Raw genomic sequence first — 57,671 nt, 5'->3', positions numbered from 1 at the left:
ACTAACTGTTGGATTGCTATGAGTCATGCTCCAAAATTAAGTAGGAAGAACTTTCATGCTATGTTGCGTTTAGATCAAAATCGTATGCATTCTGCATTGGCACATCGTGCCGAAGTTTCCTTGGATGAAGTTTCTCATGCTGTTATTTGGGGAAATCATTCAGCTAAACAGGTTCCAGACTTTACTCAGGCACTAATTTCTGGTCGTCCAGCTGTTGAGGTCATTAATGATCGTGATTGGTTAGAAAATATTATGCTTCCTTCTATTCAAAATCGAGGAAGTGCTGTTATTGAAGCTCGAGGTAAGTCTTCAGCAGCGTCAGCAGCACGTGCATTGGCCGAGGCGGCACGTTCTATTTTTCAACCTCAAGATGGGGAATGGTTTTCTTCTGGTGTCTGTTCTGATTATAATCCTTATGGCATTCCTGAAGATGTCGTTTTTGGCTTCCCATGTCGTATGTTACCTTCTGGTGATTATGAAATTATTCCTGGATTGCCTTGGGACGCCTTTATAAAAAATAAAATTCAAATATCTTTAGATGAGATTCTTCAAGAAAAATCTAGTGTATCTTTGTTATAGAGTGCTTTTATGGGGTGATTATGACGCAGCCTTTTGATGTTTTAAGCCAAAATGCTTTTAAGAAAATTTTTAATAAACAGAGGTTCTTTTTTATTTTTTCTAGCCTATGTTGTTTTGGTATTGTTTTTGCCGTGTTATTAAAGTTATGCGCACATATTGCTCACGACCTTTCATTACCTACATTAGGCTTAGGTTCCTTTTTTTCTTCTTTTAGTATTATTTGTGCTTCTGCAGTGATTGTGCATTCTCTTTTAAAACAAGAGTCTCTTGGAGAAATAGGGAAACTCAGGAAGGCATTTTATAGTAACTGGAGGTCTTTATGGCTTTCTTTATTAGTATCTATGCCATTTTTCCTTGGCATGGTTGTTATTAGTGCTATTATTGTATTTTCTGCATTTTTAAGTTCATTACCCTGGATTGGGAAGTGTTTCCACACATTATTTATTTTTGTTCCTTATATAGCGTCCACGGTTTTGATATTGTTATTTTTAGGAGCTTTTGTTTCTTTATTTTTCTGTATTCCGGCTCTTAATGATCAAGACAGCACGGACTATATGAAGTTGATTCATTGTTTTTATGGCAATATTTTAAATCAGTGTCTGGGATTTATTATAGCTGCGCTTCCTTTAGTATTGAGTAGTTGGTTAGCATTAGATTCTTTTTATTTGATGTCATATTTAGTTGGTTTGTCTGATATACATACGAGAGCATTTTTAGTAGAGATACTGGTTTTGATTATTCCTGTAGCGTTTATTTTGACTCCGGCTGTAGCATTTTTCTTTAATTTTTCATTTGATTTTTATGTGGCTAAACACATGCCGGCAAATAAAGCTCTTACGAAGAAGTAAAGAGGAATTCCTTAGCAATATAGGCTGTGGATTGTTTTAATACTGCCTGAGCAAGCATATCTCCAGTAAGTCCGTGATAAAGGAGACCTTTGGATCCTAATCCACCTAAAAACCAAAGGTTGTCTTTTATTCGGCTAATAATGGGTAGGCGCGTAGCACTTGACGAGCGCATGCCTGCATAGTAATTTAATATTTCTGCGTTTTGCAAACCGGGGAATAGAGAGAGTACGGGGGGCATAATGTCGTTATAAGCAACTGTATGATCAGGAACTGCTTCGGGTTGGTTATGTTCAAAAGTGGCTCCTAAGATACACGTATGTTTTTCTGTATTAGCTACGATATATTTATGACCATTAATGCTGAATTGTGGCACGGGAATATCTTGAGGCCAAGAGATTTCCACAATTTGTCCTTTAACACTGGATAAGGGAAGATGCTGGAGTTCAGGAAGATTTTGTGCATTAGCTCCGGGAGTGATAATAATGTGGTCGTAAAATTCTCGAATGTCTTCAAGATTTTCAATTAGCTCATCATAAAATTGTGTTCCAAGATTTGCACAAGCATCCCAAAGACCGTGAATATACGCATGATTATTAATCGTGATTCCATTTTTAATAAATAGAGCACCTAGATGGGCAACCATGCCGGGTACTGTCATTTCACAGCGGGCTTGTTCCCACCACTCTAATTCAAGAGGGAATTCCTCTGCTCGTTTCATGAATATCTCTGCTTGTTCTCCATCCCTAGCAGGACGAATAATGCCATTCGACAGGACAATAGGAATATTCAAAGCTTTGCTAGCTTCTGTAATTAGGCTGTGTGTCGTGGTAATTCCTAAGTCCGCATGAGGAGGTTTAATGGCTTTCTTCCCTGTAAAGGCATGAAGAAGGCCTGAGGATAATCCCGAGGCTCCCAGGCTTATAGGAACAGGATCAAAAAGATCGATAGTGGCTGTTCCTTGAGAGTGCAGTAGTAAATGCCAGGTTACAGAAAGCCCTGCATATCCTGCTCCTAAAACCGCTATACGCATAGATTTACCTTACTTAGGGGCTAAGTCCAATTTTTCCCATCTTCTTTCCTGAGAATAAGAGAATAGCGCATTAAAGAACAGAGGGGAATATAAGCAAAAGGAAATGAGAGGGGAGAGAATCTCCCTTCTCTGGAGGAATAGGGAATTAAAAACGAATTTTCCCCGTAGAAAATAGAAATATTGCTAGTAAAGCAAGCAACGTAATGATTGTGATTTTTACGATTTCTTTTTTTGAAAAAAAAGTTTTTGCATGATGATTCTTTTTCCCAGATTCTATGTAAAAAGGAATTCCTAAAGCTAAAAGAATAATGGCCATCAATAAGTAATCCAAACCTCCAGCATATAAAAGCCAGATGGAATAAAGAACTCCAATCATTCCTGTAAACATTGCTGCTCTAGATTTTATGGGACTTTTCTTAGGGTAATCCTTATTTCGACTAAACTTCACTAAGAAAGCTGCACTAGAGAGGTAGGCAGGGAGAACCATAACTCCCGTGATGCTCAGCATAGTATTCCAAGCATCTGCAGAAAAGTAAACGAGCAGCATGACGATTTGCATTAGAGCACTAGTCACATATAGGGATACCTTAGGAGAGTGATAAGCATTCTCTAAAGCAAAGACTTCAGGGAAGGTTCCATTTTTTGCTGCAGAATAGGGAATTTCAGCCACAATCATTGTCCAAGATAGCCAACTAGATAATATAGCTATGAGCAAGCCAATATTCATCAACACTTCTCCCCATTTTCCTACGAGGATATGGAGTATCCCGGCTGTAGAAGGATTAGGAATTCGGGATAGTTGGTATTGAGATAAGGAGCCGAAAGGTAGTAGAGAGAGTAAGATGTAAATGCATAAACATCCTAAGAATCCTAGCAGGGTGGCTTTCCCAACATCAGAAGCACTTTGTGCTCTGTCAGACATGACAACAGCCCCTTCAATACCAATAAATGCCCATAAAGTAACAAGCATGGTGCTTTTTAATTGGCTAGAAATTGGGCCTAATGCAGGTTGCGTCGCTGTTGCTGTATTTCCCCAGAAGTCAGTTTTGAAAATGGATAATTTAAAAAAGAAAGCAGTAATAATTATAAAAATAATTAGTGGAACCAATTTACATATAGTTCCAATAATATTGATGAATGAAGCTTGACGAACACCTTTAAGGACGATGAAATTGAATACCCAGATCAGGACTGACCCTCCTAAAATGGCAAGAGGAGTGTTTCCTCCTTGGAAATAGGGAGGGAAGAAGTAATTAAGAGCGTCCATGGTCATGACAGCATAACCCACATTACCAAATATCTGACAAAGCCAGTATCCCCAACCGATAGTAAATCCTATATAAGGACCGAAACCCTCACGACTATACATGTAGATTCCTGTAGTTAGATCAGGACGTACTAAGGCAAGAATTTTAAAAGTATTGGCGAGAAAGAACATGCCTATGCCTGTAAGAATCCATGCGAAAATAATGGCTCCTGCTCCTGATGAAGCTGACATATTTTGAGGAAGACTGAAAATCCCTCCTCCAATCATGGAACTCACTACCATACCTGCTAAGGCAAGAATCCCTAGATTTTTCTTAGAGTTCTTTTTGTAGGAAATCATGAACTCTCCTTACTTAATGGTAACGGGATCTGCATATTCAAAGTTTAGAAATCCTAGTGCGGTTAATGAAAATCCATATTTTTTCTTAATGTTGATATAGTTATGAAAATATTGAAATTCACTATGTTTCACAACGGAACGTAAATCTAATTCGTGTTGAAGAGATTTTTTCAACCACATTTTTGCATGGGATTCTGCAATTTCATCATTTATCCATGTAGGGAAAAATTCTACATACTCCGCAGCCCAACCTCCAATAAGATTCCCATCTTTATCTTGTCCCCAACAAATACCTATGCCAGTAGCAATTGCATGAGTTCCGCTTGTGGTATCTGCTCCATGTCCTGCCATGATAACTTCAAGGACAGCCCCATGTTTGAAAGATTTTACACATTGATCTACGGGAACAATATTCCCAAATAGTTCTTTAGGTAATACGGAGGTATAAGGAACAACATTGAAATTTTCAATTTTCGCTTGTAATAAAGCAGAATCGTAGCAAAAAGTTTCAAACGGTTGTGGGGGAATCCCATCGTCAGATTCTCCGGTCCCTCCTGTGTGAAAAGCTAGAGTGGGATAGCGTGTTCCTTGTTGCATAGGTGCTCTCCTATTGAAAAAGTTAAGTAGAAAAGTTAGCTCGTATACCGTATACAGTCACAGAACGCTTATTTGTTCTTAATGCTGGATGGATATAGAATTGAAAATCAGGAGTTATAGATATGTGGGGACCGCATCCTAGGGTAGCAAATGCTTCAATTACCGTTTCATATTGTCGTGTTCTTTGTATTTGAACTACCTGAGGATTGACTCGGTTTAAAGCACAAGCAACTCCGAAGACATCTTGAGAGTTTCTGTGAATAGGATCGGGTGAGGCTAAACCTAAAACATAAGAGCGATGTAGATTGACGGCTTTTCCTGTAGATCCATTCCATCTGCCGAATACGTACAATTTTTTCCCTAGATATTGACCAAAATTTAGAGACCAACCTGTAGTGTTTACTGGTTGCTCGGGGACCGCACGTGTGGAGTAAATAAGAGCGGAGTATTGTCCTCCTCCTAAGAGACATTGCGGAGACAAAGATAAATAACCATAAAAGTTGTATTTCTTTTTGTTTAAATTACGAATGCGGAAACCCGTTCCTAAAACATTATAAGCATCTTGAAGACCTACTTGGATATTCAGGGAAGGTAAAGGAGTGAGTTGTAGGTAAGCCCCAATGCTTCCTAATGAATAAGTAGCACTGGCATTCTGTGATAGTGCATAGCTGATAAACCCGGATTGTTGGTCATTATCATATGCAGTTCCATCTATGGAATACAGGCTGTATTGACCTAAGGAAATCGTTAACCAATTTCCAGGGAACGTTTGAGAAAATGTAAGAGTATTGAGTGTATTTGCCCGTGTACTGTAGTCATTAATTTCTCCTGCAATGCCCAAAGCATTGTTAGCATTTTGTGCATTGTTTTCCCAGTAACGGATTAAGGTATAGGAAAAATCAATACTTCCTACTCCTGCCATGGGGGTATTATAGATTTGCCATGAGGCATTTGGACTCATGTAGAATTGCCAAATAGGCTGTTCTTCTTCAATTTGAGTAAGAGCACTCTTTTTGGGATAAAATCGTTGAGGAAGAATGGTGAAATCAATAGTAATTTGAGAATTCGTTTCTTCTTCTATGGAATGGAAGAGTCGAGAAATTGACCAGCCATTGTCACAGGGCCGGCGGGCAAGAACATTACGAACAGGAGATAATACATAGGTATGTGGTTCGCAGTCATGAGTTTCTATTTTAGGTGTATGTCGAGTAGTGCTTTTTTTTAGCCTATCTGCAATTCGATGGTGGTGGAGATGAGGGTGTGTTGGATCTTTTCCGTAAGCAGGAAAAGAAAGGAAAAAGCTACAGCTACATAAGCAAATAAATACCAGAAAACGAACAAGTATCATGGACCACGGAATACACGAGTTTTTAACGTGACTGTAAAAAAAATAGTTGTTTTATGCCATCATTTTTGGTTTGCGTTATTCCGCCATTTGATGTCGTAATAATAATGCCGCAGCCTCATTACTAAGAAGTTTTTGCGCATAGGTATATTGGACCTTAGAAATTTCAGGAAAATAGATAGGAAGAGAAAATTTTTGTGCTGTGTATGTAATTCCGAAATAAGAAATTTTTTTTGATTTACATAATTCTCCAATGCGTAAAACGTTATGTTTATCATTATCAATGTAAATGATTTTTTCTGGACATGTGTTTATTGCATTCAAAAAAAACTGTAAACCAGGTCCTTTATGGAGCTCTCCACCAAATAGTATTCCGGAAGAGAAAAAAATATTCGGTGGTAGTGTTTGAGGAGTTGGTGGTGCTGAGGACAGTAAGGTAATGTCTAAGCTTTTCAATTGTTTTATTGTAATTTCTTCTGCAGAGCGTTGTCGTTCTGTATAGGCAAAAACCGTTTTTCCTTGCTCTTGCAGACGTGAGATAAGCGTGAGCATCGCAGATTCGATAGTTTTTACGGATCCTTTGTCTTGAATGGATTCCCAATAAGGATAAGCTGTATTCCAAGCTTCGTTTTCTGTAAATCCTAGTTGTTGTAACCCGATCAAAGTTTTTTGCAACCAGAGGAATTGTGTTAATGCTTGAGCTCCCTCTAATAGAGTATCGTCAAGATCTAAAATTAACCAAAAATCACTAGGATCATAGAGAATATCGCCAGCAACTTCGTGGATAGATTTTATTTCTACATACCGTGTCGTTACCGCAGTATGTCCTACAATAGGAAAGAAGAAACACAGCAATATCCAAAAATTCCATATTGACGTTTGCATGAAAAATAGAAAACAGTATTTGCAAAAGAAAATTTTACACAGAATGCATAATATTTTCTATATGTATAAGAAATTCATCGTGCTGATGTTGTGAGAGGGGAGTCGGGAGCCAGAGAGCAAATTGGAGTAGGGCTTGCTGAGCAAATAGTTCGTATCCGTAAAGGATATAGCACCCACGGTGTTTGGCCTTCTTGGTATAAGTAGATTCTTTAGGAAGGGTGTTGATATCAAGAATTATAGGAGGAAAGATTTCCGGAAAAGGAGTATTTGGGGGGAGACAGAGGATGAGAATATCAATTGCCTGTGTGGGAGACAATTCATTTAAAGGAAAGAAAGAGCCTCCACATAGGTTAGCAAGTTGAATTCCTGGAGTTGAACTACGATTGAAAATGCTAATATTAGCTCCTGCATGAGCACACGCTAGGGCAATAGCTTTAGCCGCTCCCCCAGCGCCTACAATGCCTAGGCGAGAGTTTTTCAAGGAAATACCTTTGGCATTCAAGAGATGAATCATTCCCAATCCATCTGTATTATAGCCAATCAGAGTGTTGTTTTTAAACACTAGTGTGTTACATGCCTGACATTGGTGAACAGAAGGATCTAATACATCAATGTAGTTGATGATTTCTGTTTTAAAGGGCGTGGTAACGCTTAATCCTCGAAAAGGAAGTTCTCGAGATAGTGAGATAAAAGCTTCCAGCTCATGAAATTCTAGTAAGATTTTTATATAACTTGCGGATAGATGAAGATTTGCAAAGAGTTGATTATGCGATATATGGCTAATACTACGGTCAATAGGATTGCCTATCAAGCCGTAGATCTGTGATTTCTCAGAGAGATTTGCATAATTATAGGTAAGGAGTTCTTTTAATGGGAGTTGTCCAGGAGCTACTGGTGAAGAGTAAGGAGCTGCAGTATAATTTTTTTTATTTTTTATTAAAGGGGAAAGAATTCTTGATGGAATACCTACCTCTCCCATACAGAGAAGAGTAGTATTTTCTGGGAGATGGTTTTTATACTGTAGACAATGAAATGTCTCTAGGGAATTTCTTGGAGAGATAGCGAGTTTATATTCATGAGCAGGTGTTTGAGCAAGATTTTTATAGATCGTGGGTAGGTGTTCATAAGTATCACTGTGAAAAGAAAGTAGGATTTTTATTTTGGGATAGTATTTCCGAATATGGTTTAAAGCTTCTTTTGGAAACGTATAATCAATATCTAAATATTCCGGTTGCAATCTTGCAAGATTCATCACTTGTTGTACCCAAACTTCTTGGGGAGTGTGGGCTAAACGTTTTAATGTAAGAATCGGGTGTTTAGCTAAGATTATGAGCTCATGAATCTCTTCTTCAGAGAGGGAAAGAAGATAATCTATACGTAATTCTATGCTATCTACAAAAGGAAGGGAATGGAGAATTTGCTGTTGAGCTTCTTTGAATGAGGGACCGCTAATTGTGGCACATAACATGAAATTCTTCCTGAATTATTTGATTAAGAATATCCTTGCAGGGGGAGGCGCAATAAGCACCATCACAGGTAGAAGCACGACCTAATTGTTCGAGAATAACAATGCGTATTGCTTTTGTAGATGGGTTTTTTTTGTCATATTGTAAGAAATGCATGAGATTATTTTTATGAAATTCTTTCCGCAGATGTTGGGGAAGAAATTTACGAAGCTCTGCCAGCGAAGTCGGGAGGTGAAAAGATGTTAACTTATGAGATACTAGTTCAAGAAGATTGGTTTGTTTTACTTTTCCCATAGCGACAGCGATTTTCATTTCTATTACCATCCCTACACTGACCGCGTGGCCGTGGGGAATATATCCTTGGGATAATGTTTCTATAGCGTGAGCAAAAGTATGGCCGAAATTCAGTATTTTTCTTAGATTTTTGTCTTTAGGATCTTTAGCTACAATTTCTGCTTTGACTTGGCAATTTCTTTTTATAAATTCTTCGAGAATTTCTGGGGATGTACAGAGGTCGGTACGATAGGTATCCATAAATTCCCAGAGGGAAGTATTTGCAATGCAGCTATGTTTTATAGCTTCAGCAATTCCATTTGTCCATTCTTGTTGAGGAAGAGTTGCTAAACATTGAGGGTGTATCCATACCTCTTGAGGAAGGTAAAATGTTCCCAAACGGTTTTTTAATCCTCGAAAGTTCACACCATTTTTTCCTCCGATACTTGCATCGATCATAGCTAGTAAAGTCGTGGGAATGAAAAATAAGGGCAGGCCTCGACAGTAGGTAGATGCTAAAAATCCTGCGATATCTAATGAGACGCCTCCACCGATACCAAAAATAGGTGATGATGATGGAATATTGTTATCTATAAGATGGTTGTGTAAGGAAAGAAAGGTTTCCCATGTTTTATTGCGTTCTCCGGGAGGGAAGGTAAGTACAACAACTCTGTATCCTAGAGATTCCATGAATTCAATTATTGGAGGAAGAACCTGATCTCTCACTTGGTAATCGGAAACAATGACTATAGGATAAGCTCGTGATATTGAGGAAAATAACTTGTTATTGAATAGGTTGGTCACTAGTTGCATAGGGTGCGGTTGGGTAAGAAAAGGATGGATCATAGTTTAGAGCACCGTTGTTGTAAGAATAAATCAGCTAACACGAGATTGATCATAGCCTCGACTACGGGAACTGCGCGTATGGCAACGCATGGGTCATGGCGTCCTTCTTTTGGAGTTGCATAGTACGTAGGTTTTCCTGTTTTTGTGACTGTAGGACAGGGAATTTGTATAGAAGATGTAGGTTTGAAGGCGACACGCCCCTGGAGGGGGGCTCCCACGGTGATGCCTCCTAAAGATCCTCCACAATGGTTCGAACTTAGGGTAATGTGCCCACTAGAGGAGATTAAAGGATCTGTATACTCAGATCCTGTCATATCTGCAGATGAAAATCCCAGACCAATTTCAAATCCTTTAGCAGCGGGAATGCTCATTAAGGCTGAGGCTAAAACAGCTTGTATTTTATAGAAAATCGGTTCTCCAAGGCTCTCATGAATGGGAGAAGTAATGAAGGAAACAATCCCGCCTAGAGAATCTTTTTTTTCTTGAATATTGATGAGTATTTCCTGGATGTCTTGATTTGCTAGAGGAGAAAAATAGGGTGATTGGTAAATCTTGTGAGCAAATTCTTTTGAAAATTTTGGGTAACCTTCAACGACTAAGGGGCCGATTTTTGATAAAAAAGCTAGGCTAAAAATGTCATAATGTGCGAGGAGCTTTGCAGCAACTACACCTCCAGCAACACGACACGCGGTTTCTCTAGCAGAGGATCTTCCTCCGCCTAGAGGATTGACGATACCATATTTTTTTTCGTAGGCGTATTGTCCATGCCCTGGACGGTAGCAATCTTTTTGTTGCTGGTAGGGAGAACTATTCACATCAATATTAAAAATTTGTAGAGAAATTGGTGTTCCCGTAGTTTTCCCTTGATAGACTCCTGAAAGGATGTGGACTTTGTCTGTTTCTTGGCGTTGTGATGTGTAGGGTTTGCCTGGAGATCTTCGTGCCATAGCGGGAATAAAATCTTCAGAGTCCAAACGAATCCCTGCAGGGCATCCATCTATGACAACGCCAATAGAGGGGCCGTGAGATTCTCCCCACGTAGTTATAGAAAATATGGAGCCAAAACGGTTTTTCATAAGTTAAGTAACTTTAAAAAAGATTTACAGGCAGAAAATAGCGACGTTTCCTTAGAGAGATCCACCTCTGCCATGGGAAATTGATAATCAACTACACGATGCATGAAGTCAATACGTTCTTGCAGTGTGTGCATAAGATCTTGGGAGGATTTTAATCTCTCAGGAACACCTCGATGTTTCAGTCTTTCACAGATTCTAGGTAAGGGAAGAGAAAGAAGTACTAATGTTCCTTTATTTTTAATTAGGGAAACAGCTTCTTGATGCAAAAGTGTTCCTCCTCCTAAGGAGACGACACTTTTATCCATTGATAAGGAACGAAGAATAGCGATTTCCCAAGAAGAGAAAGTTTTTTCTCCAACTGCCTGAAAAATTTTTTTTATCGAAGGATATTGATTTTCTCCGTAGGAATGTAAAATCAAATCATCAGTATCGAAAAATGGAAAGGAGAGGTATTGAGCAAGGACTTGACCAAATCGAGTTTTACCAACTGTGGGTAGGCCGCATAGGAAGATATTCATTGTTCTCCTGAATATGTGCGTGTAAGGTAGTAAGGGTAGAAACGAAATTAGGAAAAGTTTTGTTTACACAATCTGTAGCATAAATCGTACTTTCTCCAGTGGCATATAAAGCAGCTATTGACAAGGCCATAGCAATTCTATGATCTTCATGAGAATATAAAGTTGCTCCGTGGAGAGGGCTGGGATTGATGACTAATCCATCGTCGCAAGGTTGGATCCATGCTCCCATTTTTTGTAGTTCTTGAGCAATAGCAAGGATTCGGTTACTTTCTTTATTTTTAGCGCTCTGGGCGTTGTATAAATAGGAGGGAGAAGTTGCAAAACAGCAAAGGACAGCAAGAATAGGAAGGGCATCAATAAAGGGATCCATGTCTATGTGACCTCCTGAAAACGTTGAGGGATAGACAATCACATGGTTATTTTCAAAAATAATATTCGCTCCTAGTTTTTTCAGTAGGAAAAGGAGGTGTTTATCTCCCTGCATTTCTTGGATATTGAGATTATATAAATATGTTGGATAGGGAGATTGTGATAGTAATGCTCCGGCGACAAGAAAGGCCGCACTACTGAAATCGCCACTTACTTTGTAGGAGAAAGCCTGTGGGCGGGATTTTTTCGGAAAGGAATAGGTATTTTCAGATTGCACATAAGGAATATGGAGTTGATCTAACCACCAGAGTGTGAGGCGTAGCCAAGGAAGTTCTTTAGGATTGCTCACAGTGAAAGAAAAAAGACCATCTGCTAAAGAACAGGCAATTGCTAAAGCAGAAGCGTATTGTGAGTCCTCTCCTGATATGACAGTATGACCAGAGGATAGAGGACCTGAAATAGTAAAAGGAAGAGAACCCTCGTCCTTATGATAGGAGAAAGTGGCTCCAAAGTTTATTAAAGATTGAAGTAGAGGAGCTATAGGTCGTCTTTGTAGTTGGGGGAAGCCTGTAATTGTGATGTTTTTAGAGTATGCAGCTGCTAGTGCAGTGAAAAAACGAAAGAGTATTCCCGAGTTACCTGCATGAATTATGGTATTTTCAGGGAAAACGAGCTGAGGAGATCCAAGAATAGCTAGTGATGTAGAGTGTATAGTAATTTGCGCTCCCAACTGTTTACAGGCGTTAATCATAGCAAGGGAATCCGGTGAATATAAGATATTCTCTATAGTGGATAATCCTTGACTAACAGCAGCCCAAAGAATAGCTCTTAGTGTTTGGGATTTTGAGGGAGGAACAGTTGCTCTTCCGTAAATGGAGGAAGGTAAGATCTTATAAGTAAGCATTTTGGCTAACTTATGTTTTTTTGAAGAAGCTTGCAAAAAGTATTTTTATCTTACAAGTAAATCTTATTGAGATACTTTAAATAAATTTTCTGTTTGTAAAAGAGATTTCTCTAGATGATTTATAAACTGTAAACAAAGAGAGCTCTCAAATGCACATGCTTGGGATAAAAGCTCATTAGCGTGAGGGAGCGTAGATAACTCTGCTTCCATTTCTTCTAAATGCTCTTGCTCTTCTAGAATAATTGATTTGATTGTAATTGTACTTTCTACATTTTGTAAGACACGATGGTAAATAGGATAGACTTCAAAAGCACGCATTTCTATAGCAGAAGTTACGAGAATGTATGCCGTGGTCTTTAATCTTTGATTATTGATATGGTAATGAGTTTTAAGAAGTTTTGATATACGTAGATCTAAGAGGTGAAGGTAGTACTTTGCTATGTTCCCTCCGAGAACACTATCTAAAGAATAGTCTAAAAATGGCTCTGAGGTAATGCGAGAAATTTGTTTTTTTAAATAAAAAGCATGACGAAATTCTTCAGCTGCATGTTTTAAAACTTCTTTTTTTACTTGTGTTGGATGCTCACTTGCAGAAATTTTTTTGGCTCCACAATTTTCTAAGAATGATAATGTGTTGATCCATTTGCTATGTGTATTAGAAGAAGCAACAATATGTTTGAGCAGGCGTTCCCAGCGCGGAGCATAGGATATAAATGTTGTTACTTGAGTTCTAAACATAATGCCTCTTGAAGGTAATGGTAAATTTTATGCAGCTCTTTCTCTTGGATGCAGTAGGGGGGTAAAACATACACGGTATTTCCTATAGGACGCAATATAATATGATTTTGTATAAAAAAGTTGTAGAGAGTATTGCGCACATTGGAAAAATATCCTTGTGATGTTGAAGGATAATCTATAGCAAGAATCGTTCCTAATACTTCACAGCGTTTCCAAAGTTTCCCATAACGAGATTGAAATTGTTTATGGCATGTTTCGATCATTTTTCGTTGTTCAGCACATTGAGGAGATAGAGTGAGATCTAAAGAGGCTAATGCAGCTGCACACCCTAGAGGATTTGCTGTGAATGTATGTCCGTGCAAAAAAGCTTGGTGGCGATCCTTTCCCACAAAAGCATGATAAATCTCATCACGTGTTATGGTAACAGCTAGGGGTAAAAATCCTCCTGTTAATCCCTTGGATAAACAGAGGATGTCAGGAAGTATTTGCATAGATTGTGAGGCAAATAGAGGGCCTGTACGTCCAAATCCTGTTAGAATTTCATCAGCAATGCATATAACATCATATTGTTTGGCTAACTGTAGAATATGATTTAAACCCTCAGGGTTATGCAGGCGCATTCCTGCTGCTCCTTGAAGTGTAGGTTCGTAGATAAATCCAGCAATTTCTCCTGAAGAAAATAGTGCTTTTGCTTGTTTAATAGATTGCTCTTCTTGTCCATAATAAGGAGGGGGAATAGTATCTACAGGGAAAAAGAGTGAATGGAATGGCGTGGTGATCTCTGATAGTCCTGCTAAAGACATTGCTCCCAGAGTATCTCCATGATAACCTTGCTTGAACGAGACAAAACGTAATCGTTTTCTTTTTTGGTTAAAGAAGTATTGTATAGTGATTTTAATTGCGACCTCTATAGCACAGGATCCGTTGTCAGAGAAGAAGCATTTTTCAAGTCCTTGAGGTAGGACTTTTGTGAGTTTGTAGCAAAGTTGTTCCGCAGGTGTGTGTGTGAGGTTTGCAAACATTACATGTTCAAGTTGCTGTGCTTGTTCGGCAATGGCGTTAGCAATGTGAGGATGAGCATGTCCATGCAGATTACACCACCATGAGGATATAGCATCGAGATAAGCCGTATCTGTAGACGTATATAAATAGGCTCCCTGTCCTCGAGCGATATGTATAGGACTACCATCTAATTCTGGTTGAGTAAAGGGATACCAGATTTTCGATATTTGTGATTCTCTAGAGATTGTTTTGTTTATCATAGTTTCCTTAGATTATTTGAAAGGATGGTTTCCATAGGTCAACATATTTTTGTATAGTGCTTTTTGAAATGAAAGTTTCGTAATTCAGTCGTCCTAAACAGGATAGCTGAGTTATCTGCAGCAGCCAGTCCTCCTCATGTTGGGGATATTGGTTGAGAATCATGCCTAAAATATTTAGATTGCGTAATCGCATAGCTTCTACAGTAAGGCAAGTATGGTTTATACTTCCTAGATAGGCTTTACTCACGAGAATCCATGATGCGCAGGGCCACTGAGAGAACAAATCTCCTTGTAGAGTAGTTGGGGTACATGGAGAAAGAAATCCTCCTGAAGTTTCGATGATTAAAGGTTTCTTTGTTTTAGGAGGAGTAAGACGGTCTTGTTGAATACAAATGCCTTCGCGTTCTGCTGCTTGGTGTGCAGCAAGAGGATGGGAAAATCGGTAAGCTTCTGGATGGCATGTTGCTCCCGAAAGCATATGTACCTGGTGGCTGTCAGAATGTTCTAGAGATCCTGATTGTATAGGTTTCCAGTAGTCTGCTTGGAGTAAGGAAGTAAGAATAGTACTGACTAAAGTTTTCCCTACTTCTGTGTGAATTCCTGCGATAATAATGTGCATGAGCTTGTTTGGATATCATCAAGTAGATTTAAAAAATCATCAATTTCTTTTTTTGTATTAAATGCGTGGAGACATACACGTAATAACTCTTCTTTTTGTTTTACTGTAGGGCTCACAATTGGTCGAACATCAAATCCTGCTGTTTGGAATTTTTTTGCAATGTTACGAGCGTGTTGACTTCCAGAAATATATAGAGGTTGGATAGGAGTTTGAGAATTATTTTGGAATGGCGCTTTGGAAAGACTTTTAGCTTGCATTTGCAAATAAGCTATCCAATGGTAGAGTTTCTCTCTAAGAGGGCCTGCTGTTTTGTTATATTGATAGGCAAGGCAAATTGTTTTAAAGACATGGAGTGGTGGTGCTGTAGTATAGATAAATGCACGGCAGAAATTTATAAGATATTCTTTAAGTAAAGCACTTCCTGCTACAGCTGCACCATGCATTCCCAATGCTTTTCCAAAGGTATATACAGTAGCAGTGACATCCTTTTGTAGTCCTAAAGATGTTACATAACCCTCACCTTTTCTTCCAACAACACCAAGAGCATGAGCTTCGTCAACAATGAGATAGGCTCCATAATTTTTACATAGCTTACATAAAACAGTTAAAGGAGCTATACTACCATGTAGCGAATAGATAGACTCAACACAGACAAAGGTATTCCCCGAGAAAGGCTCAGACAAACGTTTTTCTAGATGTTGCATGTCATTATGGCGAAAAGGAATTTTTTTAGCCTTAGAAAGGCGGATTCCATCGTGAATAGAGGCATGAATATATAAGTCGTGAATCACACGATCTTGGTGAGAGGCTAAGGCAGAAATTAATCCTAAATTAGCAGTATACCCTGAGTTAAATATCAAAGCACTTTCCATATTATGATAGGCAGATATGTGTTGTTCTGCCTCATGGGCTAATGTTGAGTGGCCAGTTAATAAACGGGACCCTGTAGATCCTAAAGACGAAAGCGAAGAGAAAGCTGATAAGCACATACGATGTAATTCAGAGGAACGAGCAAACCCTAAATAATCATTAGATGTGAAATCCTTCAGATGTGAAGTCGTTTGTAAGGACCTTAATAAATGACGGTGTTTTTGTTTTTCTAATCGTTCTTTTAGTAAGGAGTTGATTGACAACATGGGTGACCCCGTGGCGTTACAAATGCTGGACGATGTCGCATACCGAGTAATTGGAACATAGCTGTATCTTCGTTTATCGTGCTATTTTCTACGGTGAGGAGCTTTTCCCCATAGAATATAGAATTAGCTCCTGCAATAAAGCATAATGTTTGTTGTTCTATGGAAAGAGAGGCGCGTCCAGCAGCAAGACGTACTGTAGTTTGTGGAAAAACAATTCGTGCAGTAGCGATGGTGCGTAATACTTCCCAAAAAGGTATTTTCGGCTGCTTTTCTAAAGGAGTACCCTCTACGGGGCAGAGAATATTGATAGGCACAGATTGTGGAGAATGTTCTCTAGAAGCTAGCGTATGTAGAAGACCCATACGATCTTCTGGAGATTCTCCCATACCTATGATTCCCCCAGAGCATACATGAATACCAGACTGATCCAATATATCTAGTGTTTTTAGACGATCTTCATATTTTCTTGTTGTAATAATTGTTTTATAAAACTCTTCAGAAGAATCTAAATTATGATTATAAGCATATAGTCCGGCGTCATAAAGTTTTTTTGCTTGTTCTGGTGTAAGCATCCCTAAAGTACAGCACACTTCTGCTCCCATTTGTGCTATGCCTTTAATCATTTCTAAGGTACGCTCAAATTGATGATTATCTTTTATTTCTTTCCAAGCAGCTCCTAAGCAGATTCTGGACGCTCCTGCGTCTATGGCTTGCTTCGCTTTTGCTAAGACATCAGTAATTTTCATCATGGGTTCAGGATGTATAGATGTTTTGTAGCGAGAAGATTGCGCACAGTAGGCACAGTCCTCTATGCACCCACCAGTCTTTATAGAGATAAGATGGCATGTTTGCAGTTCTGAATGTGGGAAATTATGACGTAATATAGCGTTTGCTTGATGAATGAGTTCAAAAAGAGGAGAATTATAGATTTCTTGAATGTCTTCTAGGGATAGGCGAGAATTATTTTCCATAGAAATACTCTCAGAAGGCTAAATGAAACGCATGGATTATTAGCATAGATATAGTAGAAAGTCAATAAGCTATTCTAGAACAGTAGAGGGAAGAGTACCTATAACAAGCAACTGGTATGTTGCAATGTGGTGATTGTACTTTAGAAACAGTGTTAGGTTATATTGTTACTTTGAGGAGGAGAAGGGTTGGGGTTTTTGTTTAGAAAATCTTTCAATATACTATGCTTGTGATTTTGAAGCGTGTCGATGATTTCAGGAAGGTTTTGAGGGTTTTCTAAGTACTTTTCAAGGAAGATAGTAATCCAAATACCGCAAGAAAAACCATCCTCTTGAATAGGAGTTTGGACAACTTTTTTTATAGTAAAAGGAGTATCGGATTTGGGAGAGGGGAACTGTTTTTCTAGGCGTTCTGCTATCTCTTTGAGTTTCGAGTCAATGAGTTGCGTCTGTATAAAACAAGCTAAGCTATCGAAATAGATAACTTCACGAAGATCAAGATTAACGATCACCAAGCACCAGTGGGAAATTTCTGCAGACTGTAATCTATGGGCAGTCAACATTTTTTGTATTATTTCTTCCTCTGTAGTTGCTAGGGGATGGTGCCATAGAGGATACGCGAATATCCGGAGAGACTCGCAAGGAGTGTGTTTTAGGTAACCATGTTCATAACTTTTGTGTTCGCACACAGCCATATCAGGTTGAGTTAAAAATGTTTGTTCACGAGAGTTATATAAATGTAGATCTAAGAAAAGTAATCTTTCTAATGAAAAGCATGACGCAATAGGTTGGGGGCCTTGGATTAAGAATGTAGGGTAGCGCATGTGCAATTTCTGGCAATGATGGGCAATAGCATAATTGTCCCAGCATTCTCCAGTAATGGGGCTCAGTACAGGCATTAGGAGTGAAGACAAAATGTTTGCGGGAAGATGGGTTTCCTTGGACGGTTGATGATGCATGCTTTTTTGCTTTGTGCATAAAGATTTTATCTTGAGATCCACAAGGTCTTGTACTGATAAGAAGAGGAGAATGAGACCCAAAGTTGCGATGATAAGAAAAATAGCTAGAACTATCCTAGCGACTTTTTCTATTAAAGAGGCATGATAAAATGCCCCCGGCTCTGTTTTACTATGTTGGATAGATAACCGATCGATTTTCTGATTCTGGAGAGTAAGCCATAATGTATCTAGGTTCTGAGTTTGAGATCTTGTGGAGGGGTGAACACAATGTACGGGTAGCATAAAAAATTATTCTGCTTTTTTGCAATAAAGTAATTAACTTTAACAAACATTATAATAAATAATTGCTTTTATCGTTTTTTTTATTTTATTTTATTAACAATTCTTTTTACGCCAAAGTGAAATAGAGGTAGGGAAATAAGATTAAAAAAAAATTTATATGCATAGGAAGAGAGCATAATTTGTAAAGTTTGCGTAAAGGAATAATGCATTCCTATATAAATGACTCCTAGGTCTACGATAAGTGTGTCCAAGATTTGAGATAAAGCAATCGAAAAATAATTACGTAACCAGGAAGGAAGTAGGGGGAAACGGCGCTTGAATAATTGAAATAGGGCGATGTCAAGTTGTTGGGAAACAATAAATGCTGTGAATGAGAAGAAACATGCTAGGGGGCTAATAGCAAAGATTGTGTGCCATGCATGAGATACCTCAGGAGACGTTGCTGGCAGTAGGGAGAAGATTTTTAATACACATAATGTAAAGAGGTTCCCAGAAAATGCGTGAAAAACCATAAGTCGCGTTTGATAGGAACCAAAAGTTTCATTAACAATATTAGAAATTACAAAAGTTAATGGGTACAGAAGCAACCCTCCAGGCAGAATAAAGAGGGGAGTCACTATAAGGCGAGAGGATGCGATAAGATTGGATAGGATAAGAAGTAACGAAAAATACAAGGATAAAGAAAAAACAATTTTATCTTTATAAATAGCAAAGTTCATGTACAGATCGTCCTGCGTCAGGGTCATATGTAGTGTGAGAATTCAATGTAATAGAGTCTAGTCGGCCTTGCTCTAGGAAAAAATGCATCAATTCAGAAATTTCATACAATTCGTAGAAATCACGTATAAGAAAAAAGGTAGATTGTGGTGTCGAGGGATAGAAAGGACATTGAATAATAAGCTCCAGGTTCCAGGGAGCGATAAATGACTTGCTTTTGAAAACATGGGAAAGTTCCCGAGTAGAGCTGAGTATTGCGGCTCCATACACCTTACTTTCCCCTTTTTCTTCAATAAGACCATTCTCTACAGTAAACCAACATAGTCGTTCCATTGCCATGACATTGCTGTGGTATACACGCACATAATCCTCCTGAACAGGGTAGAGAGCCTGAGCTCTTTGTACAGCCTTGATAAATAATTTCCCCATATTCTTGAAAAAATTGACAATGTGTTGATTAAGAAGCCAAGGAACATGGCAAAATAAATCGTGAATCATATCAGGAAAAAGAGAAAAATCGTCATATTGAGATGGACGAAGGCATGTAGCTATGGGGAACGTGTTTTGATGCAGTAGTGCTAGGTACCGATCCAAGGAAATTGAGGAAGTTGCAGGGAGAAGAGAAAATCCTGCATGCGTTTTTATCATATCTACAATATGTGGAATGTCTGGAGGACATTCTGAATTGAGTTTCAGCTGTTCTAAAAAGTCTAAGAAGGTGGTGGGGGAATGCATTAACCAGAGAGGCATGCGAGACCGTATAAAGCCAGGCAAATAAGGAGAGACTTCAGAAATTGCAGAAGAAAGTAGGAGAGCCATGAAAAGATCAGAACCACGAAAAAGCCAGCTTATGTTTGCAAAATCATGTTATGCAAAGCAATTCATATTGAAAAAAAATAAAAGGAAGGGGATTGTATTAGGGCAATCAGTTTTTGTCAAGGAGGGAGAAGTACCTTTTGAAACAGAAACGATAGAATTTGAATTCATGTGTTTTTAAATATATGCGTGTGGGTATCATTGGAGATACAGGAAGAATGGGGGTGTTAATTCGAACCCTATTATCTACACAACCTTCTTATACTGTAGGTCCCGGGTTTTCTAGGTCAAGTCCTCATCAGTTGTCTTTTGTTATAGAAAATAGTGATGTTCTTGTTGATTTTTCTTCTTCCGAGCTTACAGAAGAATTGCTTGATAATTTGTTGATCAAGGCGAAACCTTGTATTTTTGGAACAACACACCCTTCCCCATCTGTTATAGAAAATAAACTCAGCACCCTTGCTCAATATGTCCCTATTGTAGTTTGTCCAAATACAAGTTTAGGAGCTTATATGCAAAAGCGTTTGTCTGTAGCTCTAGCAAAGATTTTGGATAACAGTTACGATATGCGTATTACGGAAATTCATCATCGAGGAAAAAAAGAACCTATTTCAGGAACGGCATGGGATTTAGCAACTACGCTTTGTCAAGTGAAACATGAAGTATGGCAGCAAGAATATTGTATTGGGAAACAAGGGAACCAGGAAAATATAATTGAATTACATGCATCGCGTGTAGGGAATATTCCTGGTGAGCATGAAGTTGCTTTTGTGAGTAGCCAAGAACAAATTACTATACGCCACACAGTATTTTCCAGAGATGTCTTTGCTCAGGGAGTATTACGTATTTTAGATTGGTTGCGTATAGAATCGCCATGTCCAGGATATTATGGAATTGATTCGGGGTTAAGAGATCTTATATAAAAGAACAGTGCTTGCTTAAAAAACAAATCGATTATTAAAATGTTGCTCCTAAGGGTTCTTCGATTTTTGAATGAAAGAGTCTTTTTCTGTACTCTGTGTCATTGTTAATGCGCGCTTATTCATTATCTGTGATGGGTATGATTTCAGGAGGCATAACCGATGCACTTAGCTATTTTAGGAGCTACTGGACTTGTCGCGCAAAAATTTGTAGCTCTTTTGCCTAGATGGTTTCCTTGGAATATCACTGAGGTTGTTGCTTCTGAAGCTAAGCATAACCAAAAGTATAGCTCGGCATGCTTTTGGCAGGAAGCTTTGGGACCCATGCCTGAGAGCATAAAGCATTTATCTTTTTGTCATGTTGAAGAAATTGCCGCGGATGTTGTTGTTTCTTTTTTACCAGAAAAACCCGCAAAAGAATTAGAAACCTACTGTTTAGCCCAGGGAAAGTTGGTTTTCTCTAATGCATCTGCTTTTAGAATGCATCCGCAAGTTCCTATTCTAATTCCCGAAGTTAATAGCGAACATCTTCAACTGCTACATCAACAACCTTTTTCGGGGAGAATAATTACTAATTCTAATTGTTGCGTTTCTGGCATAGCCTTAGCGCTATCTCCTTTACGAATATTCGGTATAGATCATGTACATGTTGTTACATTGCAATCTGCTAGTGGTGCTGGCTACCCGGGGGTAGCGTCAATGGATCTTTTAGGTAATTTAGTTCCTCATATCCCCGGAGAGGAAGAAAAAATTATTCGAGAAACTCTCAAGATTTTGGGAACTTCTCATACACCCGCAGAATTTTCCCTATCTGTTACGGTACATCGTGTTCCCGTAGTGTTTGGGCATATGTTAACCCTTCATGTAATTTTGCAGCACTCTGTAGATATTCAGGAAATTCATCAATGCTATCATAAGAGAAATCAAAAATTTCCTGAGACCTATGTACTACATAGTTCTCCTTGGCATCCTCAGCCAAGGAAGGATTTGCATCACGATGACATGCGTGTTCATATTGGGCCCATTACTTATGGTGGAAATAAGAAAATCATCAAAATGAACGTGCTAATACATAATCTTGTTCGAGGTGCTGCTGGAGCTTTATTGGCAAATATACATACTTTTTATCGTCAATACTCTGGAGAATATACATGCTCCCAGTAGTATATAAATTTGGTGGGACAAGTTTAGCAACAGCAGAAAGTATTCGAAAAGTATACGATATTGTCTTTGCAAACCAACCCCGTTTTATTGTTGTTAGTGCCATAGCTGGCATTACAGATTTACTAGACACATTTTGTTCAGTTCCGAGACGAAATCGCGAGGAGATTATTAGGGATTTTGAACAAAGACATCGAGAAATTGTTGCGGAATTACAATTAACATTTTCCTTAGATTCTTGGGTGGATAAACTTTATTCCTACGCAGATAAGCAAGAGATTAGTCTTAAAGATCGCGCTGAGATTCTTGCTCTGGGTGAAGATGTATCAGCATCTTTATTCCACGCATTTTGTCATAAGAAAGGGTTTTTTATAGAGTTTTTAGAAGCACGTCGGGTGATATTAACCGATAATGTTTCGTATGATCGTGCTGCTCCAGATATTGTTAGAATGCGAGATAATTGGGACCAATTGAATTTATCTTTAGAGAAAAGTTACATTACCCAGGGGTTTCTGGGAGCGAATTCTTTAGGGGAAACAACGTTATTAGGTAGAGGTGGTAGTGATTATACTGGAGCTTTAATTGCAGAAATTAGTCAGGCAAATGAAGTTCATATTTATACGGATGTCAATGGCGTCTATACCATGGATCCGAGGATTATTAAAGATGCTCAACTCATTCCTGAGCTAAGTTTTGAAGAAATGCACCATTTAGCTAGGTTTGGAGCTAAGATTCTTTATCCTTCCATGCTATCTCCTTGTATACGTGCAGGAATTCCGATTTTTGTTACCTCTACGTTTGATATAACTAAAGGGGGAAGCCGCATTTATGCTACAGATAAAACTACGGATTATGAAACTCGTGTGATTGCTCTATCCCTACGTCAGAACCAGTGTCTATGGTCTATAGATTGTGTACTCGCAACTATAAGTTTGGATGAGATTTTGCATGTATTAGAGGCTTATCCCATTCTTCCTGACTTGATTACATCCCAAAACGCTACGATATCCTTTATTACCGATAATGATGAAGTGCCTGAAAGTGTTATCTGTGATTTGTATAAACAATTATCTCATCTTGGATCTGTACAAATCCTCCATGATTTGGCTCTTATTACGATGATTGGTTCGGGAGTAATTTCTACTCAAATTGTCACAGAAGTAACCAATAAGTTTCGTAATTATCCTTTTCCTGTATGTTGCTATTTTCAAAGTAGTACTACTTTGAGTTTGGCTGTACCCGAAAACCTAGCGGGAAATATTGTAGAACAATTGCATAATGTTTATGTTAAACAGGACTCTGTAGCCTAGGAGTGAGGATGCAATTACTTACCGCATGTGTTACCCCATTTTTCCCTAATGGGATGATAGATTTTGCTAGCTTAAAAAATTTGCTGTTTCGTCAGGAGAAAGAGGAGAATGGAATCATTCTTTTAGGCAGTACAGGAGAAAGTCTCGCACTCACAATTCAGGAAAAAAAAGACATTGTAGCTTTTGCTTGTAATTGTAACTTAACTGTACCTCTGATTATTGGAGTTTCTGGGGTTTCTTTGTATGAGGCCTATGAATGGATATCCTGGTGTTGTGACTATCCTATTACAGGGTTTTTAATGACAAGTCCTGTATATGCAAATCCAGGTATTCATGGACAAACCTTATGGTTTGAATCTTTATTGAATAGGGCAAATCGGCCTGCAATTTTATATAACATTCCTTCAAGAGCAGGAACTCCTCTATATGTAGAAACTGTAAAAGCTTTAGCTCAACATCCCTGTTTTTTAGGAATCAAAGATTCAGGAAGATCAATAGCAACATTTCGTGAGTATGCTTCTATAGATACTAAGTGTACACTGTATTGTGGGGATGATAGTTTATGGCCACAGATGTGCGTTGCAGGAGCGCATGGTTTGATTTCTGTTTTATCAAATGGTTGGCCTAAAGAAGCCAAAGATTATGTGAAGGATTGTGGGGATCCTTTGCGGTCTCTATTGTGGGAAGAAACTTGTCACTGGTTGAATCAAACAACCAATCCTATAGCAATTAAAGCTCTTCTTGCTTACATGAGAGAAATAAGCCACTTTTCTTTACGTTTACCCTTATCTAAACAGGATTTTCATTACCAGCATTCCATATCAAAAATTGTAAAAAGAATGACTTTATGGTCGAAAGTATGTCTTTCTATATAATTCCTTATCGCATGTAAGAATAGTTATGCGCAGTTTTTCTTGTTGATTTTAAATGATTTGCAATTCATTTTTTTTGAGTGCACGGATTGTATTCTATCTAAATTGATCTCATGTATCGGCCTACTCAGATTCTTTTTTCACCACCTTGGCGATCTCTTTTTACACACGATTCAGTTAAAAAATTGCCATCTGTGATTTGCAAGTTGCATTTTCTACATTTCTTACTCGAAATTTTCTTTTTTAATCGTGTGTATAGATTGCTATCTAAAATAGGAATAACGCGGCGGTTGTCTATGTTTGTTTTACATAGTGTTCTTATGTGGTTTTTTTTGTTTTATCTTATGGCTTCATGCATATTACATTTGTTATGTTGTTGTACAACACATCCTACAAGTAAATCGCAACGATCTATTCCAGTAAAATGGGAAGAAGTGCAATCTCCAAAGGCTCATGAATAATTTTGAGTTTATCGTGGCATTAGCTAGTCACATAAAATCCGCAACTTGGCTGTTTGTTTATAAAACATTATTTTTTTAATGATGAGTTTTTATCTTTAATTTTTGTATTCTATAATTTTATTTTTTTAGTCAGCTAATGTGAATTAATTCCAAAAGAGTATGTATGGTTAAAGGATTTTTTATTTATAACTTAATATGTATACTTTCACTATGTTCCCCAATTTTCACTGAAGATGCTGCCCAGACTAAAGAAGAGGAGATGCACATTTCAGTTAGGGAAGGCGTTCAGGGGGATATAACTACACGGCTTGACGAGTTATTCGAAGTTTTTTTAGAGAGAGGACAAGAATTATATCGGGATTTTCTAGAGGCATGTCAAAATGTAAATTTTGCAAATTCTTTAGAAATTGTAGAATTTATAAAATCTTCAAATTCAGGAAGAGAACTTTTACAGACATGTGACGAAATTCTTGCCTGCTTGCAGGTATCTTCTGATGAGCTAATAGATTCAGAGATTTCCTACGATGCTTTATTACAAAAACTAGAGGGAATTGTCAGACTATGGCAAGAACATAACCAGGCTAAAGGAAGGGAATATGCTTATAGGGAACTAGAGTTAAGAGAAAAAGAACTAGAATTTAAAAAAGACCTTCTTGCTTGGCAAAAGGAAAAAATGGCTAAAGAGATTGCTCAGAAACGAGAAAAATATACTCAGGATATGATCTTGCGTCGATTTTCATAGGGATTATTGTTCTAGGTTATTTTCCTATTGAACTCTATTTTCTATCTCTAAATGAAGGAAGTAGTGTGGATTCTCTACCCTAGCCTTCTTCATTGTTGTTACGTAGACCTAAGGGTATATTTTGGAGAAAGAAGAACTTTTGTTCTATCTTGATTAGAGTTGTTTATTATGCGAAGTAGTTTGCTGGAATTCGCATAAATTGAAATATTTCGAAATTTCGGTAATAACCATTCGTGGAGGGAATATGGGTTGTTGTTTAGAACAAAAATTCTTAGTGGCTGAGAGGTTTAAACATTCATTACTTTACATGTTTGAGGGGGCGCTTTTTCTGACATTATTAGCGAAAATTACTGTGACTCTACCCTTTACTCCCGTTCCTATTACTTTTCAAACTTTGGGAATTTACTGCTTAGGGGTTTTGACCTCTCCTATAGTAGCTGTGGGTAGTGTGCTTACTTATTTTTTAGGAGGATTGGTTCTTCCTGTCTTTTGTAATTCTTATTGGGGAATTGCAAGTTTTTTTGGCCCTACAGCAGGATATTTGTATGCTTTTCCTTTAGCAGTAGCTTGCATATCCTCCCTTCATCATCGGTATGGTAACAGTAATTTTAAGTTAGCTATAATCCTATGTATAGGAGCAAGTATTATTTTAGTATGCGGTACTTTGGGGCTTGCTTGCTATTTTTATCTTACAGGAGCAACGCCTACCTTAAGCATCGCACAAGGATTAAAGTTGGGCGCACTTCCATTTATTCCTGGAGAGCTTATAAAAATCCTTCTTGTAATCCAAGGAAAACACGTTGTAGGATTTTTTAAGAAAGCTGGCTAATTTTTATAATTTATAGCCGTAGATAAAAGGGAGTAAAGGAAGTTCAAAAAGATAATTTTATAAAAATGGGGCAGACAGGATTCGAACCTGTGACCAACGGGTTATGAGTCCGCGGCTCTAACCGCTGAGCTACTGCCCCAAAACTTAAGAATACATATGCTAGCATATCAGCTTCTCTCAGGCAAGTGATATCCATTTTTATTCTAAAAGGAAGGCGTAGGCGATTTTAAATAGCGTATAGAAATTTGTTTCATACGCATATATAAAGCTTCTCCTCCCGCTCTTCTTCCAAGAGATAGATACTGACTTAACTTATCAAAGAAAACGGGTTTGCACGTCAAAACTGTTTCTGGAAGTTCTCCGGAATAAATTTCCGTAAATATTGCAGCGATTCCAGAAGAAATCAAGGCTTCAGTATGAGTGAAGAAAAAGAGACGTCCTTTTTGATAAGTTTCATAGAGGTAAAGATCGCTTTGGCAGCCTAATACAAGGTTCTTTTTGCTTATTTTACTTGTATCGAATTCCCTAGGACGAGCTCCAATTTTAAGTATAGAGGCGTATAGGGTATCGGGATGCAATGGCTCAGCCAACAAAAATTGAGAAATGCGATTTTGTTTTTCTAAACAAGAGGTATGGGAATGTACGAGTTCCAATGTTAACCCTCAATAATAAGATTAGGCTCTTGACGCAGATTTGATAGCACTTGTGATAAAGTAAGAATCCGTTGGTTAGCAGTGGCAATAACTAAGTCAGGATTACTGAAGTGTAGCTGATCTTCATATCCCCGATAGAAAATATCAAATACATAGGGTAGAGGGGAGTTCATCTGTAACTGCAATGTATGTAGAGCATTAATAAGTGCTTCATTGTTTTGATGTTTGGCAATTTCAGCAATTTGTTTTTGCATAATCATTTGGTTTTTAATCAATTGATAGTAGTTAACAACATTCTGAATATTCACTATATTTTTTTTAAAAGCTTCTTGCTTTTCTCCTGAGCTTCCTTTCCCCAAACGTAATCCATAGATCGTCAGAATACTTATTTGGTTTCCTATTGTTGCTCCGAAGGCAAACCCAACAGCCTGGGGAATGGCATAAATTAAAGAGGAAATAGAAGCAACAATTGTAGCTAAAAGAATCTGACGTGTGCCGTTAGGGTCAAGTTGTTGTAGGCCATAATTCATCAGATTCCATATGCTATTAATATTTTTATATGCATTCTGACGATCCAATGCAGTAGATGTAAAAATACCAAAGATAACACCAGCCCCTAAACCAATGCCCAACCATATAGTTAAAGTTGCGGCTACAGTATGGTGACAGGCAAGTATAATCGCCCACGCAAGAATGTTTAATAAAATATACTTCCAGTTATCTCGAAGAAATAGGCTAATTTTTTCCCCTATAGAACGTACATGATCTCTACATGTCTTTGGTGAGGTTTGGTAAGGAAGAATCTTCAAAGAAGATAAAGGCTTCTGAGAAGATAGTGTCAGGCCGTGTCTTTCTAAGAAACTATGCTCTACATGCTGTGTATACAGGGGATGTTGCAAGTAAGCACTCCCTGAATTTGAAGAGATGAGACCAGAGGAAAGGGGGGATGTCATTCTAATTTATCAAGATAATTAAAGTAGATATTATGGTAAAAAAATAGATATTAGTTGTAAATAATATGCTAATTTTTTTCTTCAGTAGATGCGAGCAATTTATTTTTATAAATTAAAGTATTCTTATGAAAGAGAATTGACTTTTTCTTTATACTGAATATAATTTTGTTGCATTTAATGGGTGAGTGGATAGGAATTCTATTTTACTTTGTGCGTACCTTGTGAAGGCTAGCCAGCTAGTATGGGTTGCCGTGGTTTACAGGTGCTTTTGGCCAATAAGGATTGTGGTTTAGGGATAATAAATACATGGCAAAAAAAGAAGATACTATTGTGCTTGAAGGTAGAGTGCAAGAACTCCTTCCTGGCATGCACTTCAAAATATTGCTTGAGAACAGTGTAGTTGTCACAGCTCATTTATGCGGTAAAATGCGTATGAGCAATATTCGTTTGCTTGTTGGAGATCGTGTTACTGTAGAAATGTCAGCATATGATCTCACAAAAGCAAGGGTTGTGTATAGGCATCGTTAATTATTTTCTGTTGATGTTTTAAAATAAGTGACATAGACTAGGCAACTCCCTGAGCCGTTGTAAAAGTTAAGAATAAGCCCAGATAGCTCAGTGGTAGAGCACTTGCATGGTAAGCAAGCGGTCGTAGGTTCAATTCCTATTCTGGGCAGAAGCAATGGTTGGAGTAAAACTAATTTTAATGAGGATTCTGAGATGTCAAAAGAAACTTTTCAACGTAGTAAGCCCCACATTAACATAGGGACCATTGGACACGTTGACCACGGTAAAACTACGTTAACAGCTGCTATCACACGTGCGTTATCGGGAGACGGACTTGCTGATTTTCGTGATTATAGTTCTATTGACAATACTCCCGAAGAAAAAGCTAGGGGAATTACGATCAATGCCTCTCATGTTGAGTACGAAACTCCCAATCGTCATTACGCTCACGTAGATTGTCCAGGGCATGCTGACTATGTTAAAAACATGATTACTGGTGCTGCGCAAATGGATGGGGCTATTCTTGTTGTTTCTGCGACTGATGGTGCTATGCCTCAAACAAAAGAACACATTCTTTTAGCAAGACAAGTGGGTGTGCCTTATATTGTTGTTTTCTTGAATAAAATTGACATGATTTCTCAAGAAGATGCGGAGCTTGTTGACTTGGTTGAAATGGAGTTGTCAGAGCTTTTAGAAGAAAAAGGTTACAAAGGGTGTCCTATTATCCGCGGATCTGCTTTGAAAGCTCTGGAGGGGGATGCTAGCTATATTGAGAAAGTTCGTGAATTAATGCAGGCTGTAGATGACAATATACCTACTCCGGAGAGGGAAATAGATAAGCCGTTCCTCATGCCTATTGAAGATGTATTTTCTATTTCTGGTCGGGGTACAGTAGTTACTGGGCGTATCGAAAGAGGTGTTGTCAAAGTATCTGATAAAGTGCAAATTGTTGGTTTGGGGGAAACAAAAGAAACCATTGTTACCGGAGTGGAAATGTTTAGAAAAGAACTTCCCGAGGGGCGTGCTGGAGAGAACGTTGGTCTTTTGTTAAGAGGTATTGGTAAGACAGACGTTGAGCGCGGTATGGTTGTTTGCCAGCCCAATAGTGTAAAGCCACACACACAGTTTAAGTGTGCTGTTTATGTTTTGCAGAAAGAAGAGGGCGGACGCCATAAACCTTTCTTCAGTGGTTATCGGCCACAGTTCTTTTTCCGTACCACGGATGTTACGGGCGTTGTGACATTGCCTGAAGGTGTGGAAATGGTGATGCCTGGGGATAATGTTGAGTTTGAAGTGCAATTAATTAGTCCTGTAGCGTTAGAAGAAGGAATGAGATTTGCTATTCGTGAAGGTGGTCGTACGATCGGTGCTGGAACGATTTCAAGTATTATTGCCTAGTTTTGGGTGAGCATAAGCATGATTAAGATAGTTTGCTGTTTTGATCATGCTTTTTTGGGTGTGTAGCTTAGTTGGTAGAGCAGTGGCCTCCAAAGCCGCCGGTCGGGGGTTCGACTCCCTTCGCACCCGTAATAGACTTAATTTTTTGATCTAGAAATTCGTTTATGAAACAACGTAACCATCAAGAGACTATCTCAAAAAAAATTATTAAAGCCAAAAAGTTAGTGCAAACAGGCTTTCTAGATGAGATTAAAAAAATTGAATGGGTGAATAAGCGCGATCTAAAAAGGTATGTGAAAATTGTTGTGGCGAGTATTTTCAGTTTTGGCTTTTCCATATATTGTATAGATCTGATTTTGCGTAAACTACTTTCCTGGTTAGGCAGTATAACAAGCTTTTTATTTGGTTAATTGCATGTTTAAGTGGTATGTTGTTCAAGTTTTTACAGCACAAGAAAAGAAGGTAAAAAAATCTTTAGAAGATTTTAAAGAATCTTCCGGAATGGCTGATTTTATACAAGAGATCGTCTTGCCTATAGAAAATGTTATGGATGTAAAAAAAGGCGAGTGCAAGGTCGTAGAGAAGCTGATTTGGCCGGGATATTTGTTAGTGAAAATGCACTTAACAGATGAATCTTGGCTGTATGTAAAGAATACTCCTGGAGTCGTTGAGTTTTTGGGGGGAGGAACACCTGTAGCCTTATCTGAAGATGAGGTAAGAAATATTTTGAAAGATATTGAAGAAAAGAAAGCAGGTGTTGTTCAGAAGCATAAATTTGAGGTCGGCTCTAGAGTTAAAATTAATGATGGTGTTTTCGTTAACTTTATTGGAGTAGTTTCTGAAGTATTTTATGATAAGGGACGTTTGAGCGTTATGGTCTCTATCTTTGGAAGAGAAACTCGCGTTGATGATTTAGAATTTTGGCAGGTAGAAGAAGTTGCTGTTGGGCAAGAATGAGGAATTTTATGTATTCTTATTTCTCATCTTCTTATAATTTTAGTTTTTCGTTTCCTCTCTGAATATTTCAGAGGAGAGAGTCAAGATAGAATAAGGTTTAGTTAGTATGTCGAATAAAAAAGTAATTAAATTAATTAAATTGCAAATTCCTGCGGGAAAAGCAAACCCAGCTCCGCCAATAGGACCGGCTTTAGGAGCTGCGGGTGTAAATATTATGGGATTCTGTAAGGAATTTAATGCGGCCACGCAGAATCGTCCAGGGGATTTATTACCAGTAGTGATTACTGTTTATTCGGATAAAACTTTTTCCTTTATAACTAAACAGCCTCCTGTGTCTTCTTTGATTAAGAAAATTTTGAATTTAGAATCCGGATCAAAAATTCCGAATAGAAATAAGGTTGGAAAGTTAACTCAGGAGCAAGTACAGCTTATTGCTGAACAAAAAATGAAAGATATGGATGTTATTAGTTTAGATTCCGCGAAACGTATGGTGGAAGGAACGGCCCGAAGTATGGGAATAGACGTCGAGTAAATTAAAGAGTCGCATAATTATGACAAAACATGGAAAGCGTATACAAGGCATCTTAAAAAAATATGATTTTGCAAAATTGTATTCTTTAGAAGAAGCTATAGATATTTTAAAGCAGTGTCCTAAAGTCAAGTTTGATCAGACTGTTGATGTGTCTGTAAAGTTAGGTATAGATGTCAAAAAAAGTGATCAACAAATTCGTGGATCTGTTTCTTTGCCTCATGGCACAGGTAAAACTTTAAAAATTCTTGTGTTTGCTGCTGGAGAGAAAGCTCAAGAGGCTATGAATGCAGGGGCGGATTTTGTTGGCAGTAATGATCTTGTAGAGAAGATTCGGGGTGGTTGGGTAGATTTTAATGTTGCTGTGGCTACTCCTGATATGATGCGAGAAGTAGGTAAGCTTGGAAAAGTTTTAGGCCCTAGAAATCTTATGCCAACACCCAAAGCTGGCACAGTAACAACAGATGTTTCTAAAGCAATTACAGAATTGCGTAAGGGGAAAATAGAGTTTAAGGCGGATCGTGCTGGTGTATGTAATGCCGGTGTTGGTAAGCTTTCATTTGATAGTTTGCATATTAAGGAAAATATTGAGGCATTATGCTCGGCCCTAATTAAAGCTAAGCCGCCCACATCTAAGGGACAGTATTTAGTATCGTTTACTGTTTCCTCAACTATGGGGCCTGGCATTTCTATAGATACTAGGGAATTAATGGCGTCTTAATTCGAGAGGGAAAATGAAAGAAGAAAAGAAATTACTCCTTCAAGAGATAGAGGAAAAAGTCTCGGCATCCCAAGGTTTTATTTTATTAAGGTATTTTGGATTTACAGCGGCGCATTCTAGGGAATTTCGTAATACCCTTTCTGGGGTTTCTGCCGAATTTGAAGTATTAAAAAAGCGCATTTTTTTCAAAGCTATAGAAAATGCGGGCTTTGATATAGACTTTTCTGACACAAACGGACATTTAGGTGTTGTATTTTCTTACGATGATCCAGTTTCAGCAGCAAAACAAGTGTTAGATTTTAATAAACAACACGAAGATTCATTGGTTTTTCTTGCTGGACGTATTGACAATGCCTCTTTATCTGGAAAAGAAGTAGAGGCTATAGCTAAATTACCGTCAATGAAAGAGCTCAGGCAGCAATTTGTGGGAGTATTAGCTGCTCCAATGTCTCATGTTGTTGGAATTATGAATTCGGCTCTCTCTGGTGTTATTTCCTGTATTCATCAGAAATTAGAGAAGAACTAAGAAGAATGTTAAAACTCTTAAGTAGGTAAAAGGGAGACAAAAGTGACAACACAAAATTTAGAACAATTAGTAGAGACGTTAAGCAACTTAACAGTCATGGAATTAGCTAATTTAAAACAAGCATTAGAAGACAAGTGGGGTGTTACAGCTGCTGCTCCTGTAATGGCCGTTGCTGGTGGTGCTGTTGCTGGTGGAGAATCTGCTGCAGCAGAATCTACGGAATTTGCTGTGATTTTAGAAGATCTTCCTGCTGATAAGAAGATAGGCGTTTTAAAAGTAGTACGAGAAGTTACTGGTTTGGCTTTAAAAGAAGCTAAGGAAATGACAGAAGGTTTGCCTAAAACTATTAAAGAGAAGACTTCTAAGTCTGATGCTGAAGAAACAGTAAAAAAACTGCAAGAAGCAGGAGCGAAAGCTTCATTGAAGGGCTTATAATATCCTTTTAGGAAAGAAAAATCCTATAAATATAAGATTTTTCTTTTCTTTTTTATCATTGTGTACAATCGTAATATTCCCTCTGCCAAGTATACGTAGGTCTTTTTAGGGGAGCTTTTTGGCATCATAATAAATTCTTATTAGGAGAGCTCGCATGTTCAAATGCCCAGAACGGGTTAGTGTCAAAAAAAAGGAAGATATTTTAGATCTTCCAAATCTTATTGAAGTTCAAATTAAATCGTATAAGCAATTTCTTCAGATGGATAAACTAGCTGAAGAACGCGAGAATATTGGTTTAGAAGAGGTCTTCCGGGAAATATTCCCCATTAAATCTTATAATGAAGCTACTATTTTAGAATATCTCTCGTATAATTTAGGTGTGCCTAAATATTCTCCTGAGGAATGTATTCGTAGAGGCATTACTTATAGTGTAACTTTAAAAGTTCGTTTCCGACTCACTGATGAAACTGGGATTAAAGAAGAAGAAGTGTATATGGGTACTATACCCATAATGACTGATAAGGGCACATTTATTATTAATGGTGCAGAAAGAGTAATTGTGTCTCAGGTTCATAGATCACCAGGAATTAATTTTGAACAGGAAAAGCACTCTAAGGGGAATGTCTTATTTTCTTTTAGAATAATACCTTACCGAGGAAGTTGGTTAGAAGCTATTTTTGATGTCAATGATTTAATTTATATTCATATTGATAGAAAGAAACGTCGTCGTAAGATTCTAGCAATGACGTTTATTCGCGCTTTAGGTTACTCATCGGATGCGGATATCATTGAGGAATTTTTCCAAGTAGAAGAATATGCGTTAAAAAGCGAAAAAGATTTTACTATTTTAGTCGGTAAAATTTTAGCCGATAACGTGATTGATGAAGCTTCGTCTCTAGTATATGGAAAAGCAGGGGAGAAGCTGAGCACTGCTATGCTGAAAAGAATGCTGGATGCTAATATTTCTACATTAAAAATTGCTGTAGAAGCTGATGAAAGCCACCCCATTATTAAAATGTTGGCAAAAGATCCAACGGATTCCTATGAAGCGGCTTTAAAAGATTTTTATAGAAGATTACGGCCCGGTGAGCCAGCAACCTTAGCTAATGCACGTTCAACAATCATGCGACTTTTCTTTGATCCTAAGCGCTATAATCTAGGCAGAGTGGGTCGCTATAAGTTAAATAGGAAACTTGGTTTTCCTATGGATGAAGAGTCTTTATCTCAAGTTACTTTGAGAAAAGAAGATGTTATTGGCGCATTAAAGTACCTTATTCGCTTAAAAATGGGAGATGATAAGGCTTCGATTGATGATATTGATCATTTAGCAAATCGTCGTGTGCGTTCAGTAGGAGAGCTCATCCAAAATCAATGCCGCTCTGGTTTGGCTAGAATGGAAAAAATTGTTCGAGAAAGGATGAATCTTTTTGATTTCTCTTCGGACACATTGATCCCAGGAAAGATTATTTCTGCGAAAGGTTTAGCCAGTGTTCTCAAAGACTTTTTTGGACGTTCACAGCTTTCTCAGTTTATGGATCAAACGAATCCAGTGGCAGAGTTAACTCATAAGCGTCGTTTATCTGCCTTGGGTCCTGGAGGTTTGAATCGAGAAAGAGCTGGATTCGAAGTGCGTGACGTTCACGCTAGCCATTATGGGCGTATTTGTCCTATTGAAACCCCGGAAGGGCCAAATATTGGTTTGATTACCTCCTTATCAGCTTTTGCAAAGATTAATGAATTCGGATTCATTGAAACCCCATATCGTATTGTTAGGGATGGAGTAGTCACAGATGAAATTGAGTATATGACAGCTGATGTTGAAGAAGAGTGTGTCATAGCTCAAGCATCGGCAAATTTGGATGAGTTTAATATGTTTACTGATCCTGTTTGTTGGGCTAGGTATCGAGGAGAGGCTTTTGAAGCTGATACAAGTACTGTGACCCATATGGATGTGTCGCCTAAGCAATTAGTTTCTATTGTGACTGGGTTGATTCCTTTCTTAGAACATGATGATGCTAACCGAGCTCTTATGGGATCCAACATGCAACGCCAAGCTGTGCCTTTATTGAAAGCAGAGGCTCCTATCGTGGGAACAGGATTAGAAGCGCGCGCAGCAAAAGATTCTGGAGCGATTGTTGTTGCAGAAGAAGATGGTGTCGTGGATTACGTTGATGGCTACAAGGTAGTGGTTGCAGCTAAATACAATCCAACGATTAAGCGTACATATCATTTAAAGAAATTCCTACGATCCAATTCGGGTACATGCATTAATCAACGTCCTTTATGTTCTGTTGGTGATGTGATTGTTAAAGGCGATGTGATTGCTGACGGTCCTGCTACAGATCGAGGTGAACTTGCTTTGGGCAAGAATATTCTTGTTGCCTTCATGCCTTGGTATGGCTACAACTTTGAGGATGCCATTATTATTTCTGAAAAGTTAATTAAGCAAGATGCCTACACCTCTATTTACATTGAGGAATTTGAGTTGACAGCTCGGGATACTAAGTTAGGAAAAGAAGAGATTACTCGAGACATTCCTAATGTTTCGGAAGAGGTTTTAGCTAACCTAGGTGAAGATGGAATTATTCGTATTGGAGCTGAGGTTAAGCCAGGGGATATTCTTGTTGGTAAAATTACGCCAAAGTCGGAAACTGAGCTTGCTCCTGAAGAGCGCTTATTGCGTGCTATTTTTGGTGAGAAGGCAGCTGATGTTAAGGATGCTTCTCTTACAGTGCCTCCTGGGACCGAAGGAGTTGTCATGGATGTTAAGGTCTTTAGTAGAAAAGACCGATTATCAAAAAGTGATGATGAGCTTGTAGAAGAAGCTGTTCATTTAAAAGATTTACAAAAAGGATACAAGAATCAAGTTGCTCTATTGAAGACAGAATATCGTGAAAAGTTGGGAGCTTTGTTACTTAATGAAAAGGCCCCCGCTGCTATAGTTCATCGTCGTACTGCGGATATTTTAGTTCCTGAAGGTGCTATCTTTGATCAAGAAACTATCGAGTTTCTTGAGAAAGAAAGCTTGGTTGATCTTCTCATGCCTTCTTGTGAAATCTACGATATGTTGAAAAGCATTCTTTCTGAATATGAAACCTCGTTACAACGTTTGGAAATCAATTATAAAACGGAAGTTGAGCATATTCGTGAAGGCGACGCAGATCTAGACCATGGTGTTATCCGTCAGGTCAAGGTTTATGTAGCTTCAAAAAGAAAACTTCAGGTTGGGGACAAAATGGCAGGACGTCATGGAAACAAAGGAGTTGTTTCTAAAATTGTTCCTGAAGCTGATATGCCTTACTTAGCAAATGGTGAAACTGTACAGATGATTTTAAATCCTCTTGGGGTGCCATCTAGGATGAACTTGGGACAAGTATTAGAAACTCATCTTGGTTATGCTGCAAAAACTGCCGGTATTTATGTAAAAACTCCCGTATTTGAAGGGTTTCCAGAGTCTCGTATTTGGGATATGATGATAGAGCAGGGATTGCCGGCAGATGGTAAGTCCTATCTGTATGATGGAAAGACAGGAGAAAGATTTGATAATACGGTAGTTATTGGCTATATTTATATGCTGAAATTGAGCCACTTAATTGCCGATAAGATTCATGCAAGGTCTATTGGTCCTTATTCTCTAGTCACTCAACAACCCCTCGGAGGGAAAGCTCAGATGGGGGGACAGAGATTTGGTGAAATGGAGGTATGGGCTTTAGAGGCTTATGGTGTAGCTCATATGCTCCAAGAAATTCTCACGGTAAAATCGGACGATGTTTCTGGTAGAACAAGAATTTATGAGTCAATTGTTAAGGGAGAAAATCTCTTAAAATCAGGTACACCAGAATCATTTAATGTTTTGATTAAAGAAATGCAAGGTTTAGGGCTTGATGTCCGTCCTATGGTAGTAGATGCTTAAAACTTACTTGTTGGAGAAAGCGCGAATGTTCGGAGAAAATTCTCGAGATATTAACACTTTGTCGAAAGAGGGACTATTTGATAAGTTGGAAATAGGAATTGCCTCAGATGTTATTATTCGTGATAAGTGGTCTTGTGGAGAAATTAAAAAGCCCGAAACAATAAATTATCGTACCTTTAAGCCCGAGAAAGGTGGGTTGTTTTGCGAGAAGATTTTTGGGCCCACTAAAGATTGGGAGTGTTGTTGCGGTAAATACAAAAAGATCAAACACAAAGGGATTGTTTGCGATCGTTGTGGAGTTGAGGTTACTCTTTCTAAAGTGCGGCGTGAACGTATGGCTCATATTGAGCTAGCTGTTCCTATTGTACATATCTGGTTTTTCAAGACGACCCCTTCTCGAATAGGTAATGTTTTAGGAATGACAGCATCCGACCTGGAAAGAATTATTTACTATGAAGAGTATGTAGTTATTGATCCAGGTAAAACGGACCTAAATAAAAAGCAACTTTTGAACGATGCTCAATATCGTGAGGTTATTGAGAAATGGGGGAAAGATGCTTTTGTTGCGAAAATGGGTGGAGAAGCTATTTATGATTTATTGAAATCAGAAGATCTCCCCAGTTTGTTGAAAGAGCTTAAAGATCGTTTAAGAAAGACAAAGTCGCAACAAGCTCGTATGAAGCTTGCTAAGCGATTAAAAATTATTGAAGGTTTTGTCTCATCTTCTAATCATCCTGAATGGATGGTCTTAAAAAATGTTCCTGTAGTTCCCCCAGATTTACGTCCTCTAGTACCTTTGGATGGTGGAAGATTTGCAACTTCGGATTTAAATGATCTTTATCGTCGTGTAATTAACCGAAATAATCGTCTCAAAGCGATTTTGAGATTGAAAACTCCTGAAGTTATCGTTCGTAATGAAAAGCGTATGTTGCAGGAAGCAGTAGATGCCTTGTTTGACAATGGCCGTCATGGACATCCTGTCATGGGAGCAGGGAATCGTCCTTTGAAATCTCTTTCAGAGATGCTAAAAGGAAAGAATGGTCGTTTTCGACAAAATCTTTTAGGTAAACGCGTTGACTATTCCGGGCGTTCTGTAATTATCGTTGGTCCAGAGTTGAAGTTCAATCAATGTGGTCTTCCGAAAGAGATGGCCCTTGAATTGTTTGAGCCTTTTATTATTAAGAGACTTAAAGATCAGGGAAGTGTTTATACAATTCGTTCTGCTAAGAAAATGATTCAACGGGGAGCTCCTGAAGTTTGGGATGTTTTAGAAGAAATTATTAAAGGTCATCCTGTATTGCTTAACCGAGCACCAACTCTACACCGTTTAGGAATCCAAGCATTTGAACCCGTACTAATTGAAGGTAAGGCAATTCGTGTTCATCCTTTAGTTTGCGCAGCTTTTAACGCTGACTTTGATGGAGACCAAATGGCGGTACACGTACCTTTATCTATAGAGGCGCAATTAGAAGCTAAGGTCTTAATGATGGCACCGGATAATATTTTCTTGCCGTCATCTGGAAAGCCGGTAGCCATACCATCGAAAGACATGACGTTAGGATTGTACTACCTTATGGCTGATCCTACATATTTCCCAGAGGATCATGGAGGCAAAGTCAAGATATTTAAAGACGAGAAAGAAGTACTGCGCGCTCTTTCGGTAGGTGGTTTTCTTGATGAACAATTCGAAAATCGTCGAGATGAAATAGGACGAGGGTTGCATATTCATGAAAAAATTAAAGTTCGTATAGATGGTCAGATTATTGAAACCACACCCGGACGTGTATTATTTAATAGAATCGTTCCTAAAGAGCTCGGTTTTCAAAATTACAGCATGCCCAGCAAGCGCATAAGTGAGCTGATTTTACAATGCTATAAAAAAGTAGGCCTAGAATCTACGGTGCGTTTCTTGGATGATCTTAAAGATCTAGGGTTTATTCAAGCAACGAAAGCTGCAATTTCTATGGGATTAAAGGATGTCAAAATTCCTGAAATTAAGAACGATATTCTTAAAGAAGCTTACGATAAAGTCGCCGTTGTTAAGAAGCAGTACGATGATGGTATTATTACAGAAGGGGAACGTCATTCCAAGACAATTAGTATTTGGACTGAGGTGTCTGAGGTTTTATCAGATGCTTTATATGTAGAAATTAGTAAGCAGAATAAGAGCAAGCATAATCCTTTATTCCTAATGATTGATTCGGGAGCTAGAGGTAATAAATCCCAGTTGAAGCAGTTGGGAGCATTGCGAGGTTTAATGGCAAAACCAAATGGAGCTATTATTGAATCCCCCATTACGTCGAATTTCCGTGAAGGGCTTACTGTTCTTGAGTACTCAATTTCTTCGCACGGAGCTAGAAAAGGTCTAGCAGATACAGCATTGAAAACAGCAGACTCAGGATATTTGACACGTCGTCTTGTTGATGTAGCCCAAGATGTCATTATTACAGAGAAAGATTGTGGTACATTAAATCACATTGAAATTTCTGCCATCCGTCAGGGATCGGAAGAATTATTACCATTAAGAGATCGCATTTATGGTCGTACAGTAGCAGAAGATATTTATCAACCAGGGAATAAGAGCGAGCTTCTTGCTAAAAGTGGAGACGTGTTAACTTCTGCACAAGCAGAAGTTATTGATGATGCAGGTATTGAGAGTATTAAAATTCGCTCTACGCTGACCTGTGAAAGTCGACGGGGAGTTTGTGCTAAGTGTTACGGATTAAATCTTGCGAATGGCCGTTTGATTGGCTTAGGAGAAGCTGTAGGTATTATTGCTGCGCAATCCATTGGAGAGCCCGGAACACAGTTGACCATGAGAACATTCCACCTTGGAGGTATTGCAGCAACATCTTCTACGCCAGAAATTATAACGAATAGTTCTGGTATTTTGGTATACATGGACTTGCGTGTCGTTACTGGTCAAGATGGCAATAATCTTGTTCTGAATAAGAAAGGGGCTTTGCATGTCGTTCGTGATGAAGGCCGAAGTTTAGAGGAATACAAAAAACTATTAGGCACAAAGTCTATTGAAAGTTTAGAGGCATTCCCCGTAGAACTTGGAGTAAAAATTTTAGTCAAAGACGGAGAATCTGTATCTGTAGGACAAAGAATAGCTGAAGTTGAGTTACATAATATTCCAATTATTTGTGATAAGCCTGGTTACGTGAAGTGCGAAGATTTAGTAGAAGGTATTTCTACTGAGAAAGTAGTCAATAAGAATACAGGTTTAGTAGAGTTAATTGTTAAGCAACACCGCGGGGAGTTACATCCTCAGATAGCCATTTATGCTGATGCTGACTTAAATGAACTTGTTGGAACTTATGCTATTCCTTCTGGCGCTATTATTTCTGTTGAAGAAGGACAGAAAGTGGAAGCAGGTATGTTATTAGCAAGATTGCCACGGGGAGCTATTAAGACGAAGGATATTACTGGAGGTTTACCTCGAGTTGCTGAATTAGTAGAAGCTCGCAAACCCGAAGATGCGGCTGATATTGCGAAAATTGATGGTATTGTTGATTTTAAAGGTATTCAAAAAAATAAGCGTATTCTTGTTGTTCGTGATGAGATGACTGGAATGGAAGAAGAGCATTTGATTCCTTTAACAAAACATCTTATTGTTCAGCGCGGTGATAATGTCATGAAAGGCCAGCAGTTGACAGATGGTTTAGTGGTTCCTCATGAAATTTTGGAAATATGTGGTGTTCGTGAATTGCAAAAATACTTGGTGAATGAGGTTCAAGAAGTTTATCGTCTACAAGGTGTAGATATTAATGATAAGCATATTGAAATTATTGTACGTCAAATGTTGCAAAAAGTACGAATTACTGACCCAGGAGACACAACCTTGCTCTTTGGAGAGGAAGTAAATAAGAAAGAGTTTTATGAAGAAAATCGTCGCACAGAAGAAGACGGTGGTAAGCCTGCACAGGCGGTCCCCGTATTATTAGGAATTACTAAGGCCTCTCTTGGCACAGAATCCTTTATTTCTGCGGCATCCTTCCAAGACACAACTCGAGTATTAACTGATGCTGCTTGTAGTAGTAAGACCGACTATCTCCTAGGATTTAAAGAAAATGTCATTATGGGACATATCATTCCGGGGGGTACAGGGTTTGATACTCATAAGCGTATTAAGCAATACTTGGAACAAGAGCAAGAAGAGCTTGTTTTTGATTTTGTAAGCGAATCTGAATGTGCTTGTTAGAAAGAATCTAGGTCAAATAGTTATCGTTTAAGGGGGTTAAACTTCTATTTATAACCTCCTTGATAGTAATGATTTTTTTTGTTAGCCTCGCCTAAAAACGGATAGTGATAGCAGGATGCCTATGCCTAAGCAATTTGATCAACTAAAACTCTGGAGTGTTATTGTTTGTGATACTGGTGATCCAGAATTAATTAAAGTTTCTGGAGCTCAAGATGCAACTACGAATCCATCCCTTATTTTAAAGGTGGCTCAGGAGACAAAATATCAAGAATTGTTAACTGAGGCTATTGCTTGGGGAATTCGGCAAAATGGTGATGATGTTCAGACATTGACTTTTGTATTAGACAAGATACAAGTAAATTTTGGTTTAGAGATTCTCAAGACCATTCCTGGTCGCGTGTCTTTAGAGATTGATGCTCGTCTTTCTTTTAATACAGAAGCTATGGTGCAAAGGGCTGTATTTTTAAGCCAATTGTTTGAGGCTTCTGGAGGAGATAAAAAGCGTCTTTTGGTAAAAATTCCTGGTACCTGGGAAGGTATTCGTGCTGTAGAGATATTGGAAAAGCAGGGAATTGCTTGTAACGTTACTCTGATTTTTAATCTTATCCAAGCTATTGCTGCTGCACAAGCTAAAGCAACTGTCATTTCTCCTTTTGTTGGTCGTATTTATGACTGGTGGATAGCAGCTTACGGAGAAGAGGGGTATTCCATAGATTCAGATCCAGGAGTAGCTTCCGTAGCAAATATTTATACGTATTATAAGAAATTTGATATCCCTACGCAAGTTATGGCAGCCTCTTTCCGAACGAAGGAACAAATTCTTGCTCTAGCAGGGTGTGATTTATTAACTATTTCTCCAAAGTTATTGGATGAGTTAAAGCAAGATCAGTCGCCAATTACTAGAAGGCTTAGTGTAGAAGAAGCTAAAAAATTAGATTTACAAACTGTGGAACTTACGGAAAGTGTATTCCGGTTCTTGATGAATGAAGATGCAATGGCTACTGAAAAGCTTGCTGAAGGCATTCGAATATTCTCTGGAGATACTCAAATTCTTGAGGCAGCGGTCACGGAGTTTATTAAACAAATAGCTGCGCAAGATGCGTAAAAGAAAGAACTGCCTTTAAGTTGAAAAGTGCTTGGAGGCAAATAAAAGAAGATAAGATGAACCATAACTCGTTGCTTGTTTTTTCCTGTCCTTGCTGTTGTGAAGGAGAAGTTACTTTCTCTTTAGTTAGTTTGGAGAAAGTTTTAGTGTGTAGTTGTTGTTCTTCTACGTACGCTTTTGATGCAGAGATACGGAATGCGATTCGTCAATTTGCTACCTTATGCATGAGAATTCATGATGCTTCCCCATTATTAGGGAATGCGGCTGTTTCCGTATCGGTTCAAGGTAATTCTGTGGATATCCCCTTTCAACTACTGTTTTCTAGATTCCCAGTAGTTTTTAATCTTACTATTGATGGGAAAAAGATTAGAATTCATGTTATTTTTGATGCTCTAAAAAATGAGATTCTTCATCAAGAAAACGAAGTTTTGGTCTAAAGTAGTTATTAATTTGTTTCTCCATGAAATTGTTTCAGTGCTTCTTTAAGAATAGCATCGCCAGACATAGCCTCCTTATTAGATAATTTAAAGGAAGCAATAGTTTTTAAGAAAATAAGGGAAACTGTGGGGTAATCATCAAGGGTTGCTGTGCTTGTGAAGATATAAGCAGTGTGATTAATGACTAAAACGCCTTGCAGACAGAAAACTTTTCCCCAAGAAGAATTTTTTTCCGTTTTAATGATGGTAAATTCTCCGCTAGGAGACTGTATATGCGTGAAAATGGAAGAATCCAATGTCATGTCATTGGCTTTGTGATACGTGAGAATTTCTTCAACATACTCTGCTTGGTTTTTTGCAGTAATTTCCTGTGAAATATTAATAGTCGGAGTTAAAGATCCTGATCCTTTACCAATAAAAACAACATCTAGCTTATCAGGAAGTTGAGTTTTATCATTAATCCCCTGCCAATGACTAGGAATTTGAATGGAGTATTCTTCTCCTGCATATATCCCCCAAGATATTAGAGGTTTTGCTTTAGTAGCTGGGTAGGATGTTCTTTTTTTAGATGCGCGTCCTCTGATGGATTGATTGGGAGTTGTTTTAGGGGATTTTTGTTGCACCCGTTTTTGTATTACTCTTGAGGGAGGAGTTGGAGTCTTATTAACAGTACTTATAGGTGCACCATAGGCCTGAGGAATTTCATTCATTAGGAGGGGGATGCTAGTAAGCCATAAAGCAAGGACAGCATGAGTTTTCATAAAAATCTTTTATTTAATTTTATTTAAAAGACTAATGCGGTAGTCTTTTGATTTATTTGGATTGTAGTTGATTTTTTTTTAAAGATAAACCTCTGTTTTCTTGAAGGTAGGAGATATGGCGGATCTTAGTGCAGAAGATAAACTTAAACAAATCTGCGATGCTCTTAGAGTAGAAACATTAAAACCAGCAGAAGATGAGGCTGCAGCGATAATAGAGAGTGCAAAGGAAAAGGCGAAGAGAATTATTTTAGAAGCTCAGGAAGAAGCTAATCAAATTGTAGAGACAGCTAGGGAAGAGGCGGAGCGTAAATTAAAGCAAGGGGAAGCTGCTTTAGCTCAAGCTGGTAAACGTGCTTTAGAAACGTTAAAACAGTCTATTGAGGGTAAGATATTTCAAGATTCTTTAGCTGAGTGGCTAGAGAATGTATTGGTGGATCCCGAAGTATCTGCAAAGATGATCACTGCTTTGCTTCAAGCAATTCAAGAACAGGGGATTTTTGGAGAATTGACGGCCTATATAGGGAAGCATGTAGCAGCGAGGGCCGTAAACGAATTTCTTGGAAAAGAAGTATTAGCGAAGCTTAAGGGCAAAGGAGTAGCTATTGGTAAATTTGTGGGTGGAGTACAGCTAAAAGTAGAGGATAGGAATTTAGTGCTAGACTTAAGCTCAGATACTCTTCTTGGTCTTCTAACGCGTTATTTACAAAAAGATTTTCGTGAAATGGTATTTCAAGATTCTTAAAGCATTGATTTTGACTTACCGTATTATTTGAGTCCCAATTAAAATTAGAGTTATTATAATGACTCAGTATTGTTTTTTATCTTTATTTCTTCTTCCCCAGATTCCTGAATCTCCACCAGTATATTCTTTTAGAGATCTTGATGATTTCTTGCGATTGAATTTATCACAGAAGGATTTCAAGCATTACGTTATCTTAAAGCGTTTTTTTGATTTTAATAATTTTGCTTTTTTTTGGAGTGGGAAGAAGATCACTCAGTCTTACGGTATGGTGACGCAAGAAAATGTAGAAAATTTGTTGCGCTTACAACAATGGTCTGATGATTGTGAATTTGAGGATTTTTTTAAGGATTTTCTTTTGCAATATAAAACTTCTCAAGAGCGTTTGGATAACTTTTCTTATTTAGTTGGTGAGTTTTTAGCTCATTATCGAAATAGCTCCTCAGAATTTCTTCGGACATATTTTACATTTAAGCAAAATTTACGTGTAATACTTGCGGGTTTCCGTTCTAGAGTACTGCAATTGGATGTTTCTTATGTATTACGAAACGAAGATAGTTCGGATCCTATCGTATTACAAGTATTAATGCAAAAAGACTCTCCTCATTACGAACTTCCCCGAGAGTTTGCCGATTTGAGTAGTGTGTTGGAAGACTATGGGCATTTACCTCACACGTTAAATCGGACATTATCATTGTATGAATTTCATAAGATAGAGGAAATGTATCGAGATAAATATTTTGATGCAGATGCGGTTTTAGCAAAAATTACTACGTATCTCTTGGCTATTCATCATAATGTAGCAAGTGTAGAGAAAGGTAGAAATATCATTAATTCTATGGAAAGGGCAATCACATGGTAGCAGCTTCAGGTCAAACAACACAAGGATACGTGGTAGAAGCCTATGGGAACTTATTGCGTGTACATTTTGATGGGCATGTGCGTCAGGGTGAAGTTGCTTATGTTAATGTAGATAACTCTTGGTTGAAAGCAGAGATTATTGAAGTTGTAGGTCAAGAAGTTAAAATTCAGGTTTTTGAGGATACTCAAGATGTGCGTCGCGGTGCTTTAGTTACTTTTTCAGGGCATTTATTAGAAGCAGAACTTGGGCCGGGATTATTACAGGGGATTTTTGATGGATTGCAAAATCGTTTGCAAGTACTGGCTGAAAGTAGTGTGTTTTTAAAAAGAGGTAAGTACGTTAATGCTCTTTGTAGACATACGTTGTGGGAATATACTCCTAAAGTTGTTGTTGGAGACTTTGTATTCCCAGGAGATACGCTTGGTTTGGTTAAGGAAGGATGTTTTGATCATAAGATCATGGTTCCTTTGTCTTGTTTCAAGGAACTCACCATTACTTGGGTAATTTCAGAGGGAAGTTATAGTGTTGATACTGTAGTCGCTAAAGCTCGTGATATTGATGGTAAAGAATATAACTTTACTATGGTACAAAAGTGGCCGATAAAGAAAGCCTTTATTCGGGGAGAGAAAGTCCCCTGTTCCGAGATTATGGATGTTGGAGTACGAATTTTAGATACCCATATTCCTGTATTGAAGGGGGGAACATTTTGTACTCCTGGACCATTTGGAGCTGGGAAAACAGTATTGCAACATCATTTATCTAAATATGCTGCTGTAGATATTGTTGTTTTATGTGCTTGTGGAGAACGTGCTGGGGAAGTGGTCGAAGTTTTGCAGGAATTTCCCCACCTTACGGATCCTCATACAGGGGGATCTCTCATGCATAGGACATGTATTATTTGTAATACTTCATCTATGCCTGTAGCTGCTAGAGAATCTTCTATATATTTAGGAATTACCATAGCTGAGTATTATCGACAAATGGGTCTGGATGTATTATTACTTGCAGATTCTACATCTAGATGGGCTCAAGCTTTAAGAGAAATTTCTGGGAGATTAGAGGAAATTCCGGGAGAGGAAGCTTTTCCCGCATATTTGGCATCACGTATCGCTGCATTTTATGAGCGCGGGGGAGCTCTTCTTATGCCTGACGGTTCTGTAGGGTCTTTAACTATATGCGGGGCTGTATCTCCTGCAGGAGGAAACTTTGAAGAGCCCGTTACTCAGGCCACTTTATCGGTTGTTGGGGCATTTTGTGGTTTGTCTAAAGCTCGTGCTGATGCTAGACGGTATCCTTCAATTGATCCCATGATCTCTTGGTCAAAATATCTTGATCAGGTGGGAGAAATTTTAGAGCATAAGGTTTGTGGATGGGGTGAAGCAGTAAAAAGAGTAAATCGCTTACTTCTTGAAGGTTTTGAAATTGGCAAGCGTATGGAAGTTGTTGGAGAAGAAGGGATTTCTATGGAGGACATGGAAATCTATCTAAAGTCTGAGTTATATGACTTTTGTTATCTTCAACAAAATGCTTTTGACGCTGTTGATTGCTATTGTCCTTTTGATCGACAAATCGAATTATTTACATTAATGAATCGTATTTTTGATGCACAATTGAGTTTTGATTGTTCTGATAGTGCAAGAAGTTTCTTTCTTGAATTGCAAAGTAAAATTAAGACTTTAAATGGCCAGAAATTTCTTTCTGATGAGTATAAGAAAGGAATGGAGGTAATTCATAAGTTGCTGGATACGAAGATTGCGCAAACAACGTAGATAGAATTATGCAGACAATATATACAAAAATTACTGATATTAAAGGGAATTTAATCACCGTAGAAGCTGAAGGTGCTTGTTTAGGGGAATTAGCAGAAATTGAACAAATGGATGGGCGATCTTCTTATGCTTCTGTTCTGCGTTTTGATTCCAAAAAAGTTACTCTTCAGGTGTTCGGAGGGACTTCAGGATTATCTACAGGGGACCGTGTGACGTTCCTAGGTCGTCCTATGGAGGTTGTTTTTGGGGATTCCTTACTAGGCAGACGATTGAATGGTATTGGGAAACCTATTGATGGTGAAGGTGAGAGCTTTGGTGATCCTATTCAAATTGCTACACCAACGTTTAATCCTGTGCGTCGTGTAGTTCCTAGAGATATGGTGCGCACTAATATCCCGATGATTGATGTATTTAATTGTTTAGTGAAATCGCAAAAAATTCCTATTTTCTCCTCTTCTGGAGAGAAACATAATGCGTTATTAATGCGTATTGCAGCACAAACGGATGCTGATATTGTCATTATTGGTGGCATGGGTTTAACTTTTGTTGATTACAACTTTTTTGTTGAGGAATCTAAAAGGCTAGGCTTTGCAAGTAAGTGTGTGATGTTTATTCACAAGGCTGTTGATGCACCTGTGGAATGTATGTTAATTCCTGACATGGCTTTAGCATGTGCTGAAAAGTTTGCTGTAAACCATAACAAGAATGTTTTGGTGTTACTTACAGATATGACGGCTTTTGCAGATGCGTTAAAGGAAATTTCTATTACCATGGATCAAATTCCAGCAAATCGTGGATATCCGGGGTCATTATATTCGGATCTTGCTTTACGTTATGAAAAAGCAGTAGACATTGCTAATGGAGGATCCATTACGATTATTAGTGTTACAACTATGCCAGGAGATGATATTACCCACCCCATTCCTGATAATACAGGATTCATTACTGAAGGACAGTTTTATTTGAAAAATAATCGTATTGATCCCTTTGGTTCGTTATCACGATTGAAGCAACTCGTTATTGGGAAGGTAACTCGAGAAGATCACGGGGATCTCGCTAACGCGTTAATTCGTTTATATGCAGATTCCCGTAAAGCATCTGAGAGAATGTCTATGGGCTTTAAGTTATCTAATTGGGATAAGAAGCTATTGGAATTTTCGAAATTATTTGAAACACGACTCATGAGCTTGGAGGTAAATATTCCTTTGGAAGAAGCATTGGATATTGGTTGGAAAATTCTAGCGCAAAGTTTTCATTCTGAAGAGGTTGGCATTAAAGAACAGTTGATTAATAAGTATTGGCCCAAATCATGTCTTCACAGATAAAGTTTACGAAAAATTCATATCGCTTAGAAAAGTTAAAGCTTGCTCGTTTAGAAACCTACTTACCTACATTGAAATTAAAAATGTCATTATTACAAGTAGAAGTTGCTAATGCTGCACGTGAGGCAAGCCATTGGTTGCAGATATATCAAGAATCTCGAGAACGCATTTATGCTTTTGCTGAATTATTTAGCATTCCTCTTTATGTTGATGCTGTGATTAATAGCTTTAAGATTGAGAAAGTTGATAAGGATTATGAAAATATTACGGGGGTAGAGGTCCCTGTAATTAAAAATATCGTTTTGTCGGAATTTTCTTATTCTGTGCTGGACACGCCAATTTGGATTGATACTGTGGTTTCATCTGCTCGAGAATTTGTAGTGAATAAAGTGCGTTCTGAAGTGGCTTTAGAAAGGCAAAGAATTTTACAAGAAGAATTAAGAAATGTATCGATTCGTGTGAATCTTTTTGAAAAAAAACTTATTCCCGAAACAACACAAATAATTAAAAAAATCGCTATTTTTTTAAGTGACCGCAGTATTACCGATATTGGTCAAGTAAAAGTGGCTAAGAAAAAGATACAACAGCGTAAGGAGGCCTCCGAATGCGCATAGATGTAAATAAGTATCTTTTTATAGGTAAGAATTCTTCAGCATTTTTTTCTGCTTGTAGAGAGCTCGGAATTGTAGAATTTATTTCTAATAAAAAATTAATTGCTTCAGAAAAGTTACATCGTTTTTCTGAATGTTTAAAAATTTTAAATTTATTAGATGGCGAGGTCTCAGACGATTTAGTAGCGCCCAAGGTCGAAGATCTTACTGTAGAAGAAATTCTAGACGAAGTGATTACTTTACATCAGGAAATTCTTGCTTTAACGGAGAGTTACAAGGCTTTAAAGAAAGAAATCATACGTGTAAAGCCTCTTGGACAGTTTTCATCAAATGATATTATTGAATTTACGAGAAAAACAGGTTTAACCATACGATTTTTCTATAGAAAGCATGTTGATGGACAGCCTTTAGAAGTCGACCAATCCAATGTTTTCTATTTATCTACATCATATAATTTTGATTATTATGCTGTTATAGGGATTGTCAGCCTGTCAAAAGAGGATTTTACGGAAATTGATGCTCAGCACTCTGTTAATGAATTGCAGGTGCAAGAAGCCAGTCTGTTGAAGGATATTCGCTATAAAAAATCACGTATTTGTGAGTTATATGCCTATCGTCAGAATGTTTTAGAAGGTTTATGTAACTATGATAATGAGTTACAATTACAACATGTAGAAGATAGTGTCGAAGCATTGTTTGATGGTAAGGCATTTACGATTACTGGCTGGGTAATTGCTAATCGTTTACATGAATTACAACAGTTATGTGATCAGTATAATGTATGCCTATATAAAGTAGCTCCCCATCCTGAAGAGGTTGTTCCTACATATTTAGAGAATAGTGGGATCAGTCGTATCGGAGAGGACCTTGTGAATATATATGATACCCCAGCGTCTTCAGACAAAGATCCTTCCTTATGGGTCTTTGTTTCGTTTGCTCTCTTTTTTTCTATGATTGTTAATGATGGGGGTTATGGTCTTTTATTTTTAGTGTCCTCATTTTTTATAACCGCTAAGGCTCGCCGCGCTCTTAAAGGTTCTAGAGCTTTAGCGCGCTTCTTAAAAATGTTTTCTATTTTAGGTATCGGGTGTATTGCCTGGGGATTTGCAACAACGTCGTTTTTTGGGACGACGATTAGTTATACGAGCCCCTTACGTAAGTATTCTCTAACGCATATGTTAGCTCTAAAGAAATCTGCGTATTATCTAGATAAGCACCCTAAAGGGTATAAAGAATTACTTCATGAGTATCCTGAGCTCAAAGAGAAGACAACACCCGAAGAATTTTTACTATCATCGGAAAAAGGTAGTGGTGATATTGTAGGTCGTTATGTTGTCTATGATAAATTTATAGATAACATTCTCATGGAGTTGGCGTTGTTTGTAGGTGTGCTCCATATGGGGCTAGGAATGATAAGATATGTGCAACAGCGCTACTCAGGTATTGGGTGGATGTTGTTTATGTGTGGGGCGTACTTATATCTTCCTTTGTATTTGCAATCTGTTTCTTTAGTTCATTATTTATTTGGCATTCCCTATGAGCTAGGGGGGACCCTTGGGTATTACGGTATGTTTTTGGGCATAGGTCTTGCTGTTCTAGGAGCTGTATTCCAATATGGTTGGCGAGGACTTAATGAAGTAACTACGATCATACAAGTGTTTTCTGATGTGCTTTCCTATTTGCGTATTTATGCTTTAGGATTAGCAGGATCTATGGTTGGCTCAACCATCATGCAAATCAGTTATGAGTTTTCTCCAGTAATTGGTTGTTTAATTATTCTTTTTGGCCATTCAGTGAATATTCTTTTGTCCATTATGGGGGGAGTGATTCATGGCCTGAGATTAAATTTTATTGAATGGTATCATTATAGTTTTGATGGAGGAGGGAAGCTTCTTCGGCCGTTAAGGAAAAAAGTATGTCGTCATATTGTAGATTCTTAGGGATTCATTTAGATAATAATTTTATGGTTTGATAAAATCCCATGGTCTATAAAATTAGATGGTTAGAGTAGTTTATTTTGTCTTTTGTTATTAGAGGGGTACGTAGATGATTGATTTATCGGTGGTGGGGCCTGTTTTAGCCATGGGTTTAGCAATGATTGGTAGTGCCATAGGTTGTGGCATGGCTGGGGTTGCTTCGCATGCTGTAATGTCTCGAATTGAAGAAGGACATGGAAAAATTATTGGATTATCAGCAATGCCGTCATCTCAATCTATTTATGGATTAATTTTTATGCTCTTACTCCGTGATGGAGTTAAAGATGGTAAAGTCTCTTCTATTGGGGCGATTGCTATGGGAGTGTCTGTAGGCGTAGCTTTATTAATATCTGCTATAATGCAGGGGAAATGTTGTGTAAGTGGTATACAAGCTTATGCGCGTTCTTCAGCTATTTATGGTAAATCTTTTGCTTCTATTGGGATAGTTGAATCATTTGCACTCTTTGCTTTTGTTTTTGCGCTATTATTATTCTAGGATCTTTTGGCTTGCAGCACTGCTTTTTTCAGTATTTGCTGTATTGTGCTTATCTTCCTGTTCCCAACCATCGTTATCTTCTTTTACTGAGTTCATAGATAATGATTACCTGGCTGGGGCACAATTAGGAATTGAGCAAGGCCCTCATGATGAAATATTTGGTCAACAGATAGTTATTACCTGGAACTTGCCTTATCGGATGCAAAAGTTGTTGCCAGCCACTTTGCACCTTTCTATTTATTATGGTGATGGGAAAACAGAAAAATTAACATATGAAGTGTGTCAACTTTCAGGGTATCGCGTTTATTGTTTAAAAGGTGATGATTACTATAATCGTCAGGGTATTGTTTCTTATAAGGTCGCCTTATTGAGTAAGGATAAAGAAATTGTGAGTAGGCGGCATCATATTTGGACTGAGGTCATTGCTGTAGGTACCTGCGCTGCTTAAGTATTAGCATTATCTATCAACTGTATTTTAAAGATAGGGATATGAATATGAAAGAGGATGAATTTCCCAAGGCTTACGATTTTAAAACAGTAGAAGAGAAGTTATATGCTTTTTGGGAAACATCCGGCATGTTTGTATCTCATAGTGAGAGTAACAAACCTCCGTATGCTGTGATCATGCCTCCACCTAATGTTACAGGCATTTTGCATATGGGGCATGCTCTTGTGAATACCCTTCAGGATATTCTTATTCGTTATAAGCGAATGTCAGGATTTGAAGTTTGTTGGGTTCCTGGTACAGATCATGCGGGAATTGCTACGCAGACGATAGTAGAAAGGTATTTATATGCTTCCTTTGGTAAGCGTCGTGTAGATTTTTCTAGAGAAGAATTTTTGGCTCATGTTTGGGAGTGGAAAGAAAAAAGTGAATCCGTGATTCTTTCTCAATTACGTCAATTGGGTTGCTCGTGCGACTGGTCACGTTTGCGATTTACAATGGAGCCTTTAGCTAATCGTTCTGTAAGAAAAGCGTTTAAGGTTTTATTTGATCAGGGGCACATTTATCAAGGGTATTATCTTGTTAATTGGGATCCTATGTTACAAACAGCTCTTGCTGATGATGAAGTGGAGTATGAGGAAAGAGATGGCTGGCTTTATTATATTCGTTATCGCGTAGTCAATAGTCATGAAGAGATTATTGTAGCCACAACCCGTCCTGAAACTTTGTTGGGAGATACAGCTATTGCTGTTTCTCCTGAGGATCCGCGGTATGCTCATTTGTTAGGTTCTAAGGTTTACTTACCTTTTGTTCATCGGGAGATTCCTATTATTGGTGATATTTCTGTAGATCCTTCATTTGGAACAGGAGCGGTAAAAGTAACTCCAGCTCATGATAAGGATGATTATCGTATAGGGCTACAACATCAGTTGCCTATGGTAAATATTTTCACTCCTACGGGAGAGATTAATGAGGAAGGAGAACGATTTACAGGTTTAAGTCGGGAACAAGCTCGTGAGAAGATTATTTTAGAATTAGATGCTTTAGGACTGTTTGTGAAAAAAGAACCCTATAAGTTACGCGTAGGAGTTTCTTATCGTTCTGGGGCCGTTATCGAGCCGTATTTATCGAAGCAATGGTTTATTGCTGTAAATCATTTTCGTGATTCTTTAAGAGAATTTGTATGTAATGAGGATATAAAGATTTTTCCCCCAGAGTTTACGAAAAATTATTTGTCCTGGGTAAATAATTTAAAAGATTGGTGCATTAGCCGACAGTTGTGGTGGGGACATCGTATCCCTGTGTGGCATCATAAAGAGGATCCCAATCGTAAGATTTGTTATGAAGGCGAGGGTATTCCAAAGGAAGTAGCTGCGGATCCTGATTCTTGGTATCAAGATCCTGATGTTCTGGATACTTGGTTTTCTTCTGGGTTATGGCCATTGACTTGTTTGGGTTGGCCGGATCTCGCTTCTAAAGATTTTGAAAAGTTTTACCCTACAGCGCTATTGGTTACAGGACATGATATCTTATTTTTCTGGGTAACGCGTATGGTCTTGCTGTGTAGTGCTATGGTAGGAAAACAACCGTTTTCTCATGTATTTTTACACGGACTGATTTTTGGGAAGTCGTACAAACGTTACAATGCTTTGGGAGAATGGACGTACATTTCTGGTGAAGAAAAACGCGCTTATGATTTGGGGCAAGCTTTACCTGAAGATGTTGTTGCTAAATGGGAAAAGCTTTCTAAGTCTAAAGGCAATGTGATAGACCCTCTGGAGATGATTGCGTCTTATGGTGCTGATGCTGTACGCATGACTTTATGTTCTTGCGCTAATCGTGGGGAGCAAATTGATTTAGATTATCGTTTATTTGAGGAATATAAAAATTTCGCGAATAAGATATGGAATGGAGCAAGATTTATTACTAGCCATATTTCTCAGCTTACTGGGGATAACCTTGCTCAAGGTATAGATACCCAAGATTTGGGGTTAGAGGATTATGTCATTATTGATAAGTTTAATTGTTTATTGAGACAATTGGAATCTGCTTATACTACCTATGCTTTTGATAAGATGATTTCTATGGCATATGAGTTCTTTAAAAATGATTTTTGTTCGACGTACATAGAAATCATCAAACCTGTTTTATTTGGTAAACGAGGCAGCGAAAAATCTCGTTTAGCTAAGCAGAAGTTATTATTAGTTATATTAGTGAATGTACTTGGGGTATTGCATCCTATTGCACCTTTTATTACGGATACTCTGTTTGCAAAAGTAAAAAATTCTCTTGGAGACTTACCAGCCAATAGTTCCGATGTAATTATGGGTCATGCATTATCTATGTTACAAGGGGATTCCTATATGTATTCTCCTTACCCTAAGGAAATTAAGATTCCATTTCCTGATCATCTTCAGGAATCATGGTCTCTTGCGGAACGCCTTGTCTATACAATTAGGAATATTCGAGGAGAAATGCAGTTAGATTCTCGGGTATCCTTAGATGCTTTTGTTCTTTGCCCCTCAGAGATAGCTATAGATGTCTATGTTCCTATTATGTGTGCTTTAGGTGGTTTATCTTCTGTGGAGTTGTTAAAAGAGGAACCTAAAGGTCGTCTGTATAGTTTTGGGGTAGTTGACACAATTCGTTTAGGTGTGTTTGTCCCTTCTCAACACCTTGTTAAGGAGAAAGGTCGCTTAGAAAAAGAAAAAAAACGTTTAGAAAGTGCTATAGAAAGTGCTTCAAATTTATTAGCGAGTGAAAGTTTTCGTACGAGAGCAAATCCTGATCTTGTGCATGCTAAAGAAGAAGCTTTGAAGAATTATCGTGTAGAATTGCAAAACATTCTGAATAAGTTAGCATCATTTTCATAAAGAGAAAGGTAAGAGGGGTAGGACTCTTTGCAGCGTTATGATATTATCAGAATGATTGGTAAAGGAGGTATGGGAGAGGTATATTTAGCCTACGACTCTATATGCTCGCGTAAGATAGCTTTAAAGAGAATACGTGAGGACCTCTCTAGTCATGTTTTATTAAAAAAGCGTTTTCTTAGAGAAGCCAAAATTGCTGCTGATCTTGTCCATCCTGGGATTGTTCCTGTTTTTACTATTTGTAGTGATCGTGACCCTGTGTATTATACTATGCCTTATATTGAAGGGTATACATTAAAGAGCCTTTTGAAAAAGGCATGGGGAGATGATCCCTTATCTGAGGAACTTGCTGAGCAAACTTCTGTAGAAAATTTACTTTCTATTTTTCATAAAATTTGTTCCACAGTAGAGTATGTGCATTCTCGTGGTATTCTTCATCGGGATTTAAAGCCTGACAATGTATTGCTGGGGTTATTTAGTGAAGTTGTTATCCTAGATTGGGGAGCCGCAGTATTCAAAGAAATGAAGGAAGATCCCTGTATGGATATCGATGTTCCCTTAGATCACTTTTCTTTTAGGAACATGACTGTCCCAGGAAAAGTTGTTGGCACTCCCGATTATATGGCTCCTGAGCGTTTATCAGGAGCCCCTGCCTCAGAAAAAACGGATATTTATGCTTTAGGTGTGATTCTTTATCAGATGCTGACGCTATCTTTTCCTTTTCGCACGAAAAAAGGTAAGGCAATGCGTCGTCAAGGAATCAGTTTCCCTGAGGATGTTGCTCCTCATCGGGAGATACCTCCTTTCCTATCACAAGTAGTTATGAAAGCTCTAGCTGCAGATCCTAGAGAGCGTTATTCTTCCGTACGGGAATTAAAATTAGCTATTGAACAATATTTACGAGGCAGTCCCTCGTGGTTCCCTAAAGTTATATTGCATATTCAAGATACTAGTTGCTGGAGATTTCATGAGCCAATTTTGCTATCAAAATATTTTCCTACATTGAAGATATCACCTGCATTGTGGTGTAGCTTAGCGATATCGAAAATAGAAAGTTTCTCAGAAGTGCGTTTGGAATATACCTTAACTCGTAAGGGGTTGATTGAAGGGTTTGGTATGTTTCTCCCTCCTTTTGAGGAGAATAATTATCGGGATTTTTATCGTGGTTACGGTTTTTGGTTGCATTTATGTGATGATATCCTTTTTGTATCTTTGGTAAAAGATGGTTTAGAAATTCAAAAGACTTCCCACCATGTTCCTTCTGAAAAACAAAAGTTTTCTCTTGCTTTTGAACGGCAAAACCATCGTTTGTCTCTACTTGTTGATCATGCAGTGGTTATGCTACATATGGATTATTTCCCGGGCCGTGGAGGATGCATTGGGGTGATTATCCAGGATATGGCTGATCTTTGTAGTGGGATTACTGTTTTGGAAAGCAGTAGTTCTTTACAGGTCAGTTGTTTGGCAGTTCCTGATGCGTTTCTTAATGAGAAGTTATATGACCACGCGATTACGTTTTATCGTAGAATTGTTGAGTCTTTTCCTGGCCGTCGGGAGGGATATGAAGCCCAATTTCGGATAGGAATTGCTAAGTTAGAAAAAGCATCTTCTTTAAGTGATGCGCGGGGATTTAGTGAAGCTCTTGAAGAATTTTCTGTTTTACACCACAGTCCTGTAGCTCCGCTAGAATACTTAGGAAAGGCCTTGGTTTATCAACGACTTAAAGAGTATAATGAGGAAATTAAGAGTTTAGTTTTAGCGTTAAAACGGTACCCACAGTGTTCAGAAATTTCTCGTGTTCGTGATCATGTTATTTATCGGTTGCGGGAGGCTTTATATCGTGGGCATCGGTTAACTTTAGTGCTTATGCTTCTTGTACTCCATATTGCTCCCCAATCGATAGCACCTGCAGAAGAAAAGTATTTCTTCTGTGGCCTGCAGGAAAAGATTTCAGCAACTTTATTCTGTAATTTAGATGTTTCTCCTGTAGATTTTCGGTCATCTAAAATGGAGTTGCTCCTGAGTTTTTGGTCAGGATTTACTGCATTTCTACCTGGGTTGTTTCAAAGGTCTTGGGATTTAAAGGATTATCGTGGTCTTGCAGATATCTTATATTCTGCTATGGAAATTGGAGATAAGGAGTTTGTGGTTGAGCATTCTGAGATATTACGTCAAAATTTATTGCATATCCCCAGGTCTGAAGACATAGTAGAAATTCATCCGGAAAAATTGCTAGTATTTCTTTTAGCGTTACAGGACATGATCCATGGTGAACTACCTAAGAAAATTTTTTCTCGTGTAGAAGATTTGGATTCTGTTTTGATTGTCTATTTGTTTGATCTTTTTGCTAAAGAGGCGTTAATCCAGGGGCAAGGAGAGCAGATACTCAACGTTATCCCTTTACTTGTACCGTATCTTTCGGACCAACAGTATAGAGAATACCTGCTTCCCTACGAAATTTTTGCTTATTTGTGGTTGAAAGAAGATCGTAAGGTAGGTGATCTTTTATCTAGGAATTACTCAACAGATGAATGGCTAGACAGCCGTAGTTATGCATTTATTTTTTATGGTTGTTGGCTAGCACTTACTGAAGATCCTCAGTTAGCTTATATTCATTTTTCTGGATATTCTGATGACTCTGTTTCTCCAAAATCGTTGCTTGGTTGGGCATACAGCGCTTTAGGATTGCCTAGTCAGGATACAAATTTAAGCTATCAAGAACAAAAAATATTACTCTTGCAGAAGTTTGTCTTTGCTCATTGTTTAGGAAACCATGAGGAAAGAGATAGCTATCAGGCAGCTTATCATCTGTGTAGACAAGAACGTCCTTTATAACTTAGCTTAGGTACGTTTTTAATATAGATGCAGTTGCTGTTGTTATGTCTTTAGGATGACCTGAAAACAGAATATTTCCCCCATGTTTCCCAGATCCAGGTCCAAGTTCAATGATGAAGTCTGCCCGTTTTAGTAATTCGAGATCATGATCTATATAGATAATCGAGTGGCCTTGAGATGTTAAAGAACGGAATACCTTATATAAGGAATTCTTTTTGTCCTTATCTAGTGATGTCGAGACTTCGTCTAAGAGAAATAATGTGGGTTTTTTCGGGGGTAGGTAGAGAGCCTTGGTTATTTTTATAGAAATTTTTTCGCTAAGAGATAGAGAAGCAAGATTTTGTCCCAAGGGGAGATACCCAAGTCCTCCTTGGATTAATGCTTGGAGAGGCGCTTGGATATTCTTAAGAAAAGCAAACATTTTTGCTACTTCAACTATGGGAAGCTGTAAGAGCTTTCCAAAGTGTATGCCTTCATAAACCACTTCTTGGGTAAGCGGTTGAATACGGT

General features: G+C 38.1%; 52 protein-coding genes and 3 tRNA genes (2 of these 55 cut by a window edge). 32 read left to right on the top strand and 23 right to left on the bottom strand.

Translation table 11 applies throughout. The annotated features are described in order from the left end of the window. Together M787_RS00520 and M787_RS00515 are read left to right on the top strand one after the other, a co-directional pair. Positions 1 to 579: the 3' portion of a malate dehydrogenase gene (locus tag M787_RS00520; RefSeq protein WP_021828517.1), read on the top strand. 408 nt of this gene lie to the left of the window's left edge; the window shows 579 of its 987 coding nt (coding positions 409-987); its start codon lies off the left edge, out of view; its stop codon occupies positions 577 to 579. Between the two features lie 20 nt (positions 580 to 599). Next, positions 600 to 1,427 carry a hypothetical protein gene (locus M787_RS00515; protein ID WP_021828516.1) on the top strand — a complete coding sequence of 276 codons (828 nt, stop codon included), beginning with the start codon at positions 600 to 602 and terminating at the stop codon, positions 1,425 to 1,427. Here the strand turns inward: M787_RS00515 and M787_RS00510 are convergent. The 18 genes from M787_RS00510 to M787_RS00425 form a co-directional block, all read right to left on the bottom strand. After that, complete coding sequence (locus tag M787_RS00510; protein ID WP_021828515.1) at positions 1,414 to 2,457, bottom strand: FAD-dependent oxidoreductase; 1,044 nt, start codon at positions 2,455 to 2,457, stop codon at positions 1,414 to 1,416. The two genes, M787_RS00515 and M787_RS00510, sit on opposite strands and share 14 nt — an antisense overlap. 145 nt (positions 2,458 to 2,602) lie before the next feature. After that, the gene (gene aaxC, locus M787_RS00505; RefSeq protein WP_021828514.1) at positions 2,603 to 4,063 is read right to left on the bottom strand and encodes an arginine/agmatine antiporter AaxC; all 1,461 of its coding nucleotides are present in this window, start codon (positions 4,061 to 4,063) and stop codon (positions 2,603 to 2,605) included. A 9-nt stretch (positions 4,064 to 4,072) separates the two neighbouring features. Further along, a complete protein-coding gene (gene aaxB, locus M787_RS00500) occupies positions 4,073 to 4,660 on the bottom strand; it encodes a pyruvoyl-dependent arginine decarboxylase AaxB (protein ID WP_021828513.1) in 588 nt (195 codons plus the stop codon). 22 nt (positions 4,661 to 4,682) lie between these two features. Beyond that, on the bottom strand, positions 4,683 to 6,008 hold the full coding sequence (aaxA, locus tag M787_RS00495) for a porin AaxA (protein WP_021828512.1): 1,326 nt from the start codon (positions 6,006 to 6,008) through the stop codon (positions 4,683 to 4,685). 75 nt (positions 6,009 to 6,083) lie between these two features. Beyond that, entirely contained in the window at positions 6,084 to 6,890 is an 807-nt protein-coding gene (locus M787_RS00490) for a DUF2608 domain-containing protein (RefSeq protein WP_021828511.1), read from the bottom strand. Between the two features lie 34 nt (positions 6,891 to 6,924). Beyond that, positions 6,925 to 8,358: a bifunctional 3-dehydroquinate dehydratase/shikimate dehydrogenase gene (locus M787_RS00485; RefSeq protein WP_021828510.1), complete on the bottom strand. Its 1,434-nt coding sequence runs from the start codon at positions 8,356 to 8,358 to the stop codon at positions 6,925 to 6,927. Next, positions 8,339 to 9,475, bottom strand: coding sequence for a 3-dehydroquinate synthase (aroB, locus tag M787_RS00480; RefSeq protein WP_021828509.1), 1,137 nt, complete (start codon positions 9,473 to 9,475; stop codon positions 8,339 to 8,341). Before aroB ends, M787_RS00485 begins: the two co-directional genes overlap by 20 nt. Then, positions 9,472 to 10,551, bottom strand: a complete 1,080-nt coding sequence (gene aroC / locus M787_RS00475; protein ID WP_021828508.1) for a chorismate synthase — start codon at positions 10,549 to 10,551, stop codon at positions 9,472 to 9,474. Before aroC ends, aroB begins: the two co-directional genes overlap by 4 nt. Then, a complete protein-coding gene (locus M787_RS00470) occupies positions 10,548 to 11,069 on the bottom strand; it encodes a shikimate kinase (RefSeq protein ID WP_021828507.1) in 522 nt (173 codons plus the stop codon). Before M787_RS00470 ends, aroC begins: the two co-directional genes overlap by 4 nt. Next, positions 11,032 to 12,342, bottom strand: a complete 1,311-nt coding sequence (aroA, locus tag M787_RS00465) for a 3-phosphoshikimate 1-carboxyvinyltransferase (protein WP_021828506.1) — start codon at positions 12,340 to 12,342, stop codon at positions 11,032 to 11,034. The genes M787_RS00470 and aroA overlap by 38 nt, the downstream gene beginning before the upstream one ends. A 63-nt stretch (positions 12,343 to 12,405) precedes the next feature. Then, complete coding sequence (locus tag M787_RS00460; RefSeq protein ID WP_021828505.1) at positions 12,406 to 13,080, bottom strand: hypothetical protein; 675 nt, start codon at positions 13,078 to 13,080, stop codon at positions 12,406 to 12,408. Then, positions 13,062 to 14,342 carry an adenosylmethionine--8-amino-7-oxononanoate transaminase gene (gene bioA / locus M787_RS00455; protein ID WP_021828504.1) on the bottom strand — a complete coding sequence of 427 codons (1,281 nt, stop codon included), beginning with the start codon at positions 14,340 to 14,342 and terminating at the stop codon, positions 13,062 to 13,064. Before bioA ends, M787_RS00460 begins: the two co-directional genes overlap by 19 nt. Before the next feature lie 7 nt (positions 14,343 to 14,349). Then, positions 14,350 to 14,961, bottom strand: a complete 612-nt coding sequence (gene bioD / locus M787_RS00450; RefSeq protein WP_021828503.1) for a dethiobiotin synthase — start codon at positions 14,959 to 14,961, stop codon at positions 14,350 to 14,352. Further along, positions 14,925 to 16,094 carry an aminotransferase class I/II-fold pyridoxal phosphate-dependent enzyme gene (locus tag M787_RS00445; RefSeq protein WP_021828502.1) on the bottom strand — a complete coding sequence of 390 codons (1,170 nt, stop codon included), beginning with the start codon at positions 16,092 to 16,094 and terminating at the stop codon, positions 14,925 to 14,927. Before M787_RS00445 ends, bioD begins: the two co-directional genes overlap by 37 nt. Further along, positions 16,073 to 17,068 carry a biotin synthase BioB gene (gene bioB / locus M787_RS00440; RefSeq protein ID WP_021828501.1) on the bottom strand — a complete coding sequence of 332 codons (996 nt, stop codon included), beginning with the start codon at positions 17,066 to 17,068 and terminating at the stop codon, positions 16,073 to 16,075. Before bioB ends, M787_RS00445 begins: the two co-directional genes overlap by 22 nt. Positions 17,069 to 17,220: 152 nt before the next feature. After that, positions 17,221 to 18,306, bottom strand: a complete 1,086-nt coding sequence (locus M787_RS00435; RefSeq protein WP_021828500.1) for a Ulp1 family isopeptidase — start codon at positions 18,304 to 18,306, stop codon at positions 17,221 to 17,223. Between the two features lie 80 nt (positions 18,307 to 18,386). Further along, positions 18,387 to 19,025, bottom strand: coding sequence for a queuosine precursor transporter (locus M787_RS00430; protein ID WP_021828499.1), 639 nt, complete (start codon positions 19,023 to 19,025; stop codon positions 18,387 to 18,389). Then, positions 19,006 to 19,842, bottom strand: coding sequence for a biopterin-dependent aromatic amino acid hydroxylase (locus M787_RS00425; protein ID WP_021828498.1), 837 nt, complete (start codon positions 19,840 to 19,842; stop codon positions 19,006 to 19,008). The genes M787_RS00430 and M787_RS00425 overlap by 20 nt, the downstream gene beginning before the upstream one ends. 182 nt (positions 19,843 to 20,024) lie before the next feature. Here M787_RS00425 and M787_RS00415 point away from each other — a divergent pair, with 182 nt between their 5' ends. From M787_RS00415 to M787_RS00390, 6 genes are all read left to right on the top strand, one after another. Beyond that, entirely contained in the window at positions 20,025 to 20,762 is a 738-nt protein-coding gene (locus tag M787_RS00415; RefSeq protein ID WP_021828497.1) for a 4-hydroxy-tetrahydrodipicolinate reductase, read from the top strand. Positions 20,763 to 20,921: 159 nt separating this feature from the next. Then, positions 20,922 to 21,923 (top strand): aspartate-semialdehyde dehydrogenase, encoded by a 1,002-nt coding sequence (gene asd, locus M787_RS00410; RefSeq protein WP_021828496.1) that lies wholly within the window; start codon positions 20,922 to 20,924, stop codon positions 21,921 to 21,923. Next, the gene (locus M787_RS00405) at positions 21,911 to 23,230 is read left to right on the top strand and encodes an aspartate kinase (RefSeq protein ID WP_021828495.1); all 1,320 of its coding nucleotides are present in this window, start codon (positions 21,911 to 21,913) and stop codon (positions 23,228 to 23,230) included. The genes asd and M787_RS00405 overlap by 13 nt, the downstream gene beginning before the upstream one ends. Before the next feature lie 8 nt (positions 23,231 to 23,238). After that, positions 23,239 to 24,105, top strand: a complete 867-nt coding sequence (gene dapA / locus M787_RS00400; RefSeq protein WP_021828494.1) for a 4-hydroxy-tetrahydrodipicolinate synthase — start codon at positions 23,239 to 23,241, stop codon at positions 24,103 to 24,105. A gap of 621 nt (positions 24,106 to 24,726) precedes the next feature. Continuing rightward, positions 24,727 to 25,305 carry a hypothetical protein gene (locus tag M787_RS00395; RefSeq protein ID WP_021828492.1) on the top strand — a complete coding sequence of 193 codons (579 nt, stop codon included), beginning with the start codon at positions 24,727 to 24,729 and terminating at the stop codon, positions 25,303 to 25,305. Positions 25,306 to 25,549: 244 nt separating this feature from the next. Next, positions 25,550 to 26,134: a biotin transporter BioY gene (locus M787_RS00390; RefSeq protein WP_021828491.1), complete on the top strand. Its 585-nt coding sequence runs from the start codon at positions 25,550 to 25,552 to the stop codon at positions 26,132 to 26,134. A 66-nt stretch (positions 26,135 to 26,200) separates the two neighbouring features. Here M787_RS00390 and M787_RS00385 read toward each other — a convergent pair. The 3 genes from M787_RS00385 to M787_RS00375 all read right to left on the bottom strand — a co-directional run bounded on the left by M787_RS00385 (position 26,201) and on the right by M787_RS00375 (position 27,740). Continuing rightward, positions 26,201 to 26,273: transfer RNA gene (locus tag M787_RS00385), tRNA-Ile, on the bottom strand. Positions 26,274 to 26,337: 64 nt separating this feature from the next. Beyond that, a complete protein-coding gene (locus tag M787_RS00380; RefSeq protein WP_021828490.1) occupies positions 26,338 to 26,787 on the bottom strand; it encodes a SufE family protein in 450 nt (149 codons plus the stop codon). A gap of 2 nt (positions 26,788 to 26,789) precedes the next feature. Next, entirely contained in the window at positions 26,790 to 27,740 is a 951-nt protein-coding gene (locus tag M787_RS00375) for a hypothetical protein (protein WP_021828489.1), read from the bottom strand. 306 nt (positions 27,741 to 28,046) lie between these two features. Between M787_RS00375 and infA the strand changes: the two genes are divergently transcribed. The 14 genes from infA (at position 28,047) to M787_RS00305 (ending at position 42,475) form a co-directional block, all read left to right on the top strand. Further along, the gene (gene infA / locus M787_RS00370) at positions 28,047 to 28,268 is read left to right on the top strand and encodes a translation initiation factor IF-1 (protein ID WP_021828488.1); all 222 of its coding nucleotides are present in this window, start codon (positions 28,047 to 28,049) and stop codon (positions 28,266 to 28,268) included. Positions 28,269 to 28,344: 76 nt separating this feature from the next. Beyond that, a tRNA-Thr gene (locus M787_RS00365) sits at positions 28,345 to 28,416 on the top strand. A gap of 44 nt (positions 28,417 to 28,460) precedes the next feature. Continuing rightward, positions 28,461 to 29,645, top strand: a complete 1,185-nt coding sequence (gene tuf, locus M787_RS00360; RefSeq protein WP_021828487.1) for an elongation factor Tu — start codon at positions 28,461 to 28,463, stop codon at positions 29,643 to 29,645. Positions 29,646 to 29,701: 56 nt separating this feature from the next. Beyond that, positions 29,702 to 29,774: transfer RNA gene (locus tag M787_RS00355), tRNA-Trp, on the top strand. Positions 29,775 to 29,809: 35 nt separating this feature from the next. Further along, entirely contained in the window at positions 29,810 to 30,055 is a 246-nt protein-coding gene (secE, locus tag M787_RS00350; protein ID WP_021828486.1) for a preprotein translocase subunit SecE, read from the top strand. A gap of 4 nt (positions 30,056 to 30,059) precedes the next feature. Further along, positions 30,060 to 30,602, top strand: coding sequence for a transcription termination/antitermination protein NusG (gene nusG / locus M787_RS00345; RefSeq protein WP_021828485.1), 543 nt, complete (start codon positions 30,060 to 30,062; stop codon positions 30,600 to 30,602). A 106-nt stretch (positions 30,603 to 30,708) separates the two neighbouring features. Further along, positions 30,709 to 31,134, top strand: coding sequence for a 50S ribosomal protein L11 (gene rplK, locus M787_RS00340; RefSeq protein WP_021828484.1), 426 nt, complete (start codon positions 30,709 to 30,711; stop codon positions 31,132 to 31,134). A gap of 19 nt (positions 31,135 to 31,153) precedes the next feature. Beyond that, positions 31,154 to 31,852, top strand: a complete 699-nt coding sequence (gene rplA / locus M787_RS00335) for a 50S ribosomal protein L1 (protein WP_021828483.1) — start codon at positions 31,154 to 31,156, stop codon at positions 31,850 to 31,852. Positions 31,853 to 31,865: 13 nt separating this feature from the next. Further along, complete coding sequence (rplJ, locus tag M787_RS00330; RefSeq protein ID WP_021828482.1) at positions 31,866 to 32,378, top strand: 50S ribosomal protein L10; 513 nt, start codon at positions 31,866 to 31,868, stop codon at positions 32,376 to 32,378. Between the two features lie 42 nt (positions 32,379 to 32,420). Beyond that, the gene (gene rplL, locus M787_RS00325; RefSeq protein ID WP_021828481.1) at positions 32,421 to 32,813 is read left to right on the top strand and encodes a 50S ribosomal protein L7/L12; all 393 of its coding nucleotides are present in this window, start codon (positions 32,421 to 32,423) and stop codon (positions 32,811 to 32,813) included. A gap of 154 nt (positions 32,814 to 32,967) precedes the next feature. Continuing rightward, positions 32,968 to 36,726: a DNA-directed RNA polymerase subunit beta gene (gene rpoB, locus M787_RS00320; protein WP_021828480.1), complete on the top strand. Its 3,759-nt coding sequence runs from the start codon at positions 32,968 to 32,970 to the stop codon at positions 36,724 to 36,726. A gap of 25 nt (positions 36,727 to 36,751) precedes the next feature. Beyond that, positions 36,752 to 40,933 (top strand): DNA-directed RNA polymerase subunit beta', encoded by a 4,182-nt coding sequence (gene rpoC / locus M787_RS00315; protein ID WP_021828479.1) that lies wholly within the window; start codon positions 36,752 to 36,754, stop codon positions 40,931 to 40,933. Positions 40,934 to 41,054: 121 nt separating this feature from the next. Beyond that, positions 41,055 to 42,038, top strand: a complete 984-nt coding sequence (gene tal, locus M787_RS00310) for a transaldolase (protein WP_021828478.1) — start codon at positions 41,055 to 41,057, stop codon at positions 42,036 to 42,038. A gap of 56 nt (positions 42,039 to 42,094) precedes the next feature. Further along, positions 42,095 to 42,475 (top strand): ferredoxin, encoded by a 381-nt coding sequence (locus M787_RS00305; RefSeq protein WP_021828477.1) that lies wholly within the window; start codon positions 42,095 to 42,097, stop codon positions 42,473 to 42,475. 8 nt (positions 42,476 to 42,483) lie between these two features. Here M787_RS00305 and M787_RS00300 read toward each other — a convergent pair whose 3' ends face one another. Further along, positions 42,484 to 43,185: a hypothetical protein gene (locus tag M787_RS00300; RefSeq protein WP_394809852.1), complete on the bottom strand. Its 702-nt coding sequence runs from the start codon at positions 43,183 to 43,185 to the stop codon at positions 42,484 to 42,486. A 166-nt stretch (positions 43,186 to 43,351) separates the two neighbouring features. Between M787_RS00300 and M787_RS00295 the strand changes: the two genes are divergently transcribed. The 10 genes from M787_RS00295 (at position 43,352) to pknD (ending at position 57,161) form a co-directional block, all read left to right on the top strand. Continuing rightward, on the top strand, positions 43,352 to 43,978 hold the full coding sequence (locus tag M787_RS00295) for a V-type ATP synthase subunit E (protein ID WP_021828475.1): 627 nt from the start codon (positions 43,352 to 43,354) through the stop codon (positions 43,976 to 43,978). Between the two features lie 58 nt (positions 43,979 to 44,036). Then, on the top strand, positions 44,037 to 44,837 hold the full coding sequence (locus M787_RS00290) for a DUF2764 family protein (protein WP_021828474.1): 801 nt from the start codon (positions 44,037 to 44,039) through the stop codon (positions 44,835 to 44,837). After that, positions 44,831 to 46,606: a V-type ATP synthase subunit A gene (locus M787_RS00285; protein WP_021828473.1), complete on the top strand. Its 1,776-nt coding sequence runs from the start codon at positions 44,831 to 44,833 to the stop codon at positions 46,604 to 46,606. The genes M787_RS00290 and M787_RS00285 overlap by 7 nt, the downstream gene beginning before the upstream one ends. Positions 46,607 to 46,614: 8 nt before the next feature. Continuing rightward, entirely contained in the window at positions 46,615 to 47,931 is a 1,317-nt protein-coding gene (locus M787_RS00280) for a V-type ATP synthase subunit B (RefSeq protein WP_021828472.1), read from the top strand. Then, positions 47,916 to 48,542 (top strand): V-type ATP synthase subunit D, encoded by a 627-nt coding sequence (locus tag M787_RS00275; RefSeq protein WP_021828471.1) that lies wholly within the window; start codon positions 47,916 to 47,918, stop codon positions 48,540 to 48,542. Before M787_RS00280 ends, M787_RS00275 begins: the two co-directional genes overlap by 16 nt. Next, on the top strand, positions 48,533 to 50,479 hold the full coding sequence (locus tag M787_RS00270; RefSeq protein WP_021828470.1) for a V-type ATP synthase subunit I: 1,947 nt from the start codon (positions 48,533 to 48,535) through the stop codon (positions 50,477 to 50,479). The genes M787_RS00275 and M787_RS00270 overlap by 10 nt, the downstream gene beginning before the upstream one ends. Before the next feature lie 106 nt (positions 50,480 to 50,585). Beyond that, on the top strand, positions 50,586 to 51,011 hold the full coding sequence (locus M787_RS00265) for an ATP synthase subunit C (RefSeq protein WP_021828469.1): 426 nt from the start codon (positions 50,586 to 50,588) through the stop codon (positions 51,009 to 51,011). Next, positions 50,971 to 51,459, top strand: coding sequence for a hypothetical protein (locus M787_RS00260; protein ID WP_034734804.1), 489 nt, complete (start codon positions 50,971 to 50,973; stop codon positions 51,457 to 51,459). Before M787_RS00265 ends, M787_RS00260 begins: the two co-directional genes overlap by 41 nt. Before the next feature lie 47 nt (positions 51,460 to 51,506). Then, positions 51,507 to 54,329 (top strand): valine--tRNA ligase, encoded by a 2,823-nt coding sequence (locus M787_RS00255; RefSeq protein WP_021828467.1) that lies wholly within the window; start codon positions 51,507 to 51,509, stop codon positions 54,327 to 54,329. 27 nt (positions 54,330 to 54,356) lie between these two features. Next, the gene (gene pknD / locus M787_RS00250; RefSeq protein ID WP_021828466.1) at positions 54,357 to 57,161 is read left to right on the top strand and encodes a serine/threonine-protein kinase PknD; all 2,805 of its coding nucleotides are present in this window, start codon (positions 54,357 to 54,359) and stop codon (positions 57,159 to 57,161) included. A gap of 1 nt (position 57,162) precedes the next feature. On the opposite strand, the gene uvrA is transcribed toward pknD, so the two are convergent. Continuing rightward, positions 57,163 to 57,671 carry the end of an excinuclease ABC subunit UvrA gene (uvrA, locus tag M787_RS00245; RefSeq protein WP_021828465.1) on the bottom strand. Its footprint extends 4,915 nt past the window's final position, so the window shows 509 of its 5,424 coding nt (coding positions 4,916-5,424); its start codon lies beyond the right edge, outside the window; its stop codon occupies positions 57,163 to 57,165.

The organism is Chlamydia gallinacea 08-1274/3 (assembly GCF_000471025.2).
GTDB lineage: Bacteria > Chlamydiota > Chlamydiia > Chlamydiales > Chlamydiaceae > Chlamydia > Chlamydia gallinacea.
Note: the sequence above shows the minus strand (reverse complement) of the source record. Positions and strands in the feature narration are given on the sequence as shown.

Bases quoted from the DNA above. Each gene is read 5' to 3' on its own strand.
- M787_RS00515 (WP_021828516.1), top strand. From the start codon at position 600: ATGACGCAGCCTTTTGATGTTTTAAGCCAAAATGCTTTTAAGAAAATT.
- M787_RS00510 (WP_021828515.1), bottom strand. From the start codon at position 2,457: ATGCGTATAGCGGTTTTAGGAGCAGGATATGCAGGGCTTTCTGTAACC.
- aaxC (WP_021828514.1), bottom strand. From the start codon at position 4,063: ATGATTTCCTACAAAAAGAACTCTAAGAAAAATCTAGGGATTCTTGCC.
- aaxB (WP_021828513.1), bottom strand. From the start codon at position 4,660: ATGCAACAAGGAACACGCTATCCCACTCTAGCTTTTCACACAGGAGGG.
- aaxA (WP_021828512.1), bottom strand. From the start codon at position 6,008: ATGATACTTGTTCGTTTTCTGGTATTTATTTGCTTATGTAGCTGTAGC.
- M787_RS00490 (WP_021828511.1), bottom strand. From the start codon at position 6,890: ATGCAAACGTCAATATGGAATTTTTGGATATTGCTGTGTTTCTTCTTT.
- M787_RS00485 (WP_021828510.1), bottom strand. From the start codon at position 8,358: ATGTTATGTGCCACAATTAGCGGTCCCTCATTCAAAGAAGCTCAACAG.
- aroB (WP_021828509.1), bottom strand. From the start codon at position 9,475: ATGATCCATCCTTTTCTTACCCAACCGCACCCTATGCAACTAGTGACC.
- aroC (WP_021828508.1), bottom strand. From the start codon at position 10,551: ATGAAAAACCGTTTTGGCTCCATATTTTCTATAACTACGTGGGGAGAA.
- M787_RS00470 (WP_021828507.1), bottom strand. From the start codon at position 11,069: ATGAATATCTTCCTATGCGGCCTACCCACAGTTGGTAAAACTCGATTT.
- aroA (WP_021828506.1), bottom strand. From the start codon at position 12,342: ATGCTTACTTATAAGATCTTACCTTCCTCCATTTACGGAAGAGCAACT.
- M787_RS00460 (WP_021828505.1), bottom strand. From the start codon at position 13,080: ATGTTTAGAACTCAAGTAACAACATTTATATCCTATGCTCCGCGCTGG.
- bioA (WP_021828504.1), bottom strand. From the start codon at position 14,342: ATGATAAACAAAACAATCTCTAGAGAATCACAAATATCGAAAATCTGG.
- bioD (WP_021828503.1), bottom strand. From the start codon at position 14,961: ATGCACATTATTATCGCAGGAATTCACACAGAAGTAGGGAAAACTTTA.
- bioB (WP_021828501.1), bottom strand. From the start codon at position 17,068: ATGGAAAATAATTCTCGCCTATCCCTAGAAGACATTCAAGAAATCTAT.
- M787_RS00435 (WP_021828500.1), bottom strand. From the start codon at position 18,306: ATGCTACCCGTACATTGTGTTCACCCCTCCACAAGATCTCAAACTCAG.
- M787_RS00430 (WP_021828499.1), bottom strand. From the start codon at position 19,025: ATGAACTTTGCTATTTATAAAGATAAAATTGTTTTTTCTTTATCCTTG.
- M787_RS00425 (WP_021828498.1), bottom strand. From the start codon at position 19,842: ATGGCTCTCCTACTTTCTTCTGCAATTTCTGAAGTCTCTCCTTATTTG.
- M787_RS00415 (WP_021828497.1), top strand. From the start codon at position 20,025: ATGCGTGTGGGTATCATTGGAGATACAGGAAGAATGGGGGTGTTAATT.
- asd (WP_021828496.1), top strand. From the start codon at position 20,922: ATGCACTTAGCTATTTTAGGAGCTACTGGACTTGTCGCGCAAAAATTT.
- M787_RS00405 (WP_021828495.1), top strand. From the start codon at position 21,911: ATGCTCCCAGTAGTATATAAATTTGGTGGGACAAGTTTAGCAACAGCA.
- dapA (WP_021828494.1), top strand. From the start codon at position 23,239: ATGCAATTACTTACCGCATGTGTTACCCCATTTTTCCCTAATGGGATG.
- M787_RS00395 (WP_021828492.1), top strand. From the start codon at position 24,727: ATGGTTAAAGGATTTTTTATTTATAACTTAATATGTATACTTTCACTA.
- M787_RS00390 (WP_021828491.1), top strand. From the start codon at position 25,550: ATGGGTTGTTGTTTAGAACAAAAATTCTTAGTGGCTGAGAGGTTTAAA.
- M787_RS00375 (WP_021828489.1), bottom strand. From the start codon at position 27,740: ATGACATCCCCCCTTTCCTCTGGTCTCATCTCTTCAAATTCAGGGAGT.
- infA (WP_021828488.1), top strand. From the start codon at position 28,047: ATGGCAAAAAAAGAAGATACTATTGTGCTTGAAGGTAGAGTGCAAGAA.
- tuf (WP_021828487.1), top strand. From the start codon at position 28,461: ATGTCAAAAGAAACTTTTCAACGTAGTAAGCCCCACATTAACATAGGG.
- secE (WP_021828486.1), top strand. From the start codon at position 29,810: ATGAAACAACGTAACCATCAAGAGACTATCTCAAAAAAAATTATTAAA.
- nusG (WP_021828485.1), top strand. From the start codon at position 30,060: ATGTTTAAGTGGTATGTTGTTCAAGTTTTTACAGCACAAGAAAAGAAG.
- rplK (WP_021828484.1), top strand. From the start codon at position 30,709: ATGTCGAATAAAAAAGTAATTAAATTAATTAAATTGCAAATTCCTGCG.
- rplA (WP_021828483.1), top strand. From the start codon at position 31,154: ATGACAAAACATGGAAAGCGTATACAAGGCATCTTAAAAAAATATGAT.
- rplJ (WP_021828482.1), top strand. From the start codon at position 31,866: ATGAAAGAAGAAAAGAAATTACTCCTTCAAGAGATAGAGGAAAAAGTC.
- rpoB (WP_021828480.1), top strand. From the start codon at position 32,968: ATGTTCAAATGCCCAGAACGGGTTAGTGTCAAAAAAAAGGAAGATATT.
- rpoC (WP_021828479.1), top strand. From the start codon at position 36,752: ATGTTCGGAGAAAATTCTCGAGATATTAACACTTTGTCGAAAGAGGGA.
- tal (WP_021828478.1), top strand. From the start codon at position 41,055: ATGCCTAAGCAATTTGATCAACTAAAACTCTGGAGTGTTATTGTTTGT.
- M787_RS00305 (WP_021828477.1), top strand. From the start codon at position 42,095: ATGAACCATAACTCGTTGCTTGTTTTTTCCTGTCCTTGCTGTTGTGAA.
- M787_RS00300 (WP_394809852.1), bottom strand. From the start codon at position 43,185: ATGAATGAAATTCCTCAGGCCTATGGTGCACCTATAAGTACTGTTAAT.
- M787_RS00295 (WP_021828475.1), top strand. From the start codon at position 43,352: ATGGCGGATCTTAGTGCAGAAGATAAACTTAAACAAATCTGCGATGCT.
- M787_RS00290 (WP_021828474.1), top strand. From the start codon at position 44,037: ATGACTCAGTATTGTTTTTTATCTTTATTTCTTCTTCCCCAGATTCCT.
- M787_RS00285 (WP_021828473.1), top strand. From the start codon at position 44,831: ATGGTAGCAGCTTCAGGTCAAACAACACAAGGATACGTGGTAGAAGCC.
- M787_RS00280 (WP_021828472.1), top strand. From the start codon at position 46,615: ATGCAGACAATATATACAAAAATTACTGATATTAAAGGGAATTTAATC.
- M787_RS00275 (WP_021828471.1), top strand. From the start codon at position 47,916: ATGTCTTCACAGATAAAGTTTACGAAAAATTCATATCGCTTAGAAAAG.
- M787_RS00270 (WP_021828470.1), top strand. From the start codon at position 48,533: ATGCGCATAGATGTAAATAAGTATCTTTTTATAGGTAAGAATTCTTCA.
- M787_RS00265 (WP_021828469.1), top strand. From the start codon at position 50,586: ATGATTGATTTATCGGTGGTGGGGCCTGTTTTAGCCATGGGTTTAGCA.
- M787_RS00255 (WP_021828467.1), top strand. From the start codon at position 51,507: ATGAAAGAGGATGAATTTCCCAAGGCTTACGATTTTAAAACAGTAGAA.